The sequence below is a fragment of the Azospirillum melinis genome (assembly GCF_013340935.1).
In the GTDB taxonomy this organism is placed as follows: domain Bacteria; phylum Pseudomonadota; class Alphaproteobacteria; order Azospirillales; family Azospirillaceae; genus Azospirillum; species Azospirillum melinis.
On the sequence record NZ_WHOS01000062.1, the window covers coordinates 1 to 43,307 of the forward strand.

General features: G+C 69.3%; 39 protein-coding genes. 20 read left to right on the forward strand and 19 right to left on the reverse strand.

Going from position 1 to position 43,307, the window contains the following annotated elements; all coding sequences use genetic code 11:
* The first annotated feature begins 90 nt into the window (after positions 1 to 90).
* From galE to GBZ48_RS29525, 3 genes are read left to right on the forward strand one after another with little or no spacing between them, the layout of a single operon-like run.
* Positions 91 to 1,104, forward strand: a complete 1,014-nt coding sequence (gene galE, locus GBZ48_RS29515) for a UDP-glucose 4-epimerase GalE (RefSeq protein ID WP_174474278.1) — start codon at positions 91 to 93, stop codon at positions 1,102 to 1,104.
* Between the two features lie 51 nt (positions 1,105 to 1,155).
* Entirely contained in the window at positions 1,156 to 1,716 is a 561-nt protein-coding gene (locus GBZ48_RS29520; RefSeq protein WP_246307549.1) for a MarR family transcriptional regulator, read from the forward strand.
* A 31-nt stretch (positions 1,717 to 1,747) separates the two neighbouring features.
* Entirely contained in the window at positions 1,748 to 2,974 is a 1,227-nt protein-coding gene (locus GBZ48_RS29525; RefSeq protein WP_246307550.1) for a DUF2336 domain-containing protein, read from the forward strand.
* Between the two features lie 5 nt (positions 2,975 to 2,979).
* On the opposite strand, the gene GBZ48_RS29530 is transcribed toward GBZ48_RS29525, so the two are convergent.
* Positions 2,980 to 4,320 carry a nitrate regulatory protein gene (locus tag GBZ48_RS29530; RefSeq protein WP_246307551.1) on the reverse strand — a complete coding sequence of 447 codons (1,341 nt, stop codon included), beginning with the start codon at positions 4,318 to 4,320 and terminating at the stop codon, positions 2,980 to 2,982.
* Positions 4,321 to 4,599: 279 nt separating this feature from the next.
* On the opposite strand from GBZ48_RS29530, the gene GBZ48_RS29535 reads away from it, so the two are divergent.
* Together GBZ48_RS29535 and GBZ48_RS29540 are read left to right on the forward strand one after the other, a co-directional pair.
* Complete coding sequence (locus GBZ48_RS29535) at positions 4,600 to 4,803, forward strand: hypothetical protein (RefSeq protein ID WP_174474281.1); 204 nt, start codon at positions 4,600 to 4,602, stop codon at positions 4,801 to 4,803.
* Positions 4,804 to 4,921: 118 nt separating this feature from the next.
* Positions 4,922 to 6,136 carry an alpha-hydroxy acid oxidase gene (locus GBZ48_RS29540; RefSeq protein WP_281362510.1) on the forward strand — a complete coding sequence of 405 codons (1,215 nt, stop codon included), beginning with the start codon at positions 4,922 to 4,924 and terminating at the stop codon, positions 6,134 to 6,136.
* Positions 6,137 to 6,222: 86 nt separating this feature from the next.
* Here GBZ48_RS29540 and GBZ48_RS29545 read toward each other — a convergent pair whose 3' ends face one another.
* A complete protein-coding gene (locus GBZ48_RS29545) occupies positions 6,223 to 6,939 on the reverse strand; it encodes a hypothetical protein (protein ID WP_174474282.1) in 717 nt (238 codons plus the stop codon).
* 64 nt (positions 6,940 to 7,003) lie between these two features.
* The gene (locus GBZ48_RS29550; RefSeq protein WP_174474283.1) at positions 7,004 to 8,605 is read right to left on the reverse strand and encodes a glycosyltransferase; all 1,602 of its coding nucleotides are present in this window, start codon (positions 8,603 to 8,605) and stop codon (positions 7,004 to 7,006) included.
* A gap of 209 nt (positions 8,606 to 8,814) precedes the next feature.
* On the opposite strand from GBZ48_RS29550, the gene GBZ48_RS29555 reads away from it, so the two are divergent.
* The gene (locus GBZ48_RS29555) at positions 8,815 to 9,600 is read left to right on the forward strand and encodes a nucleotidyltransferase domain-containing protein (protein WP_174474284.1); all 786 of its coding nucleotides are present in this window, start codon (positions 8,815 to 8,817) and stop codon (positions 9,598 to 9,600) included.
* Complete coding sequence (locus GBZ48_RS29560) at positions 9,593 to 10,312, forward strand: metallophosphoesterase family protein (protein ID WP_174474285.1); 720 nt, start codon at positions 9,593 to 9,595, stop codon at positions 10,310 to 10,312. The genes GBZ48_RS29555 and GBZ48_RS29560 overlap by 8 nt, the downstream gene beginning before the upstream one ends.
* A gap of 181 nt (positions 10,313 to 10,493) precedes the next feature.
* Here the strand turns inward: GBZ48_RS29560 and GBZ48_RS29565 are convergent, their stop codons facing one another.
* From GBZ48_RS29565 to GBZ48_RS29575, 3 genes are all read right to left on the reverse strand, one after another.
* Complete coding sequence (locus tag GBZ48_RS29565; protein ID WP_174474286.1) at positions 10,494 to 11,546, reverse strand: ABC transporter ATP-binding protein; 1,053 nt, start codon at positions 11,544 to 11,546, stop codon at positions 10,494 to 10,496.
* A complete protein-coding gene (locus tag GBZ48_RS29570) occupies positions 11,539 to 13,206 on the reverse strand; it encodes an ABC transporter permease (RefSeq protein ID WP_174474287.1) in 1,668 nt (555 codons plus the stop codon). The genes GBZ48_RS29565 and GBZ48_RS29570 overlap by 8 nt, the downstream gene beginning before the upstream one ends.
* 202 nt (positions 13,207 to 13,408) lie before the next feature.
* Entirely contained in the window at positions 13,409 to 14,512 is a 1,104-nt protein-coding gene (locus tag GBZ48_RS29575) for an ABC transporter substrate-binding protein (protein ID WP_174474288.1), read from the reverse strand.
* A 182-nt stretch (positions 14,513 to 14,694) separates the two neighbouring features.
* Between GBZ48_RS29575 and GBZ48_RS29580 the strand changes: the two genes are divergently transcribed.
* From GBZ48_RS29580 to GBZ48_RS29590, 3 genes are all read left to right on the forward strand, one after another.
* Positions 14,695 to 15,360, forward strand: a complete 666-nt coding sequence (locus GBZ48_RS29580) for a response regulator transcription factor (protein WP_174474289.1) — start codon at positions 14,695 to 14,697, stop codon at positions 15,358 to 15,360.
* On the forward strand, positions 15,360 to 16,847 hold the full coding sequence (locus tag GBZ48_RS29585; RefSeq protein ID WP_174474290.1) for a sensor histidine kinase: 1,488 nt from the start codon (positions 15,360 to 15,362) through the stop codon (positions 16,845 to 16,847). The genes GBZ48_RS29580 and GBZ48_RS29585 overlap by 1 nt, the downstream gene beginning before the upstream one ends.
* A gap of 432 nt (positions 16,848 to 17,279) precedes the next feature.
* Positions 17,280 to 17,426, forward strand: coding sequence for a hypothetical protein (locus GBZ48_RS29590; RefSeq protein WP_167421730.1), 147 nt, complete (start codon positions 17,280 to 17,282; stop codon positions 17,424 to 17,426).
* A 220-nt stretch (positions 17,427 to 17,646) separates the two neighbouring features.
* On the opposite strand, the gene GBZ48_RS29595 is transcribed toward GBZ48_RS29590, so the two are convergent.
* Genes GBZ48_RS29595 through GBZ48_RS29605 form a run of 3 tightly spaced genes read right to left on the reverse strand, consistent with a single transcriptional unit; the run spans position 17,647 to position 21,475 of the window.
* Positions 17,647 to 19,917, reverse strand: a complete 2,271-nt coding sequence (locus GBZ48_RS29595; protein ID WP_174474291.1) for a xanthine dehydrogenase family protein molybdopterin-binding subunit — start codon at positions 19,915 to 19,917, stop codon at positions 17,647 to 17,649.
* Positions 19,914 to 20,924 (reverse strand): FAD binding domain-containing protein, encoded by a 1,011-nt coding sequence (locus tag GBZ48_RS29600; protein WP_174474292.1) that lies wholly within the window; start codon positions 20,922 to 20,924, stop codon positions 19,914 to 19,916. Before GBZ48_RS29600 ends, GBZ48_RS29595 begins: the two co-directional genes overlap by 4 nt.
* On the reverse strand, positions 20,921 to 21,475 hold the full coding sequence (locus tag GBZ48_RS29605) for a (2Fe-2S)-binding protein (protein ID WP_425486026.1): 555 nt from the start codon (positions 21,473 to 21,475) through the stop codon (positions 20,921 to 20,923). The genes GBZ48_RS29600 and GBZ48_RS29605 overlap by 4 nt, the downstream gene beginning before the upstream one ends.
* 170 nt (positions 21,476 to 21,645) lie before the next feature.
* Here GBZ48_RS29605 and GBZ48_RS29610 point away from each other — a divergent pair, with 170 nt between their 5' ends.
* The 9 genes from GBZ48_RS29610 (at position 21,646) to GBZ48_RS29650 (ending at position 30,794) form a co-directional block, all read left to right on the forward strand.
* Entirely contained in the window at positions 21,646 to 22,140 is a 495-nt protein-coding gene (locus GBZ48_RS29610; RefSeq protein WP_174474293.1) for a GFA family protein, read from the forward strand.
* A gap of 10 nt (positions 22,141 to 22,150) precedes the next feature.
* Complete coding sequence (locus tag GBZ48_RS29615) at positions 22,151 to 22,888, forward strand: extensin-like domain-containing protein (protein ID WP_174474294.1); 738 nt, start codon at positions 22,151 to 22,153, stop codon at positions 22,886 to 22,888.
* Between the two features lie 124 nt (positions 22,889 to 23,012).
* The gene (locus GBZ48_RS29620) at positions 23,013 to 23,504 is read left to right on the forward strand and encodes a BLUF domain-containing protein (protein ID WP_174474295.1); all 492 of its coding nucleotides are present in this window, start codon (positions 23,013 to 23,015) and stop codon (positions 23,502 to 23,504) included.
* 122 nt (positions 23,505 to 23,626) lie between these two features.
* Positions 23,627 to 25,108, forward strand: a complete 1,482-nt coding sequence (locus tag GBZ48_RS29625; protein ID WP_174474296.1) for a mechanosensitive ion channel family protein — start codon at positions 23,627 to 23,629, stop codon at positions 25,106 to 25,108.
* A gap of 128 nt (positions 25,109 to 25,236) precedes the next feature.
* Complete coding sequence (locus GBZ48_RS29630; RefSeq protein WP_174474297.1) at positions 25,237 to 27,012, forward strand: N-acetylglutaminylglutamine amidotransferase; 1,776 nt, start codon at positions 25,237 to 25,239, stop codon at positions 27,010 to 27,012.
* Between the two features lie 112 nt (positions 27,013 to 27,124).
* Positions 27,125 to 28,885 (forward strand): N-acetylglutaminylglutamine synthetase, encoded by a 1,761-nt coding sequence (ngg, locus tag GBZ48_RS29635; RefSeq protein WP_174474298.1) that lies wholly within the window; start codon positions 27,125 to 27,127, stop codon positions 28,883 to 28,885.
* A gap of 45 nt (positions 28,886 to 28,930) precedes the next feature.
* Positions 28,931 to 29,989 (forward strand): osmoprotectant NAGGN system M42 family peptidase, encoded by a 1,059-nt coding sequence (locus GBZ48_RS29640; protein ID WP_098737783.1) that lies wholly within the window; start codon positions 28,931 to 28,933, stop codon positions 29,987 to 29,989.
* A gap of 63 nt (positions 29,990 to 30,052) precedes the next feature.
* Entirely contained in the window at positions 30,053 to 30,400 is a 348-nt protein-coding gene (locus tag GBZ48_RS29645; RefSeq protein WP_174474299.1) for a nucleotidyltransferase family protein, read from the forward strand.
* Positions 30,387 to 30,794, forward strand: coding sequence for a HEPN domain-containing protein (locus tag GBZ48_RS29650; RefSeq protein WP_174474300.1), 408 nt, complete (start codon positions 30,387 to 30,389; stop codon positions 30,792 to 30,794). The genes GBZ48_RS29645 and GBZ48_RS29650 overlap by 14 nt, the downstream gene beginning before the upstream one ends.
* Positions 30,795 to 30,821: 27 nt before the next feature.
* Here the strand turns inward: GBZ48_RS29650 and GBZ48_RS29655 are convergent, their stop codons facing one another.
* The 8 genes from GBZ48_RS29655 to GBZ48_RS29690 all read right to left on the reverse strand — a co-directional run bounded on the left by GBZ48_RS29655 (position 30,822) and on the right by GBZ48_RS29690 (position 41,385).
* A complete protein-coding gene (locus GBZ48_RS29655; RefSeq protein WP_246307552.1) occupies positions 30,822 to 32,387 on the reverse strand; it encodes an ATP-binding response regulator in 1,566 nt (521 codons plus the stop codon).
* A 191-nt stretch (positions 32,388 to 32,578) separates the two neighbouring features.
* Positions 32,579 to 33,346, reverse strand: coding sequence for a response regulator transcription factor (locus GBZ48_RS29660; RefSeq protein ID WP_174474302.1), 768 nt, complete (start codon positions 33,344 to 33,346; stop codon positions 32,579 to 32,581).
* A complete protein-coding gene (gene cheB, locus GBZ48_RS29665; RefSeq protein WP_343049717.1) occupies positions 33,343 to 34,488 on the reverse strand; it encodes a chemotaxis-specific protein-glutamate methyltransferase CheB in 1,146 nt (381 codons plus the stop codon). The genes GBZ48_RS29660 and cheB overlap by 4 nt, the downstream gene beginning before the upstream one ends.
* Positions 34,485 to 36,746: a hybrid sensor histidine kinase/response regulator gene (locus GBZ48_RS29670; protein ID WP_174474303.1), complete on the reverse strand. Its 2,262-nt coding sequence runs from the start codon at positions 36,744 to 36,746 to the stop codon at positions 34,485 to 34,487. The genes cheB and GBZ48_RS29670 overlap by 4 nt, the downstream gene beginning before the upstream one ends.
* A gap of 167 nt (positions 36,747 to 36,913) precedes the next feature.
* Positions 36,914 to 38,602 carry a methyl-accepting chemotaxis protein gene (locus GBZ48_RS29675; RefSeq protein ID WP_174474304.1) on the reverse strand — a complete coding sequence of 563 codons (1,689 nt, stop codon included), beginning with the start codon at positions 38,600 to 38,602 and terminating at the stop codon, positions 36,914 to 36,916.
* A gap of 49 nt (positions 38,603 to 38,651) precedes the next feature.
* Positions 38,652 to 39,323, reverse strand: a complete 672-nt coding sequence (locus GBZ48_RS29680) for a chemotaxis protein CheW (RefSeq protein WP_174474305.1) — start codon at positions 39,321 to 39,323, stop codon at positions 38,652 to 38,654.
* Positions 39,323 to 40,783 (reverse strand): CheR family methyltransferase, encoded by a 1,461-nt coding sequence (locus GBZ48_RS29685; RefSeq protein ID WP_174474306.1) that lies wholly within the window; start codon positions 40,781 to 40,783, stop codon positions 39,323 to 39,325. The genes GBZ48_RS29680 and GBZ48_RS29685 overlap by 1 nt, the downstream gene beginning before the upstream one ends.
* A complete protein-coding gene (locus tag GBZ48_RS29690) occupies positions 40,780 to 41,385 on the reverse strand; it encodes a chemotaxis protein CheW (protein WP_343049719.1) in 606 nt (201 codons plus the stop codon). The genes GBZ48_RS29685 and GBZ48_RS29690 overlap by 4 nt, the downstream gene beginning before the upstream one ends.
* 215 nt (positions 41,386 to 41,600) lie before the next feature.
* Between GBZ48_RS29690 and GBZ48_RS29695 the strand changes: the two genes are divergently transcribed.
* A complete protein-coding gene (locus GBZ48_RS29695) occupies positions 41,601 to 42,068 on the forward strand; it encodes a MaoC family dehydratase (protein ID WP_174474308.1) in 468 nt (155 codons plus the stop codon).
* A 38-nt stretch (positions 42,069 to 42,106) separates the two neighbouring features.
* On the opposite strand, the gene GBZ48_RS29700 is transcribed toward GBZ48_RS29695, so the two are convergent.
* Entirely contained in the window at positions 42,107 to 43,018 is a 912-nt protein-coding gene (locus tag GBZ48_RS29700; protein ID WP_174474309.1) for a response regulator transcription factor, read from the reverse strand.
* Positions 43,015 to 43,307 (reverse strand): hypothetical protein (locus tag GBZ48_RS29705; RefSeq protein WP_174474310.1); only part of this gene is annotated, 293 nt, incomplete at its 5' end. The genes GBZ48_RS29700 and GBZ48_RS29705, both read right to left, overlap by 4 nt.

Sequence of the window (43,307 nt, forward strand, 5' to 3'; positions counted from 1 at the left end):
CCCCAAACCCGCCCCCCGTTTTCCTTCCACCACGCCGGCCGCCCGATTCCGGTTGCGGCCCGAAAACCGGTTCAAGGAAACCCAAACTCCATGACGACGTCCCAAACCATTCTCGTCACCGGCGGCGCCGGCTATGTCGGCAGCCACTGCGTGACCGAGCTTCTCGAGCGCGGCCACCAGGTCGTGGTCTTCGACAACCTGCGCCAGGGCCACGCCGCCGCCGTGCCGCCCGAGGCGACCTTCGTCCAGGCCGATCTGGCCGACGAGGCGGCGCTGGCCCGCGTGTTCGGGCAATGGCGCTTCGACGCGGTGTTCCATTTCGCAGCCCTGTCGGTGGTCGGCGAATCGATGCGCGACCCGCACGCCTACCTGCACGGCAACACCGTCACCTCGCTGAACCTGATCCGCGCCGCGGTGAAGGCCGGGGTGATGAAGCTGGTCTTTTCCTCCACCGCCAACCTGTTCGGCTCGCCCAAGCGCATCCCCATCGACGAGGACGAGGCGATCGACCCCGGCAGCCCGTACGGCGAATCGAAGTTCATGATCGAGCGCGCCCTGCATTGGGCCGACCGCTGCCATGGCCTGCGCTCCGCCTGCTTGCGCTACTTCAACGCCGCCGGCGCCCATCCCAACGGCCGGCTCGGCGAGGACCACAGCCCGGAAACGCACCTGATCCCGCTGGTGATGGACGCCGCCACCGGCAAGCGCCCGCACATCGAGATCTTCGGCGACGACTACGACACGCGCGACGGCACCTGCATCCGCGACTACATCCATGTCTGCGATCTGGCCGACGCCCATCTGCGGGTGCTGGACGCGCTCGACGAGCGGTCGGTCCGCTACAATCTGGGCAACGGCACCGGCTACAGCGTGCGCGAGGTGATCGCGTCGGTGGAGCGCATCACCGGCCGCAGCGTGCCGGTGAAGGTCGGCCCGCGCCGCCCCGGCGACCTGCCGGTGCTGATCGCCTCGTCGGAGCGCATCCGCCGCGACCTCGGCTGGCAGCCGCGCTTCCCGGAGCTGGACAGCATCATCGGCAGCGCCTGGGCATGGCGCAGCGCGCACCCGCATGGCTTCCGCGGTCTTGCCGCCGCGGCGGAGTGAGTCGGGCAGGAAGGATACGGGAATGGTTGAGCCGGCAGGATCATGGACGCGATGAGCAACCTGAACTGGGACGATGATGACGCGCCCGAACCGGGCACGGACGACAAGGGAGCAGACCGGGCGGGCGGCAAGCCGGGCGAGGATCTCGACCTCGCCGACTTCCACGGCATGGCGCGGCTGATCGAGCGCATGCACCGCCGGTATCTCGACGTCGTCCGCGTCGGCCTGTCCAAGCAGGGCATCGAGGACATCGGCCCGGTGCAGGCGCTGATGGTCATGCTGATCGGCGAGGACGAGCTGTCGGTCCGCGACCTGATGGAGCGCGGCTATTACCTGGGCTCCAACGCGTCCTACAGCCTGAAGATCCTGGTCGATGCCGGCTACATCAACCGGGCCGCCAACCAGCGCGACCGCCGCACCGCGCGGCTCCAGCTGACCGACAAGGGCCGGGAGCTGTGGGAGGGGCTGCGGCGGATGGAGCAGGCGCAGGCCGAGGCGCTGGTGCGCAACGAGACCGAGGTCCGCGACCTGAAGGCCAGCTATCGCACGCTCCGCCGGCTCGACCGGCTGTGGGGCGACATGGTCCGCTACTCCTGCCTCGATTTCGATTGAGGCCTTGATGTCGATTGAGGGTGTTCCTCCGATGCCGCAGCCGGGTGCCATGATGCCACACGCCGCCGCCCAACCAGACGCCCCCCATCCCAACGGCCTGTCGTCGAAGGATGTGGAGCGGCTGCTCGTCTCGCCCAACGCGGAAACGCGGATCGAGACGATGAACAAGCTGTTCCACGATCTGGAGGCGGGCGCGTTGAGCCCGGCCGAACGGTCGCTGGCCATCGAGGTGGTCCATTGCTTCGCCGGCGACGCCCAGGTGGCGGTGCGCGAGGCGGTGGCCTGGCAGCTGCGTAACAGCCCTCTGCTGACCGGGGATCTGGCGGAGCGGCTGGTCCGCGACGTCGGCCGGGTGGCCTTCCCCATCCTGCGCGATGCCGCCGGACTGACCGACGACCTGCTGCTGGACGTGCTGTCCGATCCCGATTCGGGAAAGCATGTGGCGGTCGCCAGCCGTTCCACCGTCTCCGCCCGCGTGTCCGGCGCAATTGCCGAGCGCGGCAACGTCATCGCGGTGACCGCGCTGCTGCGCAACGACGGCGCCGAGGTGCCGGACAGCGCGATGAGCCGCGCGCTCGACCGGTTCGGCCGCGTCCGCATGGTCAGCGAGGCGGCGGCGACCCGCCCCGGCCTGTCGCTGGCGATGGTCGAGCGGGTGGTCGCCTTCGTGTCGGACAGCATGCGCACCACGCTGATGCAGGCGCATGGCCTGTCGCGCGAGCTGGTCGAACGGCTGGTGGAGCGCGGCCGGGAGGCGGCGACCATGCGCATGCTGCGCCCGGTGCTGCGCGGGGCCGAGGACATCGACGCGGTGATCCAGTGGCTGCACACCAACCGCCGGCTGACGCCGGTCCTGCTGTTCCGCGCGCTGTGCGCCGGCGACCTGTCGCTGTTCGTCGCCGGCATGGCCGTCCGCGCCGGCATCCCGGCGGAGAATGCCCGCCGGCTGGCCTGGGACGACGGCGAGCTGGGCATGGCGGCGCTGATGAAGAAGGCGGCCGTCCCCCCCGGCCTGACCCAGCCGTTCCAGGTCGCGGTCGGCGTCGCCAAGCGGATGGAGTATGAGGGCGGCGACGCAGGCCGCGAGGATTTCCAGGCGGAGGTCATCGGCGAGCTGTTCACCGCCTGCACGCCCACCAACGACTGGATGGTCGACGATCTGCTGCTGCAGCTGTTCGACCAGAAGTCCGAGGAGGTGATCGACCGGGCGCTCGATCAGGCGGGGCTGCCCTTCTCGCCGGTGCGCACGGTGCAGTAGTCAGGTCATCCTCCTGCCGCCCCTCCTCCACCCGTGACGCCGCGGAGGATGTCCGACATGCTGAGGATGGCCTCGGCCACCTCGACGATCCGCTTGTTCTGGTTCATCGCGGTCTTGCGGATCAGCTTGTAGGCCTCCTCCTCCGACAGGTTGCGGGTGGACATCAGCAGGCCCTTGGCGCGGTCGATCACCTTGCGCTCGTTCAGCGCCGCCTTCGCCGTCTCCAGCTCCAGGCTGACGTCGCGCAGGCGCTGGGACTGCGCCTGCATGACGTCGAGCACCGAGCGCATCAGCTTCGGCGGCAGCCCGTCGGGGGCATAGAGCCCGGCGCCGTCCTGTTCCTGCCCAATCGATGACGGACCATTCACTCCAGTCAGCGCGGGAACGGCATCCACCAGCATCATGGCGACCGGAAGCACCGTGTCGGGACCGCCGGTGTCGGCCTGTCCGAGATCAGCGCGGGCCTGGGCCAGCTTCGCCTCGCACAGGCGGCGGAGATCGTCGGTCAGACGGTCTTCCACCGTCTTCAGCAGCTCCATGCGGCGGGTCGCCCGGTCAAACCAGAGCTCCGGCGTGATGCCCGACAGCTCGCCGTGGCGGGCATCGTCGCTGAGCGCCACCGCCCGCATCCGCTCGACCTCCGCCACCGCCGGGTCGGCCAGGGCGGTGCGGAAAGCGGCGGCCTGGGCGGGGTCGGCGAACTCCGCGAAGATGCGGAAGGCGCGGTTCTGGGCATCGATCAGATGGGCGAGCCGCCCATGCTCCACCCCGTCGAAACGCCCGCGCGAGAAGCCGGCGCTGGCGGTCGCCCGCTCCTGCCCGGCAAATTCCTTGCCCTGGACGACGTTGAACAGGGCGACCAGCGCGCGGGAGATCGCCGGATCGGCGGCGATGTCGGCCGCCTCGAACAGCACGGACAGCAGATGGCCGATAATGTCGGTGAAGGCCTTCACCGAATCCTGCGGCACCAGCGCCAGCGAGGACACCTGATCGCGCAGGGCCGGCAGCCCGTCCAGCGCATAGAGCGCGAGGGCGGCCCGGCTGTAGAACTGCGCACCGCAGCTGAGGCGGTCGAGCTGTTCGTCCACAAGATCCAGCCGGTCGCGCAGCACCGACTCCAGCGTCCTGGCATCGGCCTGCCAGCGGGCGCGGTCCTCGGCGAAGCGGGTGCCGCCGGACCCGAGATAGATGGAGGAGGCGCCGCGCTCCTTCTGCAGGGCATGGATCAGGGCGCTGAGATCCCGCACCAGGGCGCTGACCGCCAGAAGCTGTTCGACGTCGCGGATGCGGCACAGCTTGGCGGTGCGCAGGAAGCGCGCCGCGGCGGCGCTGGTTCCACTCTTCATGGCGTCGCGCTCCGTACCCATCCAGCCTGTTCCCCCCGACATCGCCCGGCCCCTTGGCCTGTACAAGCAATGGATATGCCAGCGAAAAAGCCCCCTCTCCCCTTGCGGGGATAAGGCCATCCCCTGCTGAGCAAGGCTGCCCGGCCTTGCAGGTCTGCCCAAGAATCGGCAGGTCGGCCGAAAATTTGGGCGGGTGGGTGCCGCAATACTGTGCGGTGCAACATCGGGGGTTCCGGCGCTGTTGTTGTCGATACCCCCAGCTCCGGAGTCGCCTCCACGATGACCAAGAATCCCTTCATGAGCGCGTGGCTGTCCTGGGCCAACCGCGCCAGCGGCATGTGGACCACCGCGGCGATGTCGGCCGCCCGGCGCAACCAGTCGGCGGCCCAGACGGCGATGTTCAAGGCCATGATGACGCCGCCGAAGGCCAAGCCATCGAAAGCGAAGGCCAACTCGAAGCCCAGGTCGAAGCCGGCGCGCTGAGCATCGGAAACACCACGGCAAAAGGGCAGCGTCGCCGCAGCCATGGCTTGACGGTGCGCGGAGGGAGTGGCCAAATCGACGCCCTTCCGTTTCGCGCGCAACCGTTGAGACACGCCCCATGACCTCCGTTCGCATGCCCTCCTCGCGGCCGCCGTCGCGCTGGGCGAACCTGTTCACCGACCGGCCCGTCACCTGCATCGAGGATCTGCGGCAGCTGGCGGAATGGCGCGTGCCGCGGATGTTCTACGATTACGCGGATTCCGGCTCCTACACGGAGTCGACCTATCGCGCCAACGAGTCCGACTTCGGCCGGATCAAGCTGCGCCAGCGCGTGGCGGTGGACATGACCAACCGGACGCTGGCCAGCACGATGGTCGGCCAGCCGGTGGCGATGCCGGTGGCGCTGGCCCCGACCGGCCTGACCGGCATGCAGCATGCCGACGGCGAGATCCTGGCCGCCCGCGCGGCAGCCAAGGCCGGCGTGCCCTTCACCCTGTCGACGATGAGCATCTGCTCCATCGAGGACGTGGCGGAGAACACCGACAAGCCCTTCTGGTTTCAGCTCTACGTCATGCGCGACCGCGCCTTCATCGACAAGCTGATCGACCGCGCCAAGGCGGCCGGCTGCTCGGCGCTGGTGCTGACGCTCGACCTCCAGATCCTCGGCCAGCGCCACAAGGACATCAAGAACGGCCTGTCCACCCCGCCGAAGCTGACCGTCGGCAACATCCTGGACATGGCGACCAAGCCGCGCTGGTCGATCAACATGCTGCGGACCCACCGCCGCACCTTCCGCAACATCGTCGGCCATGCCACCGGAGTCAGCAACCTGTCCTCGCTGTCGTCCTGGACGGCGGAGCAGTTCGATCCGACGCTGAACTGGGACGACGTGCGCCGCATCCGCGACCGCTGGGGCGGCAAGCTGATCCTGAAGGGCATCCTCGACCCGGAAGACGCCGTGATGGCGGCGGACACCGGCGCCGACGCGCTGATCGTCTCCAACCATGGCGGCCGGCAGCTTGATGGCGCCATCTCCTCCATCGCCGCCTTGCCGGCCATCGTCGAGGCGGTGGGCGACCGCATCGAGGTGCTGATGGACGGCGGCATCCGCTCCGGCCAGGACGTGGTCAAGGCGCTGGCGCTGGGCGCCAAGGGCACCTTCATCGGCCGCGCCTTCCTCTATGGGCTGGGGGCCGGCGGCGAGGCCGGCGTGTCCCAGTGCCTGGAGATCATCCGCAAGGAGATGGACGTGACCATGGCGATGTGCGGCCTGCGCGACATCCGGCACGTGACATCCAACATCCTGGCGGGCAAGCCGAATTTCGGGGTTTGAGCGGAAGGGTGTCTCCGTCCTGGCCGGCGGGGGGATGGAACGGCGTGGAACAGAGTCCGCCGCATGTTCCATCTACCGCCGGCAGGCTACCGCCGGCAGAAGGGACCGGCGGCGCGGCGGCTCACCGGGCCGGGGTTGAGGTTCGGGTACTCCTCGTACTGGTTGGCGGTCCAGGGGAAGACGCCCTTCGGCCCCACCGCTTCCGGCTGGGCGACGACGACGGCGACCAGTTCCGGGCTGGGCGGGCAGCGTTCGCGCAGGGCGCCGGGGATGTCGTCGTCGAGTTCGGGGACGATGACAGCGGGCGGGTCCTCCGGGCGGGGCGCCCGCGGCCTGTCTTCCGATCTCGCCGCCGGCTCCTCCTCCGCCCCCACCTCGTGAATGTCCCGCGAGGCGTTGCGGGCGGACCCGAGACCGGGAATGAGGCCGAGCCGCTCGGCCAGCCAGCGCACGGTGGCGGGGTCGCCCGAGGTGACCAGACGCTCGATCTGTTCGGCCACCAGCACCCGCAGCGAGGACAGGCGCAGTTCGGCCTCGCGGTTCAGCGCCTGGCGTTCCCACCAAACCCTGTGACGGAAGTCCTTTGAGCCGTAATAGGCCCGCCACAGCGTGGTGCGGCTGCACCCCATGGCGCGCGAGACCTGAAGGAAGCTGTTGCCGCGGGCCAGCATCCCGGCGGCCATGATCCATTGTTCGTCATGGAACTGCGATCCGGGAACCAGCGAGCCTTCGGCAGGCGTCGGCGGCTCTTCGGCCCAGCGGGGGAACTGGTCGTTGGTGAAGCTGCGGCTGTCGAGGGGCATGGCAAAGCTCCGCGGAATGATGGGTTCCAGCGGAGGTTATAGGCATAATATCCAATTAATAGGATTATTTGCAAATCCGCTCGCCCATCCCACCGTGCCCATGCACTTCGACCGCCTCGTCCAGATAGCGAGACAGCGCCACGGCGGCATCGGCCGGGTTGCTGCGCCCCGTGCTCCGGGACCGGGCATCGGCCGAGGCTTCGGCCAAAATGGCCGGATCGCCGGCCAGCAGGGCGAGCCGCTCCACGGCGGCGGGATAATCGGGCACGACGAACCGGGGGCCGATGACGGCCGACACGTCGCCGCCCGGCAGCGAAACCGGGACAACGCCGGCTGCCAGCGCCTCGGCGGCGCTCGCGCCACCGCCGGTGCGCTGCGGATTCACATAGGCGTCGGCCGCTTGCATCAAATCCGCCATGTCGGTCACATAGCCCAGGTGGAACAGGCGCCCTGCATGCCGCGACCCTTGCAGGCGCTGGGGCAACGCCGCCGCTTCACCGGCGAACGCCACCGCCACCCGGGGCGCACGGTCGATGAGGGACTCCAGCATCGCAAGGAAGGCGCCGTCCGCCTCCTCGTCCAGCCGGTTGCCGATCACCAGACACAGGAAGGCATCGTCCGGCAGGCCGTAGCCGGCGCGGCTCCCTGCCTTGTTTGCGGTCTGGACCGGCGGTGGGGCACCGATCAGCGAAAAAAGGAAGCGGAAGGGTCGCCACGAGGTGGCGAGCGGACCGCCGGCCGGCCGGCTGCCGCCGCCGTAATCCAGCACGATGCTGGCCAGCGACGGCGTCAGTCCACTGGTGGTGGGAATGCACAGGGTGGGACGGGCCGCCACCAGCAGGTCGGCGACGACGACCGACCCGCCCAGCGAGACGACCACGTCGGGATCGTGCCACTCGACCGCGCGCAGGAACCAGTCGACCTTGTCCCGCGTCAGCGTGCGGCCGGTCGAGGACAGCATCCGGAAGGAGCGGCCGTCCGCCTCGATCACCTGTTTGCCGTCGAAGGCGGGTTCCACCGAGGAGGCGAAGGACGGCACGAACAGGCTGTGGATGTCGGCGGGCATGATGTTGGTGTTGAGAATCACCACCTCCCGCCCGCAGCGTTCCTCCAGAACCGCGGCATAGGACAGCAGGTCGCGCGACGGCTGGTGGCGCAGCGACAGAAACTGGTTCGTCACCAGCACCAAGCGCCCGGTGGCCGGGTTGCCCGCCGGGCGGGGCCGTGGGACGACGCCGAGTTGGTCGCGGATCGCGCCGATCAGGCGGGTGTAATAGGGAAACAGCCTGTCCTCGAAGAAGCCGGGCCGGCTCGCCCCGTCCATGCGCATCAGGAAGAGCTGGCGCCCCATGCAGCAATAGATGTGAAGCAAACGGTCGAGATCCGGGCACCCGAACTCGGGTTCGATCAGGTCGAGCAGATCGTCGTAGCGGCGCAGGTCGCCGGTAATCGCGGCCAGAGCGGAGAGGCGCAGGACCGGATCGGCGTCGCCGGTCAGGCGGCCCAGCTGCGTGGCGCTGGCGGCACGCTCGTCCGGCGGGGCATGGCGGAGACGCTCCAGCAAGGACTCGATCTCCCGCAAGGCGGACGCGCTTTCGACCGGCCGCAGCATGGCGCGGCAGAGCGCGGCGACGGCATCCGCGGAATTTTCCGCCGACAGCTCCATGGTTCAACCCCCGGTAAGGCCACCCTGCCGCACCAGACCAAATTTCCCGGTGCGCGGCAAGGAAAGCCGGAAAACCGGCCGGGCGCCGGGGGCACGGCACACTGTGGGGCACGGCAGACGCCTGTCCCGCAACACTCCCCGCCCTGCCCTGTTGTACCGGGTCAACGTGCAGCACCGGCGCGTCAGGCCGGTGCAATGGGGAGTGGTCCATGAGCGAACTCCGTGAGGGCAGCGCCACCGTCACCGCGGAGGCCGAGGCCTTCTATACCGAAAGCCTCAAGCTGCTGATCCAGTCGGACATCCCGTTCCTGCTGGGCGGGACCTACGCGATCAGCGCCTATACCGGCATCACGCGGCCGACCAAGGACATCGACATCTTCTGCCGCGGCGGCGATTTCCCGCGCATCCTGTCCCATTTCCAGGACCATGGATTCGAGACGGAGATCGAGGACGAGCGCTGGATCGGCAAGGTCAAGCATGGCGAGCTGTTCTTCGACGTCATCTTCAACTCGGCGGTCGCCATAAACCCGGTCACCGACCGCTGGTTCAAGGAGGAGCATCGCGCGGTGATCTGCGGCAGCGACGTGCCGCTGGTGGCACCGACCGAGATGATCTTCTCCAAATCCTTCGTCCAGATGCGCCACAAATACGACGGGCCGGACGTGGCCCACATGATCCTGAAGCAGCACGACAGGATCGACTGGAAAAGGCTGCTCGCCCACATGGAGCAGCATTGGGAAGTGCTGCTGATCCATCTGCTGAACTTCCGCTTCATCTACCCGACCGAGCGAGACCGCGTGCCCGACTGGCTGGTGGCGGAGCTGCTGGAGCGGATGCAGGAACGCGCCAAGCTGCCGGTCGCCCAGACCCGCATCTGCCGGGGCCGGCTGTTCTCGCGCGAGGATTACCTGATCGACGTCACCGAGTGGGGCTTCGCCGACGTGGTCGGGGAGGAGGGCACCAGGCAGAGCCTGAAGGAGAACGGGAATGGATGAGCGCAGGCTGACCGTCGCCGCCATCGGCGACATCCATGTCGGCGAAACCACGCAATATCCCTATCGCGAGCTGTTCCAGGAGATCGCCGGCAAAGCCGACGTGCTGGCGCTGTGCGGCGACCTGACCAATCACGGCAAGCCGCGCGAGGCGGAGATCCTGGCCGACGCCCTGCGCTCCATCGGCATTCCGGTGGTCGCGGTGTTCGGCAACCACGATTACGAATGCGGCCATCTGGAGGAGGTCCAGCACATCCTGACCCAGGCGGGGGTGCGGTTCCTCGACGGGGCGCCGCAGGAGATCGGCGGGGTGGGCTTCGCCGGGGTGAAGGGCTTCGGCGGCGGCTTCGGCAACCGGATGCTCGACAGCTTCGGCGAGCCGGCGATCAAGCAGTTCGTCCATGAGGCGGTGAACGAGGCGATGCGGCTGGAAAGCGCCTTGCGGCAGTTGGAGACCGAGCGGGTGTTCGTCGTGCTGCACTACGCCCCCATCGCCGCGACGGTGGAGGGGGAGCCGACGGAGATCTTCCCCTTCCTGGGGTCCTCGCGGCTGGCCGAGACCATCGACCGCTTCGACACTGTGCGGGCGGTGGCGCATGGGCATGCGCATCACGGGACGTACAGCGGGAAAACGCTGCGGGGGACGCCGGTCTACAATGTGGCGCAGACCATCCCCAAGGAAACCGGGCGGCCCTATGCGCTGATCGAGGTTTGAGAGTGCCCTCTCCCGCCCCGGGAGAGGGAGGGGACCCGCCGAAGGCGGGGAGGGTGAGGGGTGGCACAAGGAACTGAAAGCGCAGGGTTCCTTGCGCGCCCCTCACCCTTCCCAAGCTGCGCTTGGGCCCCTTCCCTCTCCCGGGACGGGAGAGGGAAATCAGTGGCGGTAGAGGTCCCGCTCAAAAGACCCAAAGCTGTTCCGGCGGCAGGTGCAGCCAGTGGGTGCCGGCGGCCAGCGGGCGGCCGAAGGCGCGGAGCGTCTGGTCGCCGCAGCGGAAGACATGCTCCCAGTGGCTGCCGAGATAGACCGAGGTCTCCAGCTCGGCCGGGATGCGGTTCTCTCCTTCGCCGTCCACCACCTCGACCTGTTCCAGGCGGATGACGCCGGTGGCGTCCTCCGACACGCCCTTGCCCGCCCGGTCCTTGCCCCACAGCGGGTGGCCGGACAGCTCGATGCGGGCGTAACCGCCGCGCTTGTCCTGAACCCGGCTTTTGATCTGGTTGTTGACGCCCATGAACTCGGACGCGAACAGGCTGACCGGCTCGGTGTAGAGCTGTTCCGGCGTGCCGGCCTGGACGATGCGGCCGCCGTCGAGCAGGACGATGCGGTCGGCGATGGCCATCGCCTCCACCTGGTCGTGGGTGACGAAGACGGCGGTCAGGTTCATCCGCTTGATCAGCGTGCGGATCCAGATGCGGGCCTCCTCGCGCAGCTTGGCGTCGAGGTTCGACAACGGCTCGTCGAGCAGGATGACCGGCGGGTTGTAGACCAGCGCGCGGGCCAGCGCCACGCGCTGCTGCTGGCCGCCCGACATCTGGTGCGGGTAACGGTCGCCGAGATGGCCGAGACCGACGCCGTCCAGCACCGCGGCGACGCGCTGCTGGAGTTCGGCCTTGGCCACGTTGCGCAGGCGCAGGCCGTAGGCGACGTTCTCGAACACCGTCTTGTGCGGCCACAGCGCGTAGGACTGGAAGACGAGGCCGAGGCCGCGCTTCTCCGACGGCACGTTGAGGCCGGCGGCGGCGTCGAACACCGGCTGGTCGCCGATGGAGATGACGCCCTTCTTCGGCTCCTCCAGCCCGGCGATGGAGCGCAGCAGCGTGGTCTTGCCGCTGCCCGACCGGCCGAGCAGGGCGACGATCTCGCCCTGGGCGAAGGTGGCGGTGATGCCCTTCAGGATCTCGGTGCTGCCGTAGGACAGGTGCAGGTCGTCGATGATGAGCTTAGCCATGGGAGCGTTTCCCGAAGAGCGACATCAGCAGCAGGCCGCCGCCGATCATCGCGATGTTGACGGTGGAAAGCGCGGTCACGAGGTCGACGGCACCGGTGCCCCACAGCGAGACCAGCAGCGAGCCGATCACCTCGGTGCCGGGGGCCAGCAGATAGACGCCCGTGGAGTATTCGCGCATGAAGGTGACGAAGATCAGCAGCCAGCTGGAGAACAGCCCGACCTTGACCAGCGGGATCGTCAGGTCGCGCGACACCCGGCCGGGGCTGGCGCCGACGATGCGGCCGGCCTCTTCCAGTTCGGGGCCGATCTGGAGCAGCGCGCCGCTGACCAGACGCATGCCGTAGGCGAGCCAGACCAGCGTGTAGGCGACCCAGATGGCGATCATGGTCTGGCGCAGCGGCGACAGGAAGGGTGTGAACAGGAACACCCAGAAGATCGCCAGACCGGCCACCAGGCCCGGCATGGCGCGCGGCAGCAGGACCAGATAGTCCATCAGCTTGGTCCAGCCCGACTGCCAGCGGTGGGCAGCGAGATTCAGCATGGTGTAGACGCCGACCGACAGCGCCCCGCCCACCGACGCGATCAGCAGCGTGTTGACGATGCCGCGGGTCAGGTTCGGGAACTCCATCAGCTCGCGGAAATGGGCCAGCGTCAGCACGTCCAGCAGGTTGACGCCCTCGCCCCAGCTCGACACGAAGGCGCGCAGCACCAGACCGCTGATCGGAACCACCACGGTGAACAGCAGCCACGCGGTGATCATCGCCGCGGCCGGCCAGCGCCAGACGCCGATGGACACCGGCTTCTGCGCCGCGGCCTTGCCCTTCACCGAGACGTAGCGGTTGGCGGCGCGCAGCAGGAAGCGCTGGAGCGCCACCAGCGGCAGGGCGATGCAGATGATCGCCACAACGACCACCGCCATCAGCTGGTATGAGGGCGTGCCCAGCTTGTTGGTCAGCTTGTAGAGGTATGTGGCCAGCACCAGGATGCCTTCGGGATCACCCAGCACCAGCGGCAGGCCGAACAGCTCGAATCCTAGGAAGAAGACCAGCACGGCGGCGTAGAGGATGTTCGGCATCACCATCGGCAGGCTGACGGTCAGCGCCGTGCGCAGCGGGCCGGCGCCAGTCATGCGCGCGGCTTCCTCGACGTCGGACCCCAGGCTGCGCAGCGCCGACGAGGTGTAGAGGAAGACGTGCGGGACGTGGGTCAGGCCGGCGATGACGATCAGCGTCGTCTTGGAATAGAGGTACCAGGGGACGAAGCCGAAGGTGCCCTTGAACCACAGCGTGACGAAGCCCGCCGGGCCGAGGCTGACCACGAAGCCGAAGGCCAGCACCACCGACGACACGAACATCGGCACGAGGATCACCGGCTCGATCCAGCGGCGCCCCGGCAGATCGGTGCGGGCCATCAGGAAGGCGAGCATGGCGCCGACCGGCACCGCGATGGCGGTCATGCCGAAGGCGATGACGCACGAGTTGTAGAGGGCGTCGAAGAAATCCTCGTCGTCCAGGACGAACTCGTAGGCGCTGAACGTGAAGGCGGTCTTGGGCTGGAAGAACGGCCCGTCGAGGAAGCTCTGGTAGACGACCAGGCCGATCGGGGCCAGCACGGCAATCGCCATGGCGACGATCACCGCGATGCGCGTCGCGCGGTTCATGGGGGGATTCCTTGATTCGGCGGCTTTGGCGCTAAGGCCCTCTCCCGTCCCGGGAGAGGGGGGACCCACGCCGCAGGCGTGGGGAGGGTGAGGGGGAGTCCAAGGATCCCGCACCGCACGGCTTCGTGCCTCACCCCTCACCCTTCCCGCCTTCGGCGGGCCCCTTCTTTCTCCCGGGGCGGGAGAGGAAGGTTGACGACGGTTACTTCCCCTGGAGGGCCTTCTGCCAGTCCTTCAGGAACTTCAGGCGCTTGACCTGGTCGAGGTAGGTCAGCAGTTCCGGGCCGACATGGATCGGGCGCAGCGTGCTTTCCGGAACGCCGGCGGTCGGGTTGGCGCTCGCCAGATCGGTGCGGATCGAGCCCATGTAGCGGGCCTGCATCGCCTGCTGGCCCTGCTTCGACAGCAGATAGTCGAGGAACAGCTTGGCGGCGTTCGGGTGCTTGGCGCCCTTCGGGATGAAGGCGATGCGCGACATCACGATGGTGTAGTCGGACGGCAGCACGATGCCCAGCGACTCCGGGTCCTTGTGCTGGCGCTCGTAGACGTAGGAGCCGATCATGTTGTAGCCGATGGTGTGCTCGCCCGAGGTCAGGCGCTCGATCATCGCGCCCGACGAGGTGTAGAGCTTCACCCCGGTCTGGCCCATCGCCTTCACCAGATCCCAGGTGTTCTTGTTCGCCTGCACGTCCTGGGTGATGTAGAGGAAGCCGACGCCGCTGCGCTCCGGATCGTAGGAGGTGACCTTGCCCTTGTAGGCGTCCGGCTTCTCGGCAAGCAGCTTGGCGAGGTCGGCGTGGGTCTTCGGCACGTCGGCGGCGGGGACCACGCGCTTGTTGTAGGCGAAGACGATGGGCTCGGCGGTGGTGCCGAAGGCCTCGTTCTTATAGTTGGCCCAGTCGGGGATGCTCTTCGATTCGGGCGAGGTGTAGGACTGGGCGTAGCCGTCGTTGACCAGCTTCATCTGCAGGTCCATCGCCGACGACCACATCAGGTCGGTGGTGCCGGTGTTGGCCGCCGCCTCGCTGATGAAGCGGTTATACATCTCGGTCGAGTTCTGGTCGGCGTATTCCAGCTTGACCTTGGGATAGAGCGCCTCGAACCCCTTCAGGAGTTCCGACACGGCGGCCGCGTCGGTGGCGGAATAGATGCTGAGCGCGCCTTCCTGGTTCGCCGCCTCGATGATCTTGGCATAGGCGGGGTCGTAGCCGGCGGGAACCGACTGCGCCTGGGCGGTGCCGGCGGTGAAGGCGGGCACGGCGACGGTCAGGGCGGTCGCGACCAGAAGGGCCAGTTTGGTGCGCATCTCTTCCTCTCCTGCGGTTGGTTTCCACGGCGTCGTTGCGGGCCGGGTTGGTTGGGCTTACAAGCGGATTTGCCGTGACTATAGGCAATCAACCTGTCGCCAATCTGTCGCGGATTAAAATTGTTGGTGGAACGGAACAGGCGCGGTCGGATGATGGCCCATTCGGATGATAGGCGGCACCCTTGCGCATCCTGATCGTGGAGGACGACGCGGCGCTGGCGCGCGGGGTGACCGGGGGGCTGAAGCTGGCCGGCTATGCCGTCGACCATGTCGCGTCGGGCGAGGACGCGGTGCGGCTGGAACGGGCGGAGCCCTATGGGCTGGTGGTGCTGGACCTGGGACTGCCCGACCTGTCGGGGTTCGAGGTGCTGACCCGCATCCGTCGCCGCGGCTCCACCGTGCCGGTGATGATCCTGACCGCGCGGGAGGCGGTGGCCGACCGGGTGAAGGGGCTGGACCTGGGCGCCGACGATTACCTGCTGAAGCCCTTCGACCCGGCGGAGTTCGAGGCACGGGTGCGCGCCCTGGTCCGCCGCGGCCAGGGCACGCCGGTGCCGGAGTTGGCCTGCGGCGCCCTGCGCTACGACCGTTCCACCGCGACGGTGACACTGAACGGCCGGGTGCTCGACTTGCGCAAGCGCGAGCTGGCGGTGCTGGAGGGGCTGATCACGCGGGCCGGCAAGGTGGTGCCGAAGGACCGGCTGGCCGGCGAGGTGTTCGGCTTCGACGAGCCGGTGGCGCCGAACGCCATCGAGCTGTATGTCGCCCGGCTGCGCAAGAAGCTGGAGCCCGACGGGCCGCAGATCCGCACCATCCGCGGGTTGGGCTATCTGATGGAAAATGCCTGATGGCGGCCATTCGGGCCGGCCGGCCGGAGCGGGTGCCATCTCTGCGCCGCCGGCTGCTGACCCGGTTGCTGGTGCCGCTGGGCGCGCTGGCGGTCGGGCTGGGTGTCGGCGGGTCGGCGCTGATCCACGGCTTCGTGCAATCGACCCATGACCGGCTGCTTGCCGGCTCGACGCTCGCCATCGCCGAGCGGCTGGCGGTGGGGGACGATGACGGCGAGGTGACGGTCGACCTGCCGGCCGTCGCCTTCGGCATGCTGGAGAGCCAGGCGCGCGACAACATCTATTACAACGTCGCCCATGAGGGCGGGGTGATCACCGGCTATCTCGACCTGCCGCTGCCGGACATCCAGGCGATGCCGACCAACGTCACGGTGTTCCGCGACGCCTCCTATCACGGCCATCCGGTGCGGGTGGCGGCGCAGGTCCGGCGGCTCTACGGCGTGCCGCAGCCGGTGCTGGTCCAGGTGGCGGAGACAACCGCGGGGCGGCGCGCGCTGGAGGTCGATCTGCTGCTGTGGCTGACCCTGCTGGAGGTGGCGCTGGTTGGCGGCAGCGGGATGCTGGTTTGGGGGGCGGTCGGACGCGGGCTGGCGCCGCTGAAGCGGCTGCGCCGGGTGATCGACGCCCGCTCGGCGCGCGGAGGAATGGCCCTGGTGCCGCTGCCGCTGGCGGTGGTGCCGGCGGAGGTGCTGCCGCTGGTGGTCGCCATCAACGGGCTGCTGGCCCGGCTGGACCAGTCCATCGGCACGATGCGGCGTTTCACCGCCGACGCCTCGCACCAGCTGCGCACGCCGCTGGCGGTGCTGCGCACCCATCTGGCCCTGCTGCGCCGCTACGGCACCGACAGCGTGGAGGGGCGCGCGGCGCTGGACGACGTCGAAGGGGCGGTGAAGCGGCTGGAGCGGCTGCTGGTCCAGCTGCTGGCGCTGGCCCGCGCCGACGAGGACGCGCCGGTGGTGCCCGCGGCCCCCGAGGTCGCCGACCTGATGCAGGTTGCGATGGAGGTCGCCGCCGAGCAGGTGCCGGCGGCGCTGGCCCAGGATGTCGAGGTGCGCTTCGAGGGGCCCGAGGACGGCAGCGCCCTGCGGGTCGCCGGGAATGCCGTGCTGGTGGGAGAACTGCTGGGCAATTTGCTGGACAACGCCATCCGCTACAACCGGCCGGGCGGGACGGTGACGGTGCGGGTGGGGCAACCCCCAGGGACCGGGCCGGTGATGGAGGTCGAGGACGACGGCCCCGGCATCCCGGAGGCGGAGCGCGGGCGGGTGTTCGAACGCTTCTACCGCCTCGACCGTCCGGGCGAGCCGCCGCGCACCGGCAGCGGGCTGGGGCTGGCCATCGTCCGCGCGCTGGCCGACCGGCTGGGGGCGTCGGTGCGGCTGGATGTCGGGCAAGATGGCAAGGGACTGAAGGTGACGGTGACCCTCCGGGCGGCGGAAAGCGCTGCCGGCTCAGAGGCTTTGGCGGCGGACGGCGACCGGGGCTGAGGCACCGGCCCGGTTGGAACGACACCCAGCGGACCCATCCACACCTTATTCGCCGTCATCCCCGCCTTCGCGGGGATGACGACTGAAAAAAGCTGTTCCGAGCGTATGAGAGGAGAGGCGGGATGAAGCCCCTCCCCGCCCCCACCGCTGCCATGACAATTTTGTTAACCAGAGCTGCGCGGATTTGTCGCCGGCTTCCATTGCCAGTTCGCGGCTGCGGGACTATCTGACCGCTCCGCACAGCCTGTGCTGGCAACGTGTTGGAAGTAAATACAGTCCGGACCACGGACGAATATTTTTTCCTCATCCCGGCCCGGCTCACGGAAGAAAGAAACGGCTCCCGGCGTCTATTGCCCAGGAGACCGCACAATAAGGGTCTGGCCGTCCCAGGAACCGGGCGGCCGAAAGAGGTTAGGGAAAGGGTCTGTCGCTATGCTTTGCAACATCGTCACCGTCGCCTCGCTGGGCGTTCTTTTGCTGTCGGGTATCGGCTTCAGCGTCACCAAGGCGCCGAAGCAGGACCGCCAGCACGAAACCGACATGCCTCGCCGCATGGCGGACGAGAACATCATGGGGTGATGTCGGGTTTTTTTAGCGGTTGCCGGGTCTGCCGGCAGCCGCGAAGGTGATGAAGCTCCCCTCTCCCGCCTCGGGAGAGGGAGGGGCCCGCCAAGGGCGGGAGGGTGAGGGGTGATCCAAGAAACCCTTAGTTCGGGATACTTGCACTACCCCTCACCCTTCCCAAGCTTCGCTTGGGCCCCTTCCCTCTCCCGGGGCGGGAGAGGGATTTCACGGGCTGCTAAGCCCCTAGGATCTTATCCAGCGTGATGGGCAGGTCGCACAGGCGTTTGCCGGTCGCGTGGTAAATCGCATTGGCGATGGCGGCGGGGACGCCGACGATGCCGATCTCGCCGACCCCCTTGGCGCCGAGCGGGTTGACGATGTCGTCATGCTCTTCGACGAAGATGACGTCGATGTCGTGCACGTCGGCGTTCACCGGGATGTGATACTCGCCGAAATCATGGTTCATGAAGCGGCCCAGGCGCTGGTCGGTCATCGACTCCTCCTCCAGCGCCATGCCGATGCCCCACACCACCGCGCCCAGGACCTGGCTGCGCGCCGTCTTGGGATTGATGATGCGGCCGGCGGCCACCGCGCTGACCACGCGGGTCACCTGCACGGTGCCGAGATCCTCGTCCACCCGCACCTCCGCGAAGATGGCCGAGTGGGTGCCGAGCGCATGCTGCATCTGCGACTTGTAATAGGGGATCGAGCGCGCCTCGTCCTCCAGCACCAGCAGATCGTTGGCCCGCATCACCTCGGTGATCGACAGGCGCCAGGACGGGTCCGCCCTGGCGATCAGGAAGCCGTCGGCGAAGATCAGCTCGTCGGCCTTCAGCCCCTTCAGGGGGCCGTCGTTCAGCCCGGCCGCCAGACCGGCCAGCCTGTCGCGCAGCCGGTCGCAGACCGCCTTCACGGCGGAGCCGACCGACGATACCGTCCAGGACCCGCCCTGCAACGGCGCCATCGGCAGGTTGGTGTCGCCGAGCTGGAAGCTCACCTTGTCGATCGGCAGGCCCAGGATGTCGGCGGCGATCTGCGTCATCGCCGTGTAGGTGCCGGGGCCGATGTCGGCGGTGGCGCTGCCCACCGTCAACGTGCCGTCGATGCCGAGCCTGGCCGACGCCACCGCCTGCCCCTGCATGGCGTCCCACACGCCGGTCGCCATGCCCCAGCCGACCAACTGCCGGCCCTCGCGCATCGAGCGGGGGGCGTGGCTGCGCTTGTGCCAGCCGAAGCGTTCGGCGCCCTGCTGGAAGCAGGCGCGCAGCTCCTTGCTGGAAAAGGGCTTGCCGGTGTTGGGATCGACATCGGTGTAGTTCTTCAGCCGCAGCTCCAGCGGGTCCATGCCGAGCTTGGCCGCCAGCTCGTCCATGGCGATCTCCAGCGCCGGGATGCCGGTGGCCGCACCGGGAGCCCGCTGGTCGAGCGGGGTGTGGGTGTCCAGGCGCGCCAGCTTGTAGTCCAGCCGGACATTGTCGCACCTGTATTGCTGGCCCGACCAGTTGACGACGACCTCGACGTAATTCTCGTTCTGCGAGGTCTCCTGCACCGCCTCGTGGATGACGGCGGTGAGGGTGCCGTCCTTGCGCGCCCCCAGCGCCACGCGCTGGAGCGTTTCCGGGCGGTGGCCGAAGCTGAACATCTGCGGGCGCGTCAGTTCGACCCGGACCGAGCGCTTCAGCGTGGTCGCCGCCAGCACCGCCATGAACAGCTGGTGCTGCGGGCGCAGGCCCGAGCCGAAGGCGCCGCCGACGAAGGGGGAGATCACCCGCACCGCGTCGGTGGAGAGGTTGAAGACGTTGCAGACATAGGTCTGGGTGTTGATCGGCCCCTGCGTCTTGTCATGGACGGTCAGGCTGCCGTCATTGTGGTAGATGACGGTGGAGGCGTGCATCTCCATCGGGTTGTGATGCTCAACCGCCTGGGAGAAGTTCAGGTCGACGCTGACTTCCGCCTCGGCCAGTGCCGTGTCGGCATCGCCGCGCGGCTTGGGCGGTGGCTGGAAGCCGCCCTTGTCCTTGCCGGGGGTGAAGGCGTCCGCCTTGGCCGCACGCAGGTCGGTACGGTGCTCGTCCGCCTCGTAGGTCACATGGATCAGGCGGGCGGCGTAGCGCGCCAGCTCGAAGCTCTCCGCCACCACCAGGGCGATGGGCTGGAGCGCATGGTGGATCGTCGCATCGTAGAGCGGGCGGAAGGGCGAGCCCTTCGGCGCGTCGTCGTCCTTCCACTTGCGGTCGAACCAGGGCAGGCTCGGCCGGTTGTCGTGGGTGAAGATTTGCAGGACGCCGGGAAGCGCCAGCGCCTTCGCGGTGTCGATGGCGAGGATGCGGCCGCGGGCGATGGCGCTGGAGACGATGTAGCCGTGGGCGAGGCCGGGCGTGTTGAACTCCGCGGCGTATCTGGCGCCGCCGGTCACCTTCAGCCGGCCGTCGACGCGGCTGACGGGCTTGCCGATCTGTGAACCAGGGCGGTCCAAAAGATCGGGGATGGTCGGTTTGGCGATCATGAGTGCTCCACTCCGGCGGCTTCGGCCAGCGCCCGGACGATGGCGCGCTCGGCAAGTCCGATCTTGAAGGCGTTGTGGGACTGGACCCTGGCGTCGCGCAGCAGGACGCGCGCGGCCTCGCGGAAGGTCTCCAGCGAGGCGGGCTTGCCGGCCAGCCCGGCTTCGGCCGCCGGGTCGCGCCAGGGCTTGTGGGCGACGCCGCCCAGCGCCAGCCGGGCGCTGCGGATCGTCTGGCCGTCCAGCTTGAGGGCGGCGGCCACCGACACCAGCGCGAAGGCGTAGGAGGCGCGGTCGCGGACCTTCAGGTAGGTCGAATGGTCGGCGAAGCCCTCGGCCGGCAGGTCGATGGCGGTGATCAGCTCGTCGGCGGCCAGATTGCTGTCGATGTGCGGGGTGTCGCCGGGCAGGCGGTGGAAGTCGGCGAAGGGGATGGTGCGCTCGCCCTTGGGGCCGCTGACGCGGACCACGGCGTCCAGCGCCGCCAGCGCCACGCACATGTCGGACGGGTGGACGGCGATGCAGCGGTCGCTGGCGCCCAGGATGGCGTGAATGCGGTTGACCCCGGTCAGCGCGCCGCAGCCGGTCCCCGGCTCCCGTTTGTTGCAGGGGGTGCCGGTGTCGTAGAAGTAATAGCAGCGCGTGCGTTGCAGCAGGTTGCCGCCGTTGGTCGCCATGTTGCGCAGCTGGGCCGAGGCGCCGGCCAGGATCGCCTTGGACAGCATCGGATAGCGCGCCTGCACCCGCGCGTCATAGGCGGTGTCGGCATTGCGGGCGAGCGCGCCGAGGCGCAGGCCGCCGTTTTCGATCTCCTCGATTTGGTCGAGGCCGAGGCGGGAGATGTCGAGCAGACGCTCCGGCCGCATCACGTCGGCCTTCATCAGGTCGAGCAGGTTGGTGCCGCCGGCAACGAACTTCACCGCCGCCTCGGTCGTCGTGCCGGGCTGGCCGGCCACACCACGCAACGCCGCATCGACGCTGTCGGGGCGGCCGTAGGAGAAAGCCCTCATGGCGTGCCTCCGTCCCTGGCTGCCGGCTGCGCGTCCATCACCTGCCGGATGGCGGCGACGATGTTGGGATAGGCGCCGCAGCGGCAGAGGTTGCCGCTCATCAGTTCGCGGATGTCGTCGTCGGTCCTGGCGTGCCCCTCCTCCAGCAGGCCGGCGGCGGAACAGATCTGGCCGGGCGTGCAGTAGCCGCACTGGAAGGCGTCCTGCTCGACGAAGGCCTCCTGCAACGGGTGGAGCGCGTCGCCGCTGGCAAGGCCCTCGATGGTGGTCACCGTCCGCCCCTCCGCCATCACCGCCAGGGTCAGGCAGGAGTTGATGCGGCGGCCGTCCACCAGCACGGTGCAGGCACCGCACTGGCCATGGTCGCAGCCCTTCTTGGTGCCGGTCAGGTCGAGATGCAGGCGCAGGGCGTCGAGCAGGCTGGTCCAGGGGGCGACGCGCAGGGTCTTGCGGCTGCCGTTGATGGTCAGGCTGACCTCCATGGCGTCCGGCGGCGGCGCCGGCTGTTTGCGGGCGTGGCCCTGGAAGGCTGGACCTGTTGGCTGGGACATGACCGCTCCGACTGCTGGCAGGTGGTTCCGCGAAAGGGATTCAGGAGGTCAACAGGAACCCTTCCGCGGCGTTCCGCCGGGACGTTCCGTCAAAAGGGGCGCTGTCAAAGAGCGGTGGCCGCCCCATCTGGTGCGGAGGAACGCATCTCAATCGCGGAGCCCTCCCTGCCATGAAACTTTCCGGTTCCTGCCGCTGCGGCGCCGTTCGCTTTACGCTGAACTCGCCGACGCCGGTGCCCTACATGCGCTGCTACTGCACCATCTGCCGCAAGAGTGCCGGCGGTGGGGGATACGCCATCAATCTCGGCGGCGATGCCGACACGCTGGAGGTCGAGGGACGCGAGGCGGTGGCGATGTGGCGGGCGCCGATCGAGGATCCCGATCATCCCGGTCAGACCCACCCGGGTCCGTCGCACCGGCATTTCTGCAAGCACTGCGGCACGGCGCTGTGGGCCGAGGACCCGGCCTGGCCGGAGCTGGTGCATCCCTTCGCCTCGGCCATCGACACGCCGCTGCCGACGCCGCCGGAGCGGGTCCACATCATGCTGGACTTCAAGGCGCCGTGGGTGGAGGTGCCGCAAGGCCCGAACGACGTGCAGTTCGCCCGCTATCCGGAGGAATCGCTGGAGGACTGGCACCGGCGGCACGGGCTGCTCGACCGGTAGACACTCCGATATGGCGCGGCTGCTCGGATGGCTGGCGCTGCTGGTCCTGCTGGCGCTGGGCGGGGCGGCGGCCGGGGTGTGGGCCGGGCTGATCGCGGTGCCGCCGCGCTACGACCCATGGGCGCGGCTCGACCTGCGGGCGGAGCCGGACTGGCTGACCGGCTTCAAGCTGTCGCGGCTGACCCGCGACCCGGAACAGTGCCGCGCGGCGCTGGGCGAAACGGGGCTGCGCTTCACCGCCCTGCCCGACCGCCCGTCGGACGAGAACTGCGCGCTCAGCGGTGTGGTGCGGGTATCGCGGTCGGACATCTCCGCGCCGGGCGTGGCCTTCAGCAGCGGCTTCATCGCCACCTGCGGGCTGGCCGCCGCCTGGACCCTGTTCGAGGCGAACGCCCTCCAGCCGGCGGCGCAGCGGCATTTCGGCCAGAGGGTGGCGCGGGTCGAGCATCTCGGCACCTATGCCTGCCGCAACGTCTATGGCCGGACGGAGGGGCGGCGCAGCGAGCATGCCACCGCCAACGCCATCGACCTCGCCGCCTTCGTGCTGGCTGACGGGACGCGGATCGGCGTGCTGACCGACTGGGAGGCGAAGGGAGGCCGCGGGGCGGACGGGCGGAAGGCAGCCTTCCTGCGCGACCTGCGCGACGGCGCCTGCCGCTTCTTCGACGTCGTGCTGGGCCCCGACCATAACGCGGCGCACCGCAACCATTTCCACCTGGATATGGGCGCCTCCCGCACCTGCCGTTAACGTCCATCCGGTTCGGACTATGTCTGCTGGGTGCGTCAACGATTCTACGAAAGAAAGGGTTACCGCACGCCGGCTTTCGATCCACCATCATAATAAAAATGGGCCAAGCAAAGGGAGGAGACCGATGTTGACTTTGCTTTATCGAAGCGATGCGGTGCCCCTGCTGCCTTTTTCGGCATTGGCGGACATTTGTGTGCGAAGCTCTGCAAACAATCGCCGCCTGGGCGTGACCGGTTTCCTTGTGGAGCATGAGGGAACCTTCCTGCAAGTCTTGGAAGGCGAGCCGGACACCGTGACCGGACTGTTCGACCGCATTTTGCACGACGGGCGGCACCGCAACATGGCGGTGCTGGGCCGGTGGGAGCGGCCGGGACGGGCCTTCGGCTTCTGGGCGATGAATTTCGGCCCGCTGGACGACCCGGCCTTCTGGCAGGGCGAGTTCGCCGGACTGCGCGACGGCGCGGCCTTCCGGCGCAGGAGCGGCGATGCCGAGACCGCGCTGGCCGTGCTGTGCCGCGCCTATGTCTTCGCCGGCACGGTGGCGGGCACCGACCCGGTGATCCGCGGTTTCGTCATGGGCTATCCGCAGGCAACGAGGCAACTGGTGAAGGTGTGAAAGATCAAGCCCCTGATCGGGCTGGATGGTTTGAATTGATCCCTTGACGGAACGGCTCCTGCTCGTGCCATCGTCGCCCTCGCCCGGCCCCCGAAGGCCCGCCGCCGAGGAGAACCCCGTCGATGACCGCCCTGCGGCGTCTGTCCGCCCCCGCCCTGGTCCTGGCCCTTCTGACGGCTCTGGTCGCCGCGAAGCCATGGCTGCACCGCCATCTGGAGCCGCTCGTCGGCCCGGATCTCAGCAGCGGGTTCGACATCGCCGTCGCGTCTGCCGCCTGGCTGGTCGCCGCCTGGGGCGGGGCGCGGCTGATCGATCTGCTGGCGGCCGGCAATGGCGGGCTCGGTCCCGACGGCGCGCCGCGGCCGCCGCGCATCCCGCGGCTGTTGGCCGACCTGATGCGCTTCTTCGTCTATGGCGTCGCCGTGGTGGCGATCCTGGCCTTCGTGTTCGAGCAGCCGGTGACCGGCCTGCTGGCGACCTCCGGCGTCGCCATCGCCGTGCTGGGCTTCGCGCTGCGCAACATGATCGCCGACATCTTTGCCGGCATCGCGCTGAACATCGAGCACCCCTACCGCATCGGCGACTGGCTGGAGCTGTCGCCCGGCGTGTCGGGACGGGTGGACGAGATCAACTGGCGCGCCACCCGGCTGATCGCTGGCGACGGCACCGCCATCGTCGTGCCGAACGGCATCGTCGCCGGCAGCCGCTTCGTCAATTACAGCCGCCCCAGCCCGGCCTTCCGCACCACCGTCCCCATCCTGCTGGACCAGGAGGTGCCGGTGGAGCGCGCCAAGCGCATCCTGCTGTCGGCCATGCTGTGTGCCGACGGCGTGCTGACCACCCCGCGGCCCGACGTGGTGGTGGAGGCGGTGACACCCAACGGCATCTCCTATCTGGCGCGCTACTGGCTGGACGATTTCGGGCGAGTGGCGCTGGTGCGCGATTCCGTGCTGGCGGCGGTGGTGGGCAACCTCGCCCGCGCCGGGATCGAACCGGCCCGGCCCAAGCAGGAAATCCGACGGCGCCAGCCGGCAGTGCCCGACACCGACACCCTGCGCCGCGGCCTGCTGCGCCAGACCGAGCTGTTCGACGCCTTCGACGATGACGAGGTCGACGCGCTGGCCCTGGCGATGCGGCAGATCCATGTCCCGGCCGGGTCGCCCGCCGTCCGCCAGGGCGATGCCGGAGAGTCGCTGTTCGTCATCGCGGAGGGCGTGTTCGACGTGCAGGTCGCCGCCCCTTCCCCCGCTTTCGCCGCCCCCGCTTTCGCCACCGACACGATGGACGGACAGCGGCCGGGCGTGCTGCATCTGACGCGTCTGCGGCCGGGCGACCTGTTCGGCGAGATGTCGCTGCTGACCGGCCAGCCGCGCAGCGCCTCGGTGGTCGCCTGCACCGATTCCGTTGTGTTCGAGCTGGCGCGGAACCACCTCGACCCGGTGCTGCGCCGCCGGCCGGAACTGGCCGAACGGCTGGCCGAGCTGATGGCCGAGCGCCAGAGCCGCAACGCCGCCGAAACCAACCGCCAGCAGGGGGCCGCACCGCCGCCGACGGTGGAATCGCAGGCCCTGCTGACCCGGCTGCGCAGCTTCTTCGGGCTGTAACGGCGCTTCCAAAGGAACCTTGAGCCCTGCCAGCCGTTGTTCCACGCGGGTAGCGGTGGTGCAGTTCGGCCCTTTTTGACGGGTCTGGCGCCCCTTCGTCCTGAACCAACGAGGAGGCTCGACAGCCGATGTGCGGTGTGAGTGGCGAGATTCGTTTCAAATCCGGCGAGGCGGCGAGCACGGCCGCCGTCCAGGCCATGTGCGACCGGCTGGCGCCGCGCGGTCCGGACGGCCACGGCCTGTTCGCCCATGGGCGCGTCGCCTTCGGCCATCGCCGGCTGAAGATCATCGACCTCAGCGAGGCATCGCAGCAGCCGATGGTCGATTCCGCGCTGGGCCTCGCCATCGTCTTCAACGGCTGCATCTACAACCACCGGGAGCTGCGCGAGGAACTGACCGGGCTTGGCTACAGCTTTTTCTCCGGCGGCGACACCGAGGTTCTGATCAAGGCCTATCACGCCTGGGGGCCGGATTTCGTCAAGCGCATGAACGGCATGTTCGCCTTCGCCATCCACGAGCGCGACAGCGGCCGGGTGGTGCTGGGCCGCGACCGGCTGGGCATCAAGCCGCTCTATCTGGCCGACATTCCCGGCGGCCTGCGCTTCGCCTCCTCCCTGCCCGCCCTGGTGGCGTCGGGTGGGATCGACACCGACGTCGATCCGGTGGCGCTGCACCATTACATGAGCTTCCACGCCGTCGTCCCGGCGCCCTACACCATCCTGAAGGGCGTGCGGAAGCTGCCGCCCGCCACCGTTCTGGTGGTCGAGCCGGACGGCACGCGGCGCGAACACACCTACTGGTCGCTGACCTTCGGACCGCAGGCCGGCGACGAGCGCCGCGACTTCGCCGAATGGCGCGAGCTGGTGCTGGAGACGCTGACCCGCGCGGTGCGCCGCCGGCTGGTCGCCGATGTGCCGGTGGGCGTGCTGCTGTCGGGCGGGCTGGACAGCTCGCTGATCACCGCGCTCTTGGCCGAGAACGGGCAGAGCGGGCTGAAGACCTTCTCCATCGGCTTCGAGACGGTGGGCGACGAGCGCGGCGACGAGTTCCAGTATTCCGACATCGTCGCCAGGCATTTCGGCACCGACCACCACCGCCTGTTCGTCGACAGCGCCCGTGCCCTGCCGGAACTGACCGACTGCGTGCGTGCGATGTCGGAGCCGATGGTCAGCCACGACAACATCGGCTTCTTCCTGCTGTCGCAGGAGGTGGCGAAGCAGGTGAAGGTGGTGCAGTCGGGCCAGGGCGCCGACGAGGTGTTCGGCGGCTATCACTGGTATCCGCCGCTGCTGGAAAGCAGCGATGCCGTCGGCGATTACGCCCGCGTCTTCTTCGACCGCGACCATGCCGAGATGGCCGAGGCGCTGGACCCCAGGTTCATCGGCGAGGATCATTCCCGCCGCTGGCTGGAGCAGCGCTTCGCCATGCCGGGCGCCGAGCGGCCGGTGGACAAGGCGCTGCGGCTCGACACCACGGTGATGCTGGTCGACGATCCGGTGAAGCGGGTCGACAACATGACGATGGCCGCCGGGCTGGAAGCGCGCGTGCCCTTCCTCGATCATGAGCTGGTGGAGCTGGCCGCCCGCATCCCGGCGGAGATGAAGCTGCCGGACGGCGGCAAGTATGTGCTGAAGGAAGCGGCGCGGCGGGTGGTGCCGGCGGCGGTGATCGACCGGCCGAAGGGCTATTTCCCGGTCCCGGCGCTGAAATACCTGCGCGGACCCTTCCTGGAGCGGGTGCGCGACGTGCTGAACGCTCCGTCGGCGCGCGAACGCGGGCTGTTCCGCCGCGACTATCTCGACCGGCTGCTGGCCGATCCGGAACGCCACATCACGCCGCTCAGGGGATCGAAGCTGTGGCAGGTCGCCCTGCTGGAATTCTGGTTCCAGGAACAGGGCCTGTAAGCAGGCGACTCAAAACGACAGACGCTCCGCCGGGGCATTCGGGCGCGGGACCGATCCGCATCCCCGGATGTTGCCAATGCGCGGAGCCGCATCCGACGACCAGGGGGATTCCATGAGCTACGCCCGCGTGAAACCGCACCGGCTGGAACGCGCCGCCAGCGCCACCCTGCGCCACACCCGCCGCTACACCGGCCGGCCGCCGGCCGGAGAGACCGGGGCCGACGCGCCGCGCGCCGACGTGACGGTCGATTGCGGCTGGGGACGGCTGATCTTCGCCCACACCTTCGACGATCTCGACCGCATGATCGACACGCTGCGACAGGAGGCACCGGGCACCCGCGACATCGTCTTCTATCTGCAGGACCCGCATGTCGCCCTGTCGCGCGCACCGCAGGAGTTGTTCCTCGACCCCTCCCACACCTTCCGCCTGTGGCTGACCGACTACCGGCCGTCGCGGCGCCGGCCCAAGGGCTACAGCGTCCGCCGGCTGCGCACGCGCGAGGATGCCGAGGGGGTGCAGCGCATCTATGCCCGGCGGCGGATGGTGCCGGTCTCCTCCTCCTTCCTGGTGGCGTCGCGCAACAGCCGGGTGCTGACCCATTTCGTCGCCTGCGACGATTCCACCGGTGAGATCATCGGCTCGGTTACGGCGGTGGACCATGCCCATGCCTATGGCGACCCGGAGAATGGCAGCTCGCTCTGGTGCCTGGCGGTCGATCCGCAGGCCTCCTTTCCGGGGATCGGCGAGACACTGGTCCGCACGGTGGCGGAGCATGTGCAGGCGCGCGGCCGCGCCTTCCTCGATCTGTCGGTCCTGCACGACAACGAGACCGCCATCGGGCTCTATGAGAAGCTGAATTTCCGCCGGATTCCGGCCTTCGCCCTGAAGACCAAGAACCCGATCAACGAGCGGCTGTTCACCGGCCCGCAGCCGGGCGAGCAGCTGAACCCCTATGCCACCATCATCGTCAACGAGGCGCGGCGGCGCGGCATCGGCGTCGATGTGCTGGATGCCGAGGCCGGCTATTTCTGCCTGACCTGGGGCGGACGTAGCGTGGTGTGCCGGGAGTCGCTGAGCGAGCTGACCAGCGCCGTCGCGATGAGCCGTTGCGACGACAAGGCGGTGACGCGGCGCGTTCTGGAGCGCGCCAGCCTGAAGGTGCCAGCCCAGACGGTGGCGGGGGAGCCGGAGGAGAATGCCGCCTTCCTGGCAACCCATGGCCGCATCGTGGTCAAGCCGGCGCGCGGCGAGCAGGGGCGCGGCATCACGGTGGACGTGCGCGACGCCGAGACGATGGAGCGCGCCATCGCCTCGGCCCGCCAGCATTGCGACACGGTGCTGCTGGAGCAGTTTTATGAGGGGCAGGATCTGCGGATCATCGTCATCGACAAGAAGGTGGTGGCCGCCGCGGTGCGCCGCCCGGCCGAGGTGACCGGCGACGGCAGCCACACGGTGCGCGAGCTGATCGAGGCGCAGAGCCGCCGCCGCGCCGCCGCCACCGGCGGGGAGAGCCACATCCCGATGGACGCCGAGACCGACCGCTGCCTCGCCGCCGCCGGCAAGAGCCTGGACGACGTGCTGGCGGCCGGCGAGGTGCTGCCGGTGCGCAAGACGGCGAACCTGCACACCGGCGGCACCATCCACGATGTGACCGACAGCCTGCACCCGGAACTGGTGGAGGTGGCGACGGTCGCCGCCCGCGCGCTGGACATCCCGGTGGCGGGCTTCGACCTGCTGGTCGAGGCGCCGGACCGGCCGGGCCATGTCTTCATCGAGGCGAACGAGCGTCCGGGCCTCGCCAACCACGAACCCCAGCCGACGGCGGAACGCTTCGTCGATCTGCTGTTCCCGCAGACGCGGGGGGTGCTGTGAGGCCGGCACCCGCCATGCCACCATCCTGAGGAGGAAAATCCGACCATGGCCGTGCCGCTGCCCATCGACATGGGGTATGTCACCGATATCCTGTACCGGCTGCTGACCACACCGAGCCCGACCGGCTACACGGCCGACGTGGTGCGGCTGTGCTGCGCCGAGCTGGAGCGGATGGGCATCCCCTATGAGCTGACGCGGCGCGGCGCCATCCGGGCCGACCTGAAGGGAGTGCGCTCAACGCCCGACCGGGCGCTGGTCGCCCATGTCGACACGCTGGGCGCCCAGGTGAAGATGCTGAAGGACAATGGCCGGATGGAGCTGGTGCCCATCGGCCACTGGTCGTCGCGCTTTGCCGAGGGGGCGCGCTGCACCGTGCTGACCGACCGCGGCCCCTGGCGCGGCACTATCCTGCCGCTGAAGGCGTCGGGCCACACCTTCAACAAGGAGGTCGACAGCCAGCCGGTCACCTGGCAGCAGGTGGAGCTGCGCGTCGACGCCCCGGTCGCCAACCGGCGCGATCTGGAGGAGCGCGGCTTCAACATCGGCGACATCGTGTCGATCGACCCGCAGCCGGAATTCCTGGAGAACGGCTACATCGTCTCGCGCCATCTCGACGACAAGGCCGGGGTGGCGGTGATGCTGGGCGCGGCCAAGGCGGTGGTCGATGCCGGGGCCGCCCTGCCCGTCGATTGCCACCTGCTGTTCACGATCTCCGAGGAGGTCGGGTCCGGCGCCTCGTCCATCCTGCATCAGGACGTGGCGGAGATGGTGACCATCGACAACGGCACCACCGCCCCCGGCCAGAACAGCAGCGAATATGGCGTCACCATCGCCATGGCCGACAGCACCGGCCCCTTCGACATGGCGCTGACCCATTCGCTGATCGCGCTGTGCCAGGCGCAGAACATCCCGCACCAGCGCGACGTCTTCCGCTATTACCGCTGCGACAGCGCGTCGGCCATCGAGGCCGGCAACGACATCCGCACGGCGCTGGTCTGCTTCGGCATCGACGCCTCCCACGGCTACGAGCGCATCCACGCCGACGCGCTGGAAAGCCTGGTGCGGCTGCTGGTGCTGTACCTGCAAAGCCCGCCCAGGGATTGAGGGGGGCGGGATTGAGGGGGCGGTATCGGCCTGTTAGACTGAACTCTCTCCAGAGAGGACGATATGGCGGGCGCCGAAAGACAAGACCATCTTCGCGCACCGGAAGTACCGGATGAACTGCTTCGTCCGGTCATTGCCCATTTCCAGCCGCGGAAAGTGATCCTGTTCGGATCCCAGGCAAGGGGCGATGCCGGGAAAGACAGCGACTATGACCTGTTCGTGATCGTCGAAGACGACACGCCGCCGGAACGGCTTTCCTGGCGGAGCAAGTACGAAGCCCGCAAGACCTATCATCGGGCGGTCGACATCGTCGCCTGCCGTGCCTCGGTCTTCGAACGGAAGCGCGGCGTGGCCGGCTCGCTTTCCCACATCGCCGACCGCGAAGGGGTTGTCGTCTATGAGCGACAATGACCGTTCGGCGAGTCTGGAAGAGGCCCGCCGCTGGTGGAAGGTGGCCGCGGAGGATCGGCGGGTCGCGCAGGCCTGCCTCGCTATGGATCCACCCTCACCGGGGAACGCCGCCTATCACTGCCAACAGGCTGCCGAGAAGATCATGAAGGGCTTGCTCGTGTCGGCTGGCCTGGGATTCCGTAAAGTCCACGATCTCGATGAATTGGCCTCGGTCGCCGCTCCACTCTATCCGGAGCTTGCGGACGATCTCGACCGATGCCGCCCCTTCACCTCGTGGGCGACGGAATATCGCTATCCGCCTGAGGACGAATCGCCGCCGCCTTCACCAGACGCGATTTCCGACGCGCTGGCTGTCCTGGAACGGCTGCTTGCCGCAGCGGGTCGCCTGACCTGAGCACGCAGCAGGGTTGAGCTTAGCGGATCAGCAGCCCGCCGTTCCGTCCCGCCGCACCTCTTCCAGCACGCGGCGCAGGTCGCCGGGGTGCAGCGGCTTGTGCAGGAAGGCGCAGCCGCGGCGCTGGCCTTCCAGCAGGGATTCGGGCGCGGTCTCGCCAGTGAGGACCACAGCCGGGATCTCGGTCTTGAACAGCTTCCGGACGCGGTCGATCACGTCGAAGCCGGACACCTTTCCCGGCAGGCGCAGGTCGGTCAGAATGGCGTCGGGCGGTCCCTCCAGCCCGTCGACCGCGGCGAACACCTCGCGCATGTTGGACGCCGAGACGAAGGCGCAGCCCCAGCTTTCCAAGGTCAGCAGCAGGCCGGACAGCACCATGCTGTCGTCGTCCACCACCAGGATGCGCATGCCGTCCAGCGGCACGGCGGCCGCACCCTGGCCGGTTGCAGATGCCGCGGCCGGGGCGTCAACGGGCGCCTCTTCCGCCTCCAGCCGCTCGACGGTGACGGCGAAGACCGAGCCGCGGCCCGAGCGCGACTGCACGTCGATGGGGGCATGCAGCAGGACCGACAGGCGCCGGACGATGGCGAGGCCGAGGCCGAGGCCGCGGGTGGGATCGCGCGCCGGGTTGGTCAGCTGGTGGAACTCGTCGAAGATGACGTCCAGCTTGTCCTGGGGGATGCCGAAGCCGGTGTCCCACACCTCGATGCGCCAGCGGCCGTCGCGCTTGCGCAGGCCGAGCAGGATGCCGCCGCGCTGGGTGTAGCGGATGGCGTTGGCCAGCAGGTTGCGGACGATGCGGCCGAGCAGGATAGGGTCGCTGCGGGTCACCGCCCGGCAGGGCAGATGGACGCGCAGGCGCAGCCCCTTCTCCTCCGCCTGCGGACGGAATTCGTCGGCCAGCGATTGCAGCAGCGCGTCGAGCGGCACCGCCTGCAGGTCGGCCTCGACCGTGCCGGCATCCAGCGTCGAGATGTCGAGCAGGGCGTTCAGCAGCTGCTCGCCGGCCGTCATGGCGTTGGCCAGCATGCCGGCGGTGCGCGACGCCCGGGCGTTGCCCTCCACCTGGTTGGTCAGGGCGTCGAGGAACAGGCGCATCGCCTGGAAGGGCTGGCGCAGGTCGTGGCTGGCCGAGGCCAGGAAGCGGGAGCGCGCCGCGGTGGTGCGCGCCACCTCCGCCCGCATGGTCTCGGCCATCTGGGCGATGGCGCCGTCCAAGGTCGCCGTCGCCAGCACCCCGACGACCCGGCCGTCGACCAGCAGCGGCGTCGCGCGCAGGCCGATCGGCGGTTCGCTGGGCAGCGTCAACCGGACGCTGTCGGGGGGCGAGGCCGGGCTGTCGGCGGTTCCCTCGCGGTAGAGCGGGCGCAGCGCCTCGGCCACCGCGGTCCAGCCGCCCGGCAGCAGGTTCGGCCCGCTTTCGTCACGGACGGCGGCACGCGGGCGATTCAGCAGGGTCGCCAGCGCCTCGTTGCAGCGGACGGCGGCCATCTCCGGCCCGCCGACCACCAGCATGGTCGGAACCGTCCCGGCCGCGCAGACGCGCCGGGCATTCTCGAGGCACTCGCGATACCGAAGATCGGTCGGGGACATGGGGGTGGCCGAAGATCGGTGCATCGCGTCGGTGTCTCTTGCGTCGGTGTCTCTGGAGATCGGGGGCTCGTGGATGGGCTGGAGGCTGATCGCCATGGGCACCTGTCGGACCGTCGGACAGTTTCGTAAAGCCCGCAGAGAATAAACGGACAAGCCGGCTTTCGAAATCACACGATGGCCCTACTCCCCTCCTATGCGGAAGGTGCAACACGCGGCAAACGGATAAGATGGTCCTCGACGAAGTATTTGCGCCGAAGAAGCGCCATCAGCCTGATCTTGAGGACATCCATCGTCTGTCCCTTTCCAACGAAATCGTCGGCTCCTGCGTTCAGGCTGATCATCAGCTGTTCCTCATCGTCCTGGCTGGTCAGGATGACGATTTGGAAGAACAGGCCGCGCTGGCGGCGGAACCTGTCGAATCTTTCACAGAGCTGGGTGCCGCTGGTGCCCGGCATCACGAGATCCAGGATGACGCAGTCCAAGGCACCGCCGGCCAGCGCCGCCACCGCCTCGTCGGCGTTGCGGGCGGCGGTGACGGTGCAGCCCTCCTGCTCCAGCTCGGCGCGCAGGAATTCGCGGTAGGTCGCGCTGTCGTCGACGATCAGGATGCGGGCGCGGCGGAAGATCTCCGGCGCCGTCGGCGGGGCGCTGCGCCGCTCGATCAGCGCGCAGGCGGTCTCCACCACCGCCTTGGGGTCGGAGGGGTCGCTCTCCCCCGGCCCGCGGCCGAGCACGATGACGGCGGCGTCGGTGCGGGCGCGCAGTTCGGCCAGGCCGGTCGGGCCGGCAAGCTCGCCCTCGACGATCAGCAGATCCTGCGGGGTGCCGGCGATCTCCGCCAGGGCGGGTTCGATGCCTTCGACGCAGACGGTCTCCACGCCGCGTTCCTCCAGCAGCAGCTTCAGCAGAAGCCCCTGCGTCTGGGAACCCATGACTACCAAGGTGCGGGGTCCGTTCATGACGCCATCTTATCGTCGGAGGTCAATTGCAGCAGCCGTCCGGCCACCCGGTCGAGGGGCAGTTCCTCCACGGCACCGCCCAGCCGCACCGCGGTGCCGGGCATGCTGTGGATCACCGCCGTGGAGGCATGTTCGGCTATGGTGTAGGCGCCGGCCGTACGCATGTCCACCAACCCTCTTGCGCCATCCTCGCCCATTCCGGTCAGCAGCACGCCGATGCCGGACGCGCCATAGGCGCGCGCCATCGACTGGAACAGCACCTCGCCCGACGGGCGCTGGCCGCAGACCATCGGGTCGGCGGTCAGGCGCAGCGTGGCGCCGTCCACCAGCAGGTGCCGGTCGCCCGGCGCGACATAGACCGTACCGGGCCGCGGGGTCAGCCCGGCCTCTCCCAGCCGCACCGGCAAGGCGGAGACGGTGCCGAGCCAGTTGGCAAAGCCGGCCATGAAGGGCGCGCCCATATGCTGGACCACGAAGACCGGCAGCGGGAAATCGGCCGGCATGTCCTTCAGAATCTTCGACAGCGCCGCCGGCCCGCCGGTGGAGGCGACGAGGCCGAGCGCACGGAAGCGCCGGGGCCGGCCGTCGGCCGCCACCGCCTCGTCCGGCAGCCTGTTGTCCTGAGACGGCGCGTCGGCGGAAACTCCTGCGGACATTCCGGAGGTGGAGCGTGCGCCGCGGGCGGTGATGCGGTGGCGGATCACCTTCACCTGGCTCATGATGACCAGCTGGGTGCAGAGATGGTGCGCCACCGTCTGGTAGTCGGCGCGCGCCATGCTGCCCGGCTTCTCCACCACCGCCAGCGCGCCGGCCTGGAGCGCCCGCATCGGGATGTCGAGGTCGCGCACGTCCGACGCCACCACCACGATCGGCAGCGGGGTCTGCCGCATGATGCGGCTGGTCACCTCGAACCCGTCGATGCCCGGCAGGCGGATGTCGAGCGACACCACGTCGGGCGCCGTCCGTTCGATCATGCGCAGCGCCTGCTCGCCGGTGGAGGCGATGCCCGCCACCTCCAGCCGCGGGTCGGCGCTGATGACATGGCTCAGCAGCTGCTGGATGACCGGGCTGTCCTCGACCACCAGCACGCGGATGCGACGGGTTCCGGTGGTGAGGGGGCCGCCGTTCGTCTGGCCGCTCACAGCAGCCGCCGGATGCCGGCCAGAAGCTCGTTCTGGTCGAATCGCGTCTTGACGATGTAGGCGTCGGCGCCGAGCCGCAGGCCGCGTTCGCGGTCCTCGTCGCTGGCGCGCGAGGTGACGAGGATCACCGGAATCTCTTCCAGCCGCTTGTCCGCCTTCACCGCCTGCAACAGGGCGAAGCCGTCCATCCGGGGCATCTCGACGTCGCTGATGATCAGGCCAACCTCCATCCCTTCCGACAGGCGCTCCAGGGCCTCGCGCCCGTCCACGCACAGCGTCACCCGATAACCATGGGCTTCGAGGATGCTCTTTTCCAGCGTGCGGGTGGTGATGCTGTCATCGACAACCAGGATATGCGCCCGGGCAGGGGTCGCCTCTTCGGCCGGGCGGGCCGGGGCCGGCAGGGTGCTGCCGGGCAGCGGCATCAGGCCCGGAATGTTCAGCACCAGAGCCGGCCCGCCATCGTCCATCAGCACGGTGCCGAGATAGCGGCCGCTGTCCAGCCCGGTCTCCTCCGCCGCCGTCACCACCGTCTCGCGCGTGGCGACGAAGCGGTCGACCGCCAGCGCCAGCCGCCGGTCCCCCGCCCGCACCACGACCAGCGACAGCCCGCGCTCGGCCGACGGCACCACCGGCGCCTCCATGCCCAGGAGGGCGGCCAGCGAGGTGACGGGGATTTCCTCCTCGCCGATGCGGGTCATCGGCGTGCCGGTGCCGGAGAACAGCGACTGGGCGGTGGCGGTGCGCAGGCGGACGACGTCGGCGGACGGGATCGCCAGGGTCTGGTCCTGCACCTGGACGAAGACGAGACGCTGGCTCAGCAGGCTGAGCGGCACCTCGATGGTGACCGCGGTGCCGCCGCCCGCGCGGTCGGCGATGGTCAGGTTGCCCTGGAGCCGCTCCACCTCCCGCCGCGCGATGGCGAGCCCCATGCCGCGCCCGGCCAGCTCGGTGGTCTGGGCGGCGGTGGAAAAACCGGGATGGAACAGGAATTCGATCAGCCGCTCCTGCGGCATCTCCGCGCCGGACGACAGGTCGGCGGCGTCGATCAGGCCGCGCTCGGCCGCCTTGCGCAGGATCGCCGCGCGGTCCAGCCCGCGGCCGTCATCCTCGATGCGCAGGCGCAGGCGCGCGCCCTCGACCGACGCGGCGATGGTGACGCGCGCCGCCGGCCGCTTGCCCAGCGCCAGCCGCTCCGCCGGCGTTTCGATGCCGTGGCTGATGGCGTTGCGGGCGATGTGCAGGATCGGATCCTTCAGCCGTTGCAGGACGGTGCGGTCGGCCTCGACCTCCAGCCCGCGGACATCGACCTCGACCTCCTTGCCTTCGGCCCGGCTGATGTCGCGGACCATGCGGCCGAGGCCGCTCAGCTGGTTTTCCGCCGGCAGCATGCGCAGCCGCCGCATGTCCTGCTGGAGACCGCCGCCCCAGCGCCGCATCGACCACAACAGCCGGTCGTGGCTGCGGTGCGCGCTGTCGAGCGCGCCGCCGAGCGCGCGGAAGCGGCGTTCGAAAGCCATCAGGGCGGGGAGCGCGCCACGCCCGGCCAGCGCGCTGGGCAGCGCGTCGGGCAGCGCATCGGCCCCCGCCACCGCATCGGTACGTACGCCGCGGCCGATCTGAACGCGCAGATGCCGCCATGCCCGGTCGAGCGCCCGCCATTCCCGGCGCATCGTGCGAAGCTGTTCGCCGAGGCCGGCCTGGGCCTCCACCTCCGGCAGAAGGGCGGATGCGGTTTCCGACAGGCGCTCCAGCCCCTGTGACGCGATGCGGACCAGGGCGGCACTGTCGGCGTCGGCGGCACGGTCGCGCTGGGCCGGCGGGCGGCGGATGGCGGCGCGGGCGGCGGCGGGAGACGGAGCCGGGACCGGCCCGCCGCTGCGGCCGGCGGCCAGCGCGTCGAGATCGGCCAGCACGCCGGCGGTCTCCACCGCATCGCCGCCCTGGAGCGACCAGGCGACCAGATCCTCGATGGCATCGAGCGACCGGCGCACCACGCCGACATTGGCGGGGTCGAGCGGAATCTCCCCCTTCTGCACGGCGATGAAGGCGGCCTCCAGCCGGTGGGAGATCGCCTCCACCTCCGGCAGGTCGACGGCACGGGCAGCGCCCTTCAGGCTGTGGGCGCGCCGGTGGATGTCGACGAGATCCGGCGCATCGCCCGTCGCCTCCGCATCGCGGAGCGCGTTGCGGATGGCGGCGAGATGGTCCTTGTGCTCCAGGTCGAAGGCAGCGAGCAGGCGCTGGCGGATGTCCATTCAGGGGCTCCGCGAGCAGAATATTCCCCTCTCCCCCCCGGGGAGAGGGCTAGGGTGAGGGGGGCGCGCGGCGAGGATTCTTGGGAAGGCACGCGGTGCATCCCCCTCACCCCGACCCTCTCCCCGGGGGGGAGAGGGGGAAAAGTGCTGGCCTCGGCGGTGCATCGTCACACCCGGTAGTTCCGCACCGCCTCGACCAGACCCTGGCCGAGGTTGTTCAGGTTGGCGGCGGCGCCCTCCAGCTGGCGGGTGCCGGCCGCCGTCTGGCTGCTCGCCTCGCGGATGTTCTGGAGCGCCTGGATCACCTGCTCCAGGCCGATCTGCTGCTGGTTGGTGCCGGCGACGATCTGCTGGAAGGCCAGCACGCTCTCCTGGATGTTCTCCGCCATGGTGCGGATGGTCGACTGGGTGGCATCGGTCTGGCGCTTGCCGGCGGCGACGCGCTTGACCGCCTCCTCCGTCAGCATCACCGACGCGTTGATGCCGTGCTGGATCTCCGACAGGTTGGAGCGGACCTGGGAGGTCGCCTCCTTCGACTGGTCGGCCAGGCTCTTGATCTCGCCGGCGACGATGGAGAAGGTGCGGCCATGCTCGCCGGCCGCCGCCGCCTCGATGGCGGCGTTCAGCGCCAGCAGGTGGCAGCGCTCGGCGATGTCGTTCACCGTCACGATGATCTCGCCGATGGCCTGGGTGCGCTCCGACAGCATGACGATGTTCTCGGCCACCGCCTCGGCCTGTTCGCGGATGGCGTCCATCGCCTGGATGGTGTCGTCCACCGCCTTCATGCCGGAATGGCTGGAGGCCGCCACCGTCTGGGCGCCGTGGGAGACGTCCTGGGCGCGGCGGTTGATCTGGGCGCCGGACTCGGTGATTTCCGACAGGGTCGCCGTGGTCTGCTCGACCGCCGCCAGCTGTTCGGCGACGCTGGCCGACTGCTGCTGGGTCGAGGCGCGGATCTGGGCGGTGGCGGCGTGGACGCTCTCGGCCGTCTCCCGCGTGGTGCGGGCCATCGACTTCAGCCGGCCGGCCATTTCGTTCAGGTGCTGGCCGAGGACGGCGAGTTCGTCCTTGCCGGCGATCACGATCTCCTGCGTCAGGTCGCCGTGGCCGACCTTGGTGACGAAGTCGATGGCGCGGCCGAGCCGGCGGGTGATGGAGCTGCCGATGGTGTAGGCGACCACCACCGCGATCAGGAAGACGGCCACCAGCGCGATGACCGAGGATTGGATGGCGGAGTTGTAGATCGCCCGGATATCGTCGCGGCCGGCGGCGGTCAGATGATCGATGGCGGTCTGGGCGGCGTCGATGCGCTGCTCCATCACCTTGCGCAGCTGGTCCACCTGCTGGCGGCGCTGGAGCGCCTCGGCGGTCTGGTTGCGCTCCAGCAGGGTGTAGATGGTCCGCGCCTCGTCGCCCACCGCGCCGATGGCGCGGTTCATCTCGGTCACCGAAGTGTCCAGCTCCACCCAGCCCTTGCGGCGGCTGTCGGTCACGCTGTTCTGCGAGCGTTCGGCGACCATCGAGCGCAGCTTGCCCAGCGTTTCGCGCAGCTTGCCCCCGACCTCGTCGTAATGGCTGCGCAGCGGCGCCATGATGGCCGGGATGTCGGCGGCCCGCCCTTCGGCATTGGCGATGGACACGGCGTTCAGCGCCGATTCACGGGTGCTGCGCAGCTCCGCCTGATAGTTGCCGACCGTCACCACCATGTCGGCGGCCTCGGTGTCGTAGCTGGACACCGCCATGATCACCGACAGCGCGTCGGAGAAGCGCGACATCTGGTAGAGCGCCAGCAATGCGGTCAGGACACAGACGACGCCGAATCCCAGGACCAGCTTGTGTGCGACTTTCACGTTCATTCTTCCACTCCGGCCCCAGGCGGTTTTTTTAAGGTGGATCGGGCGTTTTTCAGGTCTTCACGAGGTCGAGCAAGGCGGCCATGTCGAGGATCGCCATGCGGTCCGCGGTGATCGCCCGGACCAGCGGCCCGGCCTCCGCCGGGACGGATGTCCGTGGCGGCACGATGTCGGCCACCCGCTCGACCTCGTGCAAGCGCAAGGCGGCCGGACGGCCGGTGCCGGTGCGCAGGACGATGGCATAGCCGCCGGGCTGGTCGATCCCGGCGGCGCCGGCATGCGTCCCGCTGCACAGGCTGTCGAGGTCGAACAGGCGCATCACCTTGCCGGCAACGGCGATCACGCCGAGGATTGCGGGCGGCGCTCCCGGCACGCGGGCCAGACGCGGCATCGGTACGATATGGCCGAGATGGCGCAGTTCCAGCCCATAGAGGGTCTCGGCACCGCGGGCGACCAGCATCGGCGTGCCGGTGCCCGCCTCGCCGTCGAGCTGCGGGACTTCGGCCAGTTCCTGCGCCCGGCGGGCCAGCACGGCGTCGGCCCAGGGACCGCGGCCGGCGAAGGTCGCCTCCAGGTCGGCGGTGCGGTGCGCCACCTTTTCGCGCACCGCGTTCCAGTCGATGGAGGCCCGGCCAGAGGCCCGGCTGGCGGCGCGGTCGGGCGATGCGCTGTCGAGGGCCGCGATGAGCGGGGCGGCCCCGGTACCGGCAAGCGTCTCGTCCATCAGCCCTCCTCACCGGTCAGCCAGAGGTCCAGCATGCCGCGCAGCTCCTGCACGGTCAGGCCGCCGCCTTCCGTCACCGCCTCGCCGTCGGCGCGGTTCTCCAGCGCCTCGCGCGCGTTGCGGAAATGGCGCTGGGCCGGAACCAGCCGGCCTCGCCGCCAATAGGCCAGGGCCAGATGATAATCGGCCAGGACGAAACGCGGATCGAGATAGAGCGCCCGCTTGAAGGCCGCCACCGGGTCGCCGACGCCCAGTTCCTCCTCCACCAGACCCAGCTGGTAGTGGGCGGCGGGGTCGAGCCGCTGCGCCTCGACCCGTGCCAGACAGGCTTCCAGCTGCGAGGAGCGCTCGCCGGTCTCGGCCGCATCCGGCGGAGCGGGCACACCGGACGGGGGAAAGGCTGACGGGGGGGAGGCGGGAGAGCGGGATTGCGGGCCGGCGGATTGCGAGACGGAAGCGGCATCGGCTGCGGATCGCGGCGCAGGCTTCGCCGGGGCTTTGGCGGCGCGGCGCGGCGCCGGGGCCAGGGGCGGCGCGGCGGCCGCCGGGCTTGGGGCGGCCTTGCGGCCGACCGCGGCCGTGACCGGCGGTTCGGCCTGCTTGCGGTAGAGGGTGGCGCCGGGGACCGACACCGGGATGAACAGCTCGTTCATCTGCGGCCCGGCCTCGGCATGACCGACCACCAGCCAGCCTCCATCGGCCAGCGCGTTGTGCAGGTTGCCCAGCAGCCGGTGCCGCGTCGCCTCGTCGAAATAGATCATGACGTTGCGGCACAGGATGATGTCGAAATGCCCGATCCCGTGCGGATAGGAGGGAATCGCCCCTTCCACGAGGTTGAAGGGCATGAAGGTCGTCCATTGCCGGTATTTCGGCTTCACCGACCACAGCCTGTCCTGGCGGTCGAAGCAGGCCTCCAGCGTGTCCGGCGACAGGCCGCGCACCGCCCAGTCGCCATAGGCGGCGCGCCGCGCCTGCTCCAGGAAGGCGTTGTTGATGTCGGTGCCGACGATGTGGACCTGCCAACCCTCCAGCTGGCTGGCGAAATGCTGCTTGAGCAGGATTTCGATGGTGTAGGCTTCCGGCCCGATGGAGCAGCCGGCGCTCCAGATCCGCAGCAGGCGGCTCGACTGGTTGCGGCGGATGCATTCGGGGATGGCGACGGCGCGGAGCGCGTCGAACTGCTCGATGTAGCGGAAGAAGAAGGTCTCCCCCACCGCCAGCTCGTTGATCAGTCCCTGATATTCCGCGCCGCCCGGCCCCTCCGCCTCCAGTGCGGCCAGATAGCCGGCGACGGTGGTGACGGTGCCGAAGGGCAGCCGGCGGTTGATCCGCTCGGCGAAGGCGGCGTCCTTGTCGGCGTAATAGGCGAGGCCGGTGGCGTCGATCACCATCGCCTTCAGGCGCGGGAAATGCGGATCGCGGCGGATCGCCTCGATGGTTGCGGCAGGGTTGGCCATCATGCGGCTCCGTTCCCGACGGATGCCTCGTCGTTTGCCTCGGCAGGGACCTGCCACTGCGCCAGCCGGCGTTCCGCCGACGCACAGAAGGCGTCGAGCAGCCGGCCCTCCGCCTCGCTCAGCAGCCGGTCGGGGGCGAGCAGGGTCACGCTGCCGCCACGGCCGGTCATCCGGTCCGGAAAGGCACCGGCGGCACAGCCGTTGAAGCTCAGCGCCGGGTCGGGCTGCGTGCGCTCCGCCGACTCCACCAGCGTGTCGCCATGGACCTGATCGGCCAGCAGCGCTGCCGGCCGCCCCTGCCAGGTGATCAGGAGAAGCGGCGAATAGAGGCCGGGGGCCGCTCCCCCCGCCAGGGAGTCGAACGGCACGAGATCGAGCAGGACATCCAGGCGCAGGACCGGCACCACCTCGCCCTGGTAGCGGAAGACGCCCTCCACCGGCAGCGGCGCGGTCGGCAGCCGGTCCAGCCGCGGCAACGGCAAAAAGCGCCGCACGGCTTCCACCGGCAGCGCCAGGGCTTGCCCGGCAACCGAAAACACGACGCAACGGAATGGGGGCGGCATCGACGTGCCTTGGGGGGTACTGTGCGCAGGGAGTGGTGACATCCGTCCGTCGATGGTCTGGAATCCGACCGGGAACATGCCCGATCACGACCGGAATGCGAATAACGCCAACGGTTTACGACGTAGGGCCTATGCCTTGGCAGTGGCGTCCCTGCCCTTTGCCGGATGCGTCGGGCGGGCTACTCTCCGACGCCAGCAACAAAAGCTGATCGGCAAGACCTGACCGGCAAGCCATGACCAAGGGGAGAAACGAAACGATGCCCGGCCGCCATTTCGAGGATTTCCGCATCGGCGAGGTGTTCGATTCGGAAGGGGCGACCCTGACCGAGAGCCAGATCATGGACTTCGCCCTGCGCTTCGACCCGCAGCCCTTCCACATCGACACGGTCGCCGCGGCGGACGGGCCGTTCCAGGGGTTGATCGCCAGCGGCTTCCACACGCTGTCGCTGACCTTCCGGCTGTTCCGCGACATCGGGCTGATCACCGGCACCAGCCTGGGCGGCTCGGGCATGGACGATCTGCGCTGGCTGCGGCCGGTGCGGCCCGGCGACACCATCCGCGTCCGGGTGGAGGTGGTGGAGACGATCCCGTCGCGCCGCGGCGGCCGCGGCACGGTGCGGCTGGCCTACACCACGCTGAACCAGCGCGGCGAGCCGGTGATGACCTGCATCATGAACCACATCATCGCCGGACGCAGCAATGCGGAGCCGACGGTCGAGGTCTGAGCGCCGTTCGGCGGGGGGCGGTTCCGACGACGGGGCCGTCACGCCCGCGCGGCCAGGGTGCGGATCGCCAGTGCTGCGGCGGACGCGCGGTTCTCCACCCCCAGCTTGGTGAAGACCTGTTCCAGGTGCTTGTTCACCGTGCGCGGGCTGATGCCCAGGATCTCGCCGATGTCGCGGTTGGGCTTGCCGTTGGCGATCCACAGCAGCACCTCCGCCTCCCGCGCGGTGAGGCCGAGAGCGTCGCGCAGCACCGCCTCCTGCCGGCCGGCGGTCGGCTCGCTGAGGCGGAACAGATATTCGTCGGGGTTGGCCGGGCTGAGATAGGTGAACTCCAGCCGCCGCACCCCCTCGCCGTCCGGCAGCTCTGCCGTGTAGGTCTCCGCCGATCCGCCGGGGGAGGAAGTCCGGCGCAGGCCCGCCAGACCGGCGGCCAGCCCGGAGGCCGCGTCCGGCGGCAGGCCGGCCAGCAGACGCTCCGCCTGCGGGGTGCACCACAGCAGACGACCCTCCCCGTCCGTCGCCAGCAGGAAACGGCCGGTGGCGTCGAGCGCGGCGCGGGCGGCGTAGGCGACGCGGGCATTGGTCAGATGGACGCGGATGCGGGCGATCAGCTCGTCCACCACGATGGGCTTGGTGACGTAATCGACACCGCCGGCCTCCAGCCCCTTCACCACATGCTCGGTGTCGCTGAGGCCGGTCATGAAGATGACGGGGATGTGCGACAAATGGGGGATCTGCTTCAGCCGCCGGCAGGTCTCGAAACCATCCAGGCCGGGCATCACCGCGTCCATCAGGACGAGGTCCGGCGTGATCTGGCCGACCAGATCCAGCGCGCTCTCGCCATCGACGGCGACCAGCACGGTCAGGTCGGCCTGTTCGATGGCCTCCGTCAGGAATCCCAGCGTGTCGGGAGTGTCGTCCACCACCAGGATCATGTCGCGGCGCTTCATCCGGTCACGGCCCCGTCTTCTGCCAGATCATTGTCCGCCCGATCTTTCTCGCCCTCTGCGGCGTCGCGCTGCGCCGCCGCCTCTTCCACCGCACGCATATACCCTTTCAGGTCGAAGGCGCGCACCAGCGTTCGCAGCCGTTCGACGAAGGACGTTGCGGCGGCGTCCTCCGCCTCGATCTCGCGCAGCTTGGCCTCGATCCCGCGAATATAGCCGATCCGGCCGAGCTGGCGCAGGTCGTCGAGATGACGCAGCGCCGACTCCGGCGGGGCGGCTGCCGTCTGGGGGG

What these genes read in the sequence shown, in the direction of transcription:
- GBZ48_RS29695 (WP_174474308.1), top strand. Translation starts at nt 41,601, where the DNA reads ATGCCCGGCCGCCATTTCGAGGATTTCCGCATCGGCGAGGTGTTCGAT.
- GBZ48_RS29525 (WP_246307550.1), top strand. Translation starts at nt 1,748, where the DNA reads ATGCCGCAGCCGGGTGCCATGATGCCACACGCCGCCGCCCAACCAGAC.
- GBZ48_RS29540 (WP_281362510.1), top strand. Translation starts at nt 4,922, where the DNA reads ATGACCTCCGTTCGCATGCCCTCCTCGCGGCCGCCGTCGCGCTGGGCG.
- GBZ48_RS29585 (WP_174474290.1), top strand. Translation starts at nt 15,360, where the DNA reads ATGGCGGCCATTCGGGCCGGCCGGCCGGAGCGGGTGCCATCTCTGCGC.
- GBZ48_RS29620 (WP_174474295.1), top strand. Translation starts at nt 23,013, where the DNA reads ATGTTGACTTTGCTTTATCGAAGCGATGCGGTGCCCCTGCTGCCTTTT.
- GBZ48_RS29595 (WP_174474291.1), bottom strand. Translation starts at nt 19,917, where the DNA reads ATGATCGCCAAACCGACCATCCCCGATCTTTTGGACCGCCCTGGTTCA.
- ngg (WP_174474298.1), top strand. Translation starts at nt 27,125, where the DNA reads ATGAGCTACGCCCGCGTGAAACCGCACCGGCTGGAACGCGCCGCCAGC.
- GBZ48_RS29545 (WP_174474282.1), bottom strand. Translation starts at nt 6,939, where the DNA reads ATGCCCCTCGACAGCCGCAGCTTCACCAACGACCAGTTCCCCCGCTGG.
- GBZ48_RS29630 (WP_174474297.1), top strand. Translation starts at nt 25,237, where the DNA reads ATGTGCGGTGTGAGTGGCGAGATTCGTTTCAAATCCGGCGAGGCGGCG.
- GBZ48_RS29685 (WP_174474306.1), bottom strand. Translation starts at nt 40,783, where the DNA reads ATGATGGCCAACCCTGCCGCAACCATCGAGGCGATCCGCCGCGATCCG.
- GBZ48_RS29560 (WP_174474285.1), top strand. Translation starts at nt 9,593, where the DNA reads ATGGATGAGCGCAGGCTGACCGTCGCCGCCATCGGCGACATCCATGTC.
- GBZ48_RS29615 (WP_174474294.1), top strand. Translation starts at nt 22,151, where the DNA reads ATGGCGCGGCTGCTCGGATGGCTGGCGCTGCTGGTCCTGCTGGCGCTG.
- GBZ48_RS29670 (WP_174474303.1), bottom strand. Translation starts at nt 36,746, where the DNA reads ATGGACATCCGCCAGCGCCTGCTCGCTGCCTTCGACCTGGAGCACAAG.
- GBZ48_RS29565 (WP_174474286.1), bottom strand. Translation starts at nt 11,546, where the DNA reads ATGGCTAAGCTCATCATCGACGACCTGCACCTGTCCTACGGCAGCACC.
- GBZ48_RS29645 (WP_174474299.1), top strand. Translation starts at nt 30,053, where the DNA reads ATGGCGGGCGCCGAAAGACAAGACCATCTTCGCGCACCGGAAGTACCG.
- GBZ48_RS29700 (WP_174474309.1), bottom strand. Translation starts at nt 43,018, where the DNA reads ATGAAGCGCCGCGACATGATCCTGGTGGTGGACGACACTCCCGACACG.
- GBZ48_RS29660 (WP_174474302.1), bottom strand. Translation starts at nt 33,346, where the DNA reads ATGAACGGACCCCGCACCTTGGTAGTCATGGGTTCCCAGACGCAGGGG.
- galE (WP_174474278.1), top strand. Translation starts at nt 91, where the DNA reads ATGACGACGTCCCAAACCATTCTCGTCACCGGCGGCGCCGGCTATGTC.
- GBZ48_RS29640 (WP_098737783.1), top strand. Translation starts at nt 28,931, where the DNA reads ATGGCCGTGCCGCTGCCCATCGACATGGGGTATGTCACCGATATCCTG.
- GBZ48_RS29555 (WP_174474284.1), top strand. Translation starts at nt 8,815, where the DNA reads ATGAGCGAACTCCGTGAGGGCAGCGCCACCGTCACCGCGGAGGCCGAG.
- GBZ48_RS29605 (WP_425486026.1), bottom strand. Translation starts at nt 21,475, where the DNA reads ATGTCCCAGCCAACAGGTCCAGCCTTCCAGGGCCACGCCCGCAAACAG.
- GBZ48_RS29650 (WP_174474300.1), top strand. Translation starts at nt 30,387, where the DNA reads ATGAGCGACAATGACCGTTCGGCGAGTCTGGAAGAGGCCCGCCGCTGG.
- GBZ48_RS29530 (WP_246307551.1), bottom strand. Translation starts at nt 4,320, where the DNA reads ATGAAGAGTGGAACCAGCGCCGCCGCGGCGCGCTTCCTGCGCACCGCC.
- GBZ48_RS29690 (WP_343049719.1), bottom strand. Translation starts at nt 41,385, where the DNA reads ATGTCACCACTCCCTGCGCACAGTACCCCCCAAGGCACGTCGATGCCG.
- GBZ48_RS29675 (WP_174474304.1), bottom strand. Translation starts at nt 38,602, where the DNA reads ATGAACGTGAAAGTCGCACACAAGCTGGTCCTGGGATTCGGCGTCGTC.
- GBZ48_RS29535 (WP_174474281.1), top strand. Translation starts at nt 4,600, where the DNA reads ATGACCAAGAATCCCTTCATGAGCGCGTGGCTGTCCTGGGCCAACCGC.
- GBZ48_RS29680 (WP_174474305.1), bottom strand. Translation starts at nt 39,323, where the DNA reads ATGGACGAGACGCTTGCCGGTACCGGGGCCGCCCCGCTCATCGCGGCC.
- GBZ48_RS29590 (WP_167421730.1), top strand. Translation starts at nt 17,280, where the DNA reads ATGCTTTGCAACATCGTCACCGTCGCCTCGCTGGGCGTTCTTTTGCTG.
- GBZ48_RS29610 (WP_174474293.1), top strand. Translation starts at nt 21,646, where the DNA reads ATGAAACTTTCCGGTTCCTGCCGCTGCGGCGCCGTTCGCTTTACGCTG.
- GBZ48_RS29520 (WP_246307549.1), top strand. Translation starts at nt 1,156, where the DNA reads ATGAGCAACCTGAACTGGGACGATGATGACGCGCCCGAACCGGGCACG.
- GBZ48_RS29575 (WP_174474288.1), bottom strand. Translation starts at nt 14,512, where the DNA reads ATGCGCACCAAACTGGCCCTTCTGGTCGCGACCGCCCTGACCGTCGCC.
- GBZ48_RS29570 (WP_174474287.1), bottom strand. Translation starts at nt 13,206, where the DNA reads ATGAACCGCGCGACGCGCATCGCGGTGATCGTCGCCATGGCGATTGCC.
- GBZ48_RS29600 (WP_174474292.1), bottom strand. Translation starts at nt 20,924, where the DNA reads ATGAGGGCTTTCTCCTACGGCCGCCCCGACAGCGTCGATGCGGCGTTG.
- GBZ48_RS29655 (WP_246307552.1), bottom strand. Translation starts at nt 32,387, where the DNA reads ATGTCCCCGACCGATCTTCGGTATCGCGAGTGCCTCGAGAATGCCCGG.
- GBZ48_RS29550 (WP_174474283.1), bottom strand. Translation starts at nt 8,605, where the DNA reads ATGGAGCTGTCGGCGGAAAATTCCGCGGATGCCGTCGCCGCGCTCTGC.
- GBZ48_RS29625 (WP_174474296.1), top strand. Translation starts at nt 23,627, where the DNA reads ATGACCGCCCTGCGGCGTCTGTCCGCCCCCGCCCTGGTCCTGGCCCTT.